The organism is Butyrivibrio sp. VCD2006, from assembly GCF_000423925.1.
Classification (GTDB): Bacteria; Bacillota; Clostridia; order Lachnospirales; family Lachnospiraceae; genus Butyrivibrio.
Genome location: NZ_AUIX01000040.1, coordinates 1 through 55,072, shown reverse-complemented (window position 1 = coordinate 55,072; position 55,072 = coordinate 1). Strand labels below are relative to the sequence as shown.

The window sequence follows — 55,072 nt, the reverse complement described above, 5'->3', positions numbered from 1 at the left end:
GCTTTTCAAAATCATCTATGATGTGATAACGCCTCGTATTGTTTCTGGCATAGCAGTACGGACATCCAACAGTGCACCCTATAACAAGATTCATGTTCTGAATCTGATCTTTAATACAGATACTCATTTGTCACTCCATTCCTCAAGGTTTACCCTGATGCGGTTAAGATACTCTTCAAACTGAAGAATCTCTTTATCCGTAAAATCACGATAATAAATATTCCCCATCTCATTGGATACGGAGTCATAAGCTTCTTTAAGTTCTTTGGCTTTATCTGTGAGGAACAGAAGAGTTTTTCTCTTATCAGCTTCATCAGTTTTGCGGCTTACCCATTGCGTAAATTCTACTTATTGCTGATTGTAATGGGCCACTAATGTTGTTGAAGAACATTGGAGATGCAAGACTCATTACCTCCACCTGCTCCAAAGATTGAATCCCGGTGTGATCTTCGCCTGTCCCGTCGGCTCCTCATACCCCTGCTTTTCCATGATTTCTGCGCAGGCATTTCTGAGTTGGATTCCCGCATATGTTGGATGCAGTTTGAGACACCCTTCTGAATCACACAGCTCGTCACTGCGATATTCAGCATCGATGAGAGTGTCGCTATCGGCGAAAAAATCGTCGTAGTTCTCACCCTGCTGTCCTTTCAGAAACAGATGAACATTACTATCCTTGCCTTCCTGGGTAACAATAATTCTCTCAACAATACTTCTGATAATTGATACAATGACTTCCGGATCTTCATCCTTGGTCATTTTCTCAAAATTCATTGCTATTTCAAGCTCATCCATCGGGCACTTCCAAGAGTAGTTTTTTCCTACTCCCTAACAGCCGATGCAATGGAGGATCGAAGCAAAGTCTCCCCTGCGTGCTTTCTCCAGCATTTCGGGATCTGCAAGGGAAGCCCTTCCCATTGTACAAAGATCAGCGCTTCCGGATGCAAGGATGTTTTCCGCAAGCATCGGGTCATTGATTCTGCCGACTGCGATAACCGGAATATCCACGACCATTTTCAATTCGGCCGCGTGATGGACAAAGCCGCCGACAGGAACCGGCGCAGGCGGGATGATAATATGTCCGGTCGCAAATACGCCCTGTGAACAATGGATACAGTCCGCACCAGCATCCTCTATCAGCCTTGCAATCAGCTTCGCCTCTTCTATTTCAAGTCCGCCAGGAACATATTCTTCCGAACTCATGCGATAGAAGATCGGAAAATCCTCACCCGCCGTCTTACGGATTGCCTGTATGATCTCCCGCGGAAATCTTGTCCGGTTCTCGGTGGTACCTCCATATTCATCACAGCGTTTGTTCTACCATGTCAGGAACAGAATAAACTTTTATATCACCATCAGCACTCAAGAGTACATTTTTCATCTTAAATTCCTTTAGACCATCATTTTTAGCGGAGTTGGAGAATAGCACCTGCTGAACCATCGCCTCCCGCAAACCGCGTATTGTATGCCAATTTTACCTTACTTCTTTTACCATCATATTGATAACTATAAGCAGTATGACTACCGAAATCCATATGGTTTTTATCCCAATGATTCCGGATATTACTCCGCCAAATCCTGCTCCTATAGCAAATATCAGAATGATTCCAAAGAAGTGAAATGATTTGTACAAAGATTGTTTGTTTTTGTCTCTAAGGTATTTAGAAAGGCTCTCTGTTCCACTTCTCAGATTTCCAATGCACATGGTACTTGCATATCCATATCCATGTACTTTTCTAAATGTTTGCACCTGCATGGCACATGAAAATGACACAATCATATTTGCTATCATATTCATATCCATGGGGAGAAGTCCGACAATGCTAAGCGCAATCATTTCAATTATTATGATAATCTGTCTCCAGTGGATTTTTTCAGCACATTTATACTCGTTTTCAATTCTCTCTGCTATAAAAATCCCAGCAGCAAACGAAAAAAGCGGACACATATAGTGTAACCCCTGCATAAAATTACCCTGCATCAGGTTCTGACTCATTAAAACAACATTGCCGGTCTGTGCATTGGCAAAGACTTTATCCCTCATATTATATGTATACGCATCCTGTAATCCTCCTGAAAAGGATAATAATGCACTTAATCGAAAACTCTCAGATGTCTGCATATTTCTCCTACATATTTTATTATCGCGGAATAGTTACTCATGAATGTAATTCTTTTATTTCATGAGTTTACGGATCGTCTTCAATAATTCGTCCACGATTTCTTCATCGTCATTTTTTATGCCGTCCGTAACGCATCCTTTCAGGTGATATCCAAGAAGTTCCTGATTAAAGCCGTCTATTGCTGAGGCTGCAGACATGGACTGTTGAAGGATGTCGTTGCAATATACGTCATCCTCGATCATTTTTTCCAGGCCACGTATCTGCCCTTCCAGACGTTTCAACCGGTTGGTCAGAGCCTTTTTCTGTGCTGCTGTTCTGACTGTCTTTTTATGTGCCATAAGTAATCTCCCTATTATTCATATGTTGACTAATAGTATCATATCCCGGCTATTTATTGTACAGAAACAACCTTATAGCCAAGATCTTCTATCTCCTTTATCAAGGTGTCATCCTCTACCTCTTTTTCGTACTTCACAACAGCTTGCTTCTTTTTGAGGTTCAGTTTTGCAGATACGCCATCAATTCTGTTGATAGCACGCTTAACACGATTGGTGCAGTTTTCACAGTGCATCCCGTCAATCATGAACACCTTAGTTTTGATTACAGTTCCTGAAAGCTTTTTATCCGGTTCTTTTACACTGGAACTGCCTCCGCCACAGCATCCACCTTCGCCTTTAAAGTGTTTTATAGAACCTCTTAGCGCAACAAGCAGGATAACAACAAGTATAGCAATGATAATGATATTAGAAGCCATTTCTTCACCTCTCTATTTCTCTTTACAACTATTGTTTAAGCGCATTCCAAGTAGTTAATTATCTTTTCCCTTATAAACTGCATCTTTTTAACTGTATCCGGATTATTGCTCTTAAATCCGAGCAGTCTGTATATATATCCCTGACTTTTGACCTGCCTGATACTCTCAGGGAATACAAGTCCATATACAAAAGAAATATGCCCAAGGATATAATCGATTCCGGTTTTCGAGTATGTTCTGTCTATATTTCCGGATCCCATAATGTCTTCATAAACTTCATCAGTTATGTACGAATCCGTAAAGGCTTTTTCCGGCAGATCGTAAATCTCTGTTCGCGGTGTCTCGCAATTAACACGTATAATGTCAATCTTATCTGCATCACGCAAAATTTCACAGAACATCCGCTCCCTGTCCGTCTGACCATCCGGAAGAATATATACATTGTGGTAACGGATGACTTTTTCCATCATTTCTCTGTCCATCTTTCTATCCGGATCAAACCTGTCTATCAGCTGTTCGTCCTTAAATAGCAGGTCTGCAGACAGTTCCGCGTGATTAACTGATATTCGATCCTGAAATGTATGATACCTTCTAAGCTGCTCAAAACGGCCTATATCATGAAGTATTCCTGACAGCCACGCGAATTCGCAGTCCTCCTCCGGAAGCAGAAGGCTTCTGGCGATTATTACGCATAAATCAGCTACGCGATACGTATGATCTATCTTCAGCTTTACTTTCACATCTTCCGGATTATATTGATCCGTATATTTTTTAAACTCAGTCAAAATATTATTTCTGTCCATATGTACTGATTATTCCATTTCCAGTGTTTTATAGTTTTTCTAAATCACATACTTTTAGCAATCTTTACCAGCCTGCTTGTGCCAAGTCTGTGTGCTCCAAGTTCAATAAATTTCTCAGCATCTTCAATTGATGCAATACCGCCTGATGCCTTGATCTTGATATTTGGACCACAGTGTTTTGCAAAGAGTTCTATATCTTCAAAGGTTGCACCGCCTGTTGAGAAACCTGTTGAAGTCTTGATATAGTCTGCCTTTGACTGCGTAACAATCTCACACATCTTGATCTTCTCCTCTTCTGTAAGAAGGCAGCACTCAATGATAACCTTCATGGTATGGTCGCCACAGGCTTCTTTGAGTTCATTGATCTCATCAAGAACAAACTTATAATTCTTAGCTTTCAGCTCCCCTATGTTTATAACAATGTCGATCTCTGTTGCTCCGTTTGCAAGCGCATCCTTTGTCTCAAAAACCTTGGATGCAGTTGTTGTATTTCCATTCGGGAATCCGATTACTGTTGTTATAGGCATATCAGGGTCCATATACTCACGGGCTTTCTTCACATAATATGGAGGAATGCATACGGAAGCCGTATGGTACTTCATACCATCGTCGCATATCTCTTTTATCTCATCCCATGTGCTTCCCTGAGCAAGCAGTGTGTGATCAACCATCTTTAATATTTCTTCAAGTTTCATTCGAGTATCCTCCATTCTTCGATCTAAGGGTGGTACCGCTTGCGGTGGATTCCTTAGGTCCATCCAAAAATTTCATAGTCTTTTTGGTTCATAATTTGACAATAAATACGGGACGACAAAATAGTCCCCCCTACCATTTGCAATATATACTAGGGGGGAGTATTTGTCAACGCCTATTTTTCTTTTACCATATTCCCATCACATGCTGCATCAAAAGGCTGACAACTGTTATTCCGATCCAGCAACAGCCGCCAAGCAAAATCGGCTTCCCACCTGATTTAATTAGTTTGATTATGTTACTGTTCAAGCCAATAGCAGCCATGGCCATTATTATAAAGAACTTGCTAAGTTCCTTAAGTGGCTTAAAAACATAAGAAGGGACACCTGCTCTCAAGCAAATAGTTGTGATAATTGAAGCAATCACAAAGAAGACTATGAACATCGGAAATGCTCTTCTAAAGCTAAAGCCATTTGTCGAACTTCCATCCTTTTTTGCTTCCCTTGCCCTCAGATACGCAAGTACCAGTGTAATAGGTATGATAGCCAGTGTTCTTGTAAGCTTGACCGTAACTGCCTTATCAAGAGTCTGACTCCCCAGGTTCCACATACTATCCCAGGTTGATGCAGCTGCGGTGACGGAAGAAGTATCATTAACTGCAGTTCCCGCAAAAATACCGAAAGCCTCTCCTGTTGTGATATCAAAACCTATAAGCTTTCCCAGCGAAGGAAAAAGAAGTGCTGCCAGCACGTTAAAGAAAAATATCACAGAAATTGCCTGTGCCACTTCATCATCATCCGCATCAATGACAGGAGCCGTAGCTGCAATTGCTGAGCCGCCGCATATTGATGAGCCAACTCCGATAAGAGTAGCTGTGTTTCCTTTGATATTCATAACCTTATGAAGAATCCATGATAGGATAAGCGATGTTGAAATCGTGCAGATAATTATCGGAAGTGACTGTTTCCCGGTCTGAAGAACGACCGAAAGATTCATACCAAATCCAAGGAGGACAACAGCCTCCTGCAGAATTATCTTTGATGTAAACTTTATTCCATCAGCCGCCTTCCCCTTGTCATTCCAGAACAGGGCTATTATCATGCCCAGAATGATTGCAATCACCGCTCCGCCAACGACAGGGAAGCGCTTTCCCAGGAGCCATGAAGGAACTGCAATAGTGAAGCATACTATTACTCCCATGTAATTCTTTTTCAAAAAATCCATCTCAAGACCTCTCTCTCTTTTTAATCTGTTCTTTCGCAGGTCTTATTCTATTCTGTCTTTTGAAAAAGATAAAATTATATATTATTATATATCCATAAACATTTCTTATCGTTAGGGAGGACTGATTATGCTGGATTTCAGGATAGATACCTTTCTATGTGTTTGCAGGCACCTCAATTTCACCAAGGCGTCTAAGGAGCTGAATATTACTCAGCCCGCTGTTTCTCAGCACATACATCATCTTGAAAATGAATACGGGACAAAGCTGTTTACTCAGGATGGAAAAAAACTTTTTCTAACTGATAACGGAAAACTCCTGTATAAAAAAATGAATCAGATAAAAAATGATGATGAAAGTCTCAAAGAAATACTTTCAAAGAATAACCATGGCTTAAAAGACATCTCTTTTGGTGTCACCATGACCATAGGAGAATACATAATTGCTGATCCGATCAGTGATTACATAAAAAATCACCCGGATACTAATCTTAAGATTACATTTGGCAACACATCGGAGCTTCTTAAAAAACTCTCCGACGGTGTTATAGATTTTGCACTTGTAGAAGGATATTTCCCTGAAAATGATTATGAAACGCTGCTTTTTAGCAAAGAAGAGTTCGTTCCTGTCTGTTCGGCAAAGCACTCTTTCAATCAGAAGCCACGCGTGATAAAAGATCTCTTTCCCGAGCGAATTCTTATAAGAGAACCCGGTTCAGGAACGCGCAATATATTGGAAAGAGCTCTTGCCCTGAACAATTACTCCACAAGTGATTTTAGGAATTTTACCCAGGTGGAGAACATGCATGCCATAATAAGCCTTATTGAAAAAGATTGTGGCATCACCTTTTTATATAAAGCAGCGGTTGCATCAGGACTGCAGTCCGGATATCTGAAAACAATCCCCCTTGACGACTTTAGGGTAAAACATGATTTTACCTTCATCTGGCCCAAAGATACTGTTTTCAGTGAAGAGATCCGTGCAATATGTGAGGAAATACAACCTATAACTCATTCTGCATGAAGTTCATGTTCTTTTTCATAAAGCTTGTTATCCTGCCGTCTCATGAAAATCATCCGGGACAGAAAAAGAATCAAGCTACTTCCTACAAAAATCTGAATCGGATATGTGATTAGTACGCTTTCAGATATTATCATGCTCAGCATGGTAATAGCGCCAACCGGTGGCATATACATCTTAGTAAAATGAATAACGATAAGCATACCACTTGTAGCAACAATTGCTGAAATCGTAATAGGAAGCCCTATCCAAATAGCAAAGAAATATCTTGAAATCACACCAATTATGGCACACACAGTTATCACTGCCACCGTTTTGACTGGCATATTTCTTGTTTTGTTCCTTGGCCTGGAAAACTCAGTAAATGCCACAAGTAACGGAGGTGCCACAACAAATCTATAACCCGTTCTGAATGCAACACCGGCTATTACTGTCACACAAAGGATTCTAATGGAAGTATCTACCATATCGTCCCTGGAATTCAGCATCACAGGAACATATTCCTCATCTGCTCGGATTCCCTGAAATAGAAAAAGTTTATGAAACAATATTACAAGTAATGTCAGTACAAATGCAGCTATAGGATACACTATACTTGTAGTATGCATCATCACCGGGAGCACTATTGCTGAGACAAATGGTGCAAACGTGGTTCCTGAAAACATAAAGATTACCTGAGCGATTGTGAATGCCAAAATCACTTCGATATACGTATCAAACGGAACAAATCTTACAATGCACACTCCTATTATCGCACAGCCTGTTATCAGTGAAAGCATACGCTTTCCATTAACCTTCCAGCTTCTATTTTTTGCCACCATATATCCAACTGCTAATGCTGTTATCTCAGGAAATATAATCTCCTTCTCATTTAAAGTTTCTGCAAATAGTGTCATCAGCGCTACTAACAGAACTGTACAAGCGTATGGTATTATTCTCTTGACTCTATACATATTCTATAAAAAACATGCAATCAATGTGATGATCGCGATTCCTCCTTACTTAAAAATAGCACATTTACTGACACTCTTTCCAAGAAAGACTCCGCAAGGGTCTCGTCTGTTGTTTTTCGTTTCACAGCTATTCTCTCCTTTAGTCAATTTTAATCAGGATCTGCAAAAGAATTATCTTCAACAGAATTTTTCCTTTTTATAAGTTTTTTGCAATTTCAAATACTTTTCTTAGATACTTACCAGCGTTTTTATCCCGGTTAGCATCATTACCATAGCCTCTGGTCATCTCATCAAAAGCATATACTTCGCAGGTTTTAGCTCTATTTCTGATCCGGTCACCAACCATAACTGTCTTCATTGCTTCCAGCTGATCTCTTCTTACCTTATCTTTTAATGACCCACCCATGGTAATCAAAAATAAAGCTTTCTCAAGACATTTCATAGATGTTTTATCCCCATATGCAAATCCGTAAGTCCATACCCGTTGAAACCATCCCTCTAACATAGCAGGAGACGAAGTCCAAAAATCAGGGTAAATAAAAGCTATCGCATCTGCTTCATTTATCTTTTTCTGCTCAAAAAGAACGTCCTCCGATACAGGACTATCCAAATTATAAAATCCTTCTCTTATATACTCTTTTTCCGGCATCACGGGATTGAATCCATCTGCATACAGATCAGAAATCTCATATGAATGTCCTGCACTCTCCAGTCCTTTGATAAAAGCTTCTTTCACTTCATATGTGAAACTATTTTTACTTGGATGACAATATACAATGAATACCTTCATTTCATACTCCTTTACCTATGGCTACTTATCCATCCCTATTCATGTAAGTAAAGATACAGTTCCAAAAGTGCTTCCAAATCTTCTTTTCTTGCTTCTCGTATCATCAGCTAATAATCCTTAACCCTTTAATCTATTAACCTGAAATTCAAAGTTCCATAATTTCTAAATCGTCCGGAACAAAAAGCTTTCCATTATCCAAAGAAAGGGCATCTTTCTTTGATGCACTGCTGGTTCTGCGATGAGAACTCACAGTGTTGCTTCTCATATTCAATCTGCACACCGTAGTGCTGTCTTACGTACTCTATTCCATGCTTGAACGCAATCATAGCATCTCTTTTACAACATCTTGGGCCATTTATCTTGCCAAGCTCTCCTATGGCGCTTGATGTAAATGCCATGTGATCTCCCCATGTGCCATCCTCAGAAAGTGGTCCTGTACCATCAATAATAGAAAGAGCTGCTCCTATAGATGTTATCGCTCCGCATATTCCCCACAGTCCGCACATTGCTCCCGGCATCCGAAGTCCTTCTTTCAAAAGCTTCTCCAAGGCATAGTCTATATCTATTTTGCCACCTGCATTATGATAAGTCATTAAAAGACATGCCCCATCTAATATATGATGCTCTGGCCCATGTATGCTTATATACTCTTTTTTTGCCATTGACTTAAACATCTTGATAGGATTTACGCCTTTTTCATTACGTATATCTTCAATAATCCTGTTTGCTTTTTCTTCAATCGTCATAAGTAGCTTCTCCTATAAACTAATTATGAAGCTCTGTACTCCATAAGAGTTGTGTTCTGCCATTTTCCAAATCGATCTTTAGCTATTCTTTCCCTATAGCCAATTTCCCTGAAACCACATTTTTTGTGTAAGGCTATACTTGCTTTATTAATTGAAAATATTGCAGAATATATGCTCCAATATCCATCTTTCTCAGCTTCTCGGATAATCATATTTACCAAAGCTGTTCCTATCCCATGACCTCTATAGATTCTATCAACATATACACTCATTTCAACGCAGCCTTTATATGCGCACCTACTTGAAGAAGGACTTAGCGCTATCCAGCCTACAACCTTCCCTTCTTCCTCAAAAACAAACCTGCAATTCTTTACATGTCCTTCATTCCACTCAGTAAAACTAGGACACTCTGTATTAAAAGTTGATGTTCCCTCTTCTAATCCCTGCTTGTAAATCTCTGCTACTGTCCCCCAGTCTTCATCTCTCATTTCTCTAATCACAGCATTCCACCTCCGATTTTTTTATCGCATCATTATAGATATTTAATGCCTCTAAAACCTGACTCTGTTTTTCCTTTGGAATCATTGAAAAAACTCTCTCAAACTTCAAATTCATATCTTTTTCTATTGTATTGAATCTTGCCATTCCTTCATCAGTCAGATTAAGCACTACACACCTACGGTCCCTTTTTGAAGGTTCTCGCAAAACATATCCTTTTTGGACAAGTTCTTCTACAGATCTGCTTACAGCACTTTTATCCATCTTAAGAAGTTCAGCAAGTTCCTTTACACATATTCCAGGTTTTCTGCCTATCTCAACAACCAGAAAGCATTGAGATGTATTAACGTTACATTGACAGCAATCAGAACTGTTTAGCTTCTCAAGATTACGTTCTAATTCTCTAGTACTTTCTCGAAATAGTTTTACCTTATCCATCGAATGCCCTCCTATGAATTTAAATGATAAAATCATTAGTTGTATTTGTCAACTAATTTATAATATGAAAAAGCCACATAGCCGTTATAAACAACTACATGGCAATGGAATCGTTTAACTCGATTTTGCTTCCACCGGCTTTAATTCCATACTCTTTGCTTTTCCTCGCAAATCCCGATTGGGAGCTTAATTATTTATCTTATCCAGAATCTGATATTAAAATGTATTTCTGTTCATTTATTCCCAAAGCCACCTCCGAAAAAAAAGGCCTCTTCAAACTCTCGCTTGATGAGGCCTTGTAAACTATATCAGTTATAAAACACTAACTATGCCCTACACTTAATCTTATCCTCATCATACATATCAAAATCAAACCCCTGATTATCATTCACGGGCTTATTGGTGACCATGTATGTTGTAACGAGAATAAGTCTTTCCATAGCATCTACCTTTCTGAAAATTATTAGTTGTAAGTATAGTTAACTGACAAATCGCTGTCAATACTATTTTTTTCTGATTTTTTAAACCGATGGGTTCAAACGTCAACAGCCTGTTGACGATTTTATATTCATCAGTTATTCTCAACGCACTCTCTTATCACACGTGCTACTTCCAAAGGAATCTCTACAATCTCATCATCAACATTTTCATTTACCGGAATCCAGTCACTGTCAGGCAATGTGAAATCGTATGCCTTTAAAAGGTCATCACCCGGAAGTTTTCCTGTGATAACTTTAGTCAGGATCATTGAGATAAGATAATCTCCAATGGCTGAAGCATGCGCACCATCTTTATAATACAGATCTGCATCTGCTCTGTTCTGTAATTTCTCAAAGGCCTCGCTCCATACTTCTCTAATAGGCGCAAGCAGTACTCCATGATTTTTTGAGAGTTCCTGATAGCGACGGTTCATCTCTTTCTGATTCTCAGGACTCCCCTTTTCAGCCCAAGTCTCAAAAATAACCGGCTTAGTATTAGCTTTTTGGCAAAGTTCAATTATTCTTCCTGCATACGTAATTGTGTCAGCTTCTTCCGTCATGGGATGCGCCTGTTCCTGGATAATGCAGTAATCATATCTACCATGGAGGATATTAAATCGCTCTGAGAAGTATTCCTCTCCCATGTGCCATTTAAGCGATCTTCCAGAATATGCCAGCATGAACACTTCGCAGCTCTCACCCGTTGCATTCTCTATCATTTCCCTGGTAAGCTCAGGCATATCATTCATATAAGTATGGCTATTGCCAATAAAAAGAATTTTCATTGTATTCACCTTTCATCCGTCAAGAAATGCTTAACCTCATTTACCGGATGTAATAATTCTGTCCTGAAGAACTCCGGGTAGAACTTAATCGGATCATCCGGAGCAATCCACTCAAGAAATTCCTGGTGATCATCCTCAGTAAAGCTGCTGCACTTTGGTTCAAAATCCTCCGGGACCTTCATGTAGAAAAAGAATGATATTTCATATATCAATTTCCCAAGGTTAAACTCCGCATCCCCATAAAAATAATTCTCATGAACGAACCCCAGCCTGTCTACTTCCATTCTTATGCCAGTCTCTTCATACACCTCACGTATTACTGCTTCCTCGGCAGTCTCTCCAACAAAAACATATTTCTAATATAACAGAAAAATGGCCATTTAACAGTAAATCGCATAAGTTTCAGCGATTTTTTCAAAAGCCCAAGCTTAAAAAAGTCTAAATTAAATAACAATTTTATAAAATCCATTTAATTGGATGTTATTTCGTCTAGAATATTGATAGACATTTAAAATATCTGTCTTTTCGTGATTACTCTTTATATAAAACATTTTTCTTATGTTGGAGGTTTGAAAATGGGTAAAAAACAGGAAAAAATCAAAAAACTTGTCAAGAAAAGTATCAGCAAAACTCTGTTAATGTACCTGATGCCAATTATCATAATCGGTACGGTTGCGATTATTGCATTCTTGTCATTAAGTGCACGCAACACAATCACTGAGGTTGCTCTTCAGGATCTTCAGGCTGAAACCAAGGCAAATGCTTTGGAGCTTGGTACCAATTTCAAGATGCTGACTGCTAAATTCGGTGAATACTGCGATACTCTTGAGCAGATGAAATTCAAGGATCATGATGAAATGCTCAAGTATATTGAGCCTTCCGCTAATTATGATGCAGTTGAAAACACCGGTATTTATATCGGTTTTTCTGATGACACATATATTTTTGCAAATCACGCTACGGTCGACGATGACTGGAAGCCTACAGAACGCGACTGGTACAAACAGGGTCTTGGAAACGAAACCTTTGTAGCAACAGATCCATATGTTGATGCTACAACAGGAAATATGTGTGTAACCTTTGTACGCCAAAACGACTTCTCAACAGGAGAATTGGGCGTATGTGCAGTAGATGTCTTCCTTACCGATCTGACAGAATCAGCAAATGCTTTGCAGCCCATGGGCTCAGGTGGTTCAATGATTTTTGCAGGTGACTATCTCATTTCCTTCTTTGAGCCTTCCATGAACGGAATGAAAATATCCGATCTTAATGATGATTATTTAAATAAGCTTCAAGCATATGCCAACAGTAATCCAACAGAGCCTACCACAATAAAGAACACGGAATCCGGCGATAATTATTACATAGCTGTATATCCGATTCAGGGAACTCCCTGGACACTTGTTTCATCTATAAGTGTTAAGGATGTTCTGGCATCCTCCAACAGATTTACAAACTATGCCATCATAGCCCTTATAGTACTAATTACTCTCATTACTATGGTAATCGTCTATACGATTAATAAAGTAATAACAAAACCTGTAAGAAGTCTCACAGACAGCATCACAAAGATTTCCGAAGGTGATTTCACAACAGAGATGCCCGCAGACCAGGGTGATGAAATCGGTCTTATCAGTAAGGAAATGAACACCTATGTCCACACCATGAATGACACAATTAACACCATTCAGGCCAAGGCAGAACAATTAAAGCACGACTCCTCTTCATCCAGAGATGCTTCCGGAAAGATGTCAGAAGGTGCTTCAGAACAGTCCCTGTCCATGGGCCAGATTCAGAACACTATGGATGATATTGCAAATGCGGTAAATGAGCTTGCCAACAACGCTACTCAGCTGGCCGGGGCAGTTGCAGACCTTACAGACAGCGGAACAAAGACAAACGAAGTAATGCTTGAGCTTGTAGAGCAGGCAGATGTTGGTCATAACGACATGAACGATGTTCAGGAAAAGATGGGCGAAATCACATCCTCCATGAGTGAAATGAACGAAGTCGTTACAACGGTCGGTGCATCTGCAGATAAGATCACAGAAATCGTCGGAATGATCGATTCAATTTCGCAGCAGACCAATCTCCTCTCCCTCAACGCAAGCATCGAGGCAGCAAGAGCCGGAGAAGCCGGAAAAGGCTTTGCAGTCGTTGCGGATGAAATCGGAAAACTTGCCCAGAATTCACAGGATGCAACAAAGGAGATCAGTTCCATCATTTCCGAGATCACTTCTCTTATCAAGACCCTCGCTGAGAAGTCCCAGGCAAATATGGATGCCATTACAAACAACAGCGAAGCCGTTGCAAAGGCCGGTGAAAGCTTCAATAAGATTTATGAAGATCTTAATAACACTGCAGCAACCATGAAAGATATGATTGGCATGATGGCCAATGTAAACGATATCGCATCAAGTGTTGCAGCCATCTCCGAGGAGCAATCCGCAAGCTCACAGGAGGTTACCGCTACCGTTGCAAGCCTTGCAAGAAGTGCTCAGGATATTGCCAACGAATCAAAAGGCGTAGAAAACGTTGCCAACTCCGTATCAGACTCCGCTACTTCAATCGACAACGAACTACGCAAGTTCAAGATTAAGAATAAGCAGTAATTCTCATTTCTATTCTTGTATAAAAACCAAAGCCGTAATTCCGGATGTTCTTCGGAATTACGGCTTCACCTCAAATTCGCACAACCCTTCAACCTGTCCTGGCCGTAGATTTTTTCTATATAAAGACCATTGACCTCTTTAAATCTCTTTATCATCAAAACCTCGTTCCGCACTTAGGACAAAAATCAAAGTCTTCTGTTGTCTCGTATCCACACTGTCTGCATCTCTTATAACCGGTCGTGAATCCTCTTCCGCCGCTTAGCTGAGTCAGATGACTTGGCAGAATCTCAACTTCTTCGCCTCTTGCGATCATCTTACCAATCTCAGGATCAAGTTCGTAAACAGTTCCGCAGCAACTGGTCTGCACGTAGTAATGCCTATTCCACTTGAAAGTCGGTATAAAGAAAAGAGACAACACCGTATATGTCATGAACACGTTGAAGCACCCATATTTCCCACAGATTGCGCAGGTAATCAGCTGATTGAAATCAAAGTCCTTCCTGCCATCTGTTATTCCCATGATAAAAAACATCTACTTCCTCGCTCCGTTCTTAGTAATGTACCCTCACAACCTTTGCCCCAAATGGTAAAAGAGCTACTCTAGCAATCTTAAAGAACTGCTTACCGAAGGGTATACCAATAATGGTGATGCAGAAAATGCAGCCAATCACTGCGTTTGCAATCGCAAGTTCAATCCCAGAAAGACAGATCCAAATGATGTTAAGAAGCAGGCTTACCCCACAGTGTGCCAAGGCCGCCCCAGCTGATTGTCATCGTATTAAACTTATCCTTCTCTCCTGCTGTGAGCAGAGCTCAATTCCTATCAAACTGGGTGAAAATATCTGTTGTAAATTCCATCGTTCCTCACTCCTTTTCCTTGCAAATATACTCTTACTTGCCGTCTCTATGAATATTAGCATAGTATTCAACAATCATTTTCTGTACTGAAGGCGGATACATCAAAACAGTGTAATGATTGCCCTTCACACTCTCCTTGTCCACGGAGACAATTCCCAGTTCCTTACCTTCTGCTGTAGGATACTTTTGACTAATACCGCCCATAAACTTCTCGCCCACCAGCCCCTTGTCTGCCAGTACTTCCCAAATTCTAGTGCCAACGATCTTCTTTACATCATCAGCAGAACATATTCGGTTCAGCTCATCCTTAATCTCTGTTATGTAATATAGGTCCTTATATTCAAACTTATCCATATCTTCCTTCTGGAGATAAAAATCGACTTTTTTCTTCTTTGTAGCACCTCTGCTGTACAAGGACTCATTATCGTCCTTATCACCAGAGACTGGCATGCTGATAACAGCATCCGGATTTACACTCATGAACTCAGCTATTTTTTCAAGGAATTCCTTACCATATTTATCATATTTATTGGTACCAACTCCGGAAACTCCCAGCATTTCCTGCTCGTTTGAAGGGAGCTTGGCACACATATCAATCAGGGTCTTGTCACTGAAAACAATATAAGGCGGCATTCCTTCCCTTCTTGCTATTTCCATCCTGAGTAACCTGAGTGTCTCAAACAGTTCATACCCTGCTTTAGTAAGTGAATCCGTACTTCTCGTCTTGGACTTTCCTGCCCTGGGACTAACTTCTTTTTCTTCATAAGTCCGTAGAAGAACTTTCGCATCAGGCTCCTTCAGTGCCTCTATATTCCCCAGTTTAACCACACTATATCTGTCATCGGTCTGAATTATATATCCGTCCATGATCATCTGATTCATCAAAAGACGTATCTCTGCTTCACTGAGATTTTTAAGAGCACCATATGTCTTATAGTTATCAGTCCCAAGCTCGCGGAGCCTTGCTCTGTTTGCACCCACAAGAGTACCCAGAACAATATTCATCCCGTATCTGCCTTTGGTCTCATATACACAGTTGATGACCTGTTTAGCAGCATCAGTCATATCAATCTCTTTATACTCACGATGGCAGTTCCCGCAGTTATCGCATGGAGCGCTTACTTCTTCGCCAAAATACTCAAGTATATAATTCCTCAGACACTCGTTTGTCCTGCAATAGCCTTCCATCACCTTAAGGCGCTTAAGATCTCGCTGTCTGATGAGTTCTTCATCTTCAGGATCTACCTCGCTGAAATCCTTTTTATCCAGAAGAAACTTATTGATCATAATATCCTGGGCAGAAAACAGCAAAATGCACTGTGAATTCTCACCATCACGTCCAGCTCTTCCTGCTTCCTGGTAGTAGTTCTCCATGCTCTGAGGCATATTGTAGTGAATTACGTACCGGACATTAGATTTATCTATACCCATGCCAAACGCATTGGTGGCAACAATAACAGGTTTCCTGTCAAATACAAAATCATTCTGACTGTTTTTTCTATACTCATTGTCAAGACCTGCATGATACCTTGCAACAGGAACACCATCCAGAGTCAGCATTTCAAAAACCGCATCAACATTCTTCCTGGTTGCACAGTAAATTATTCCGCTCTCGTTACTATGATCTTTGACATATTTTCTTATATAGTCATCCTTATTCTTTATATGCTCAACAGCAAAAAACAGATTCTCTCTGTCAAACCCTGTAACAAAAACACCGGGATTCTGGAGTTTTAATACGCATTCTATATCACGTTTGACCTCTTCCGTAGCTGTTGCAGTAAATGCACTGACGATAGGTCTTTTGGAAAGCCTTTCAACAAATCTCACTATATTCAGGTAACTCGGCCTGAAATCCTGTCCCCATTGGGAAATACAGTGTGCCTCATCAACTGTAACCATTGAAATATCAGCACTGTCGGCAAAATTTGTAAACTCCCAGTTGTCCAGACGCTCCGGCGCAACATAAATAATCTTGTATGTCCCTGACTTTGCCATCTCAAGGGCCTTTGTTATCTGTGAATCCGTAAGGGATGAATTGATATAAGCAGCATGAATTCCCGCTGCATTCAGAGATTTTACTTGATCCTGCATCAGTGAAATAAGCGGTGAAATAACAATTGTGATGCCTGGCAACATTATAGCCGGAATCTGATAGCAGATGGACTTACCTGCACCGGTCGGCATTATTGCCAGCACATCCCTTTTCTCATCTAATATTGTATTTATAATTTCGCCCTGGCCAGGTTTAAACGAATCATAACCAAAGTATTGCTTTAAATTTGCCAGTGCAGTATTTCCAAATTCTGTCATATCGCCTCTTTTAGATGAGTTTCTTCTTACCTATAGCATTGACCCACATCTCATCTTCTCTACCGGGCCTGTTATCAGTACCAACCTCATTGAAAAGAATCTCAAATCCCGCATCCTCGAATAGTTTAACTATGCTTTTTTCATTAAAATCGCTGAATCTGCGGTCTCCACGCATCTTAGTACCATCGCCATATTTGAACGAAGCATATATAACTCCGCCGCTCTTAAGAGAAACATTAAGCTTCTTCATTGTCTCCGGAAGCTGATCTACCGGCACATGAAGAAGTGATGCGCATGCCCAGACTCCATCAAACTCATTATGAAAATCGATATCCTCAAACCTCATATCCAGAACTTCCTGTCCCAGATATTCAGAAGCTCTCTTCCTCATTTCTTCAGAAGCATCAAAAGCTGTTACAAAAAAGCCTGCCTCCAGAAATGCCTTACTGTCTCGTCCACTTCCACAACCTGCATCCAAAACATGGCCATGCTCAGAAAGGAGTGCAATGAACCTGTCCCTCTCATATGACATATCTGCGTTAACACTTCCGGCAAAGAACGAATCAGCATTCATATCGTAATACTCAACATTCTTATCAACCATAGCCTCAGCAATCTTAGGAAGTAGCGCCAGATCTGCAGGAAGCCAGTCCACACTTCTAAGATCATTAACCTCTAGCCACTTGGCCGCTTCGTGCTCCAAAAGCTGGAGCTTACCTTCAGCAACAGTTGCCCAATAGCAATTCATATGTAGGTGAAAAGTCTCATAATCATAATCGATGACATCTATCAGATCATGAACCTCAATCTCCGCACCAAGTTCTTCTCTAATCTCTCTTACCAACGCCTCTTCAGGAGTTTCACCTTCTTCAATCTTTCCTCCGGGAAATTCCCAGCCATCCTTATAATCCCCATATCCACGCTGAGTCGCAAATATCTTAGTTTTTCTCTTGTAATCATCGCAGATTATTGCTGCAACCACGTTGACAGTTTTCATAATCATCCTACTTCCAGTTTGCTTGTCTTCTTGATATATTTAGCAGGTATCGGATTATCCAGATGCCATGTTATATTCATAGGCCTGCTGCCGTAATGGCTCACATACTTAGCTGTCCCCAGATACGTGTATGGTGCAGCACCTGCCAAATCCTTCTTAAACTCCCTTACAAATAACAGGATCTTACTTCCCTCATGAACATGGTTAATATATCTCTGCCCGGTCGGAGAAGTATCCGACGTTGTACTCTGACTCTGCCAATGGAAAAACTCCTCATTGATAGAATAATCATTGTACATTGTTGTAGGTGAATAATCCTTATCTGCTTTATTAAGCGTTACAAAGAACACATCCACCTGCTTATCTTCAAGCCACTTCACACCTTCTCTTACAGTCTGCGGCTTCATAAAATCCATAGCCACAAGTATCTGATCTCTGGTATAAGTACAGTACAATTCAACGATTCCTTATTGGCGCTTCTTTTCTGCAGCAGCACCTGATATGAATCACCAGCCTTACGGACTATCCATATGAGCTGTTCTATGAGGAATTCCCTTATCATGAGCCTCTGACCTTGTAACTGTCCTGCCCACAGGAAAGCCATTATCATCTGTTACATCAAAAATCTCTTCCAAAAAACTATTCCCCTCACTTCATCATAATGTATCAATATTATAACGTAAAAATCCCCGGAGCATTGACCCAAAATTGATCAACATCTCCGGGGATATAATCCTATTTGGTTTCATTTCAACTTAATCTATCCTTTGAAGAATCAGAGAGTGAATGTTGCTCCAAAAGCTACTGTCATCTTCTCTCTGTTGTAGAATGCTGAAAGCTTCTCAAGGCATTCATCATACATTTTACGGAATGCTTCGTTTCTCTGCTCTCTCTTAACTTCTGCTTTTCTTGTATCCTGAACATCGTTAAATCTCATAGTATTTACCCCTTTCTTGGTTATGTGGTATATGTTAGCCGTTTGGCTGTTGCTTTTCTCTTTCTGAGCTTATGATATTACTTCCTGGTTTGCTAAAACACAATATTCATCGCTTTTTCTATCTATTTGTTTTGTGCCCTCTCTGTAATTATGTTATACATCACCCAGCAATATCCACATATCAATTTCATTGGATTTTTATAATTATTATCATGTCTTTTTTTGATTGGCTCATTGTTAGCTCATTGTTACTAAGGATGATTAAGAAAAGAATAAGGGAGTATTTATCAAGATTTCAGGATTTAATGGAATCTAAATAGACAGTTGATGTACCAATTATGACAGAAATGGACTTTCATAAGACAGTTATGGAATTAAAGTAGTCAGTCTGAAATTAAATACCGCACCTTGGCAATTCCTCAAAATCATGTATAATTTGCAAGGATGAACAAAGATTGCAAAAGGACGTAATTATGCCTATTTCAAATAAAGCTAACAACAAAGAAGGCTTCTTACCCTATAGCCTGATAGCAATGGATATGGATGGCACCCTTCTTACATCGGATAAAAAGATTCTACCTGAGACGCTAGATGATCTTTCATTGGTAGCTGATAAAGGAGTACACCTCTCCTACGCAACCGGCAGAGCGCTTGTTGAAATGAAGGAGTACTTTGAGATAACTCCCATGATCCGCTATGCCATCTGCTACAGTGGCGCAATAATATATGACTGCATGGCCAAGAAGGTCGTTTACAGAAAAGAAGTACCTTCTTCCTGCTTTGAAAGAATAATTGAAGTCGCAGATAAATACGACGGAATGCTCACTTTCCTCACAGAAAATGAATCCATTGTATCTTCAGCTGATATCAGCCACATGGACGATTTCCATATGGGTGTTTACCAGCCCATGTACCTTAAAGTAACCAGACAGGTTGATGACATGGCTGCTGAAAGTCGAAAGCACGACTCCATCACCAAGATAAACATATACTTCCGGAATCAGGAAGACCGCCACCGCGGTTATGAGGAATTAAAAGACCTCACCCTTACATTTGCACTGGCAGAGGAAACAAGCCTTGAAATGAATGCTGAGGGAGTATCAAAAGGTACCGCCCTTAAGACTCTGTCTTCTCTCCTGGATATCTCCATAGAAGAAACAATGGCTATCGGAGATGCCGACAATGACCGCGATATGTTAAGCACCGCAGGAATTTCTGTCGTCATGATGAATGCACGCAGTGATATAAAGAAGCTTGCAAACTATATTACAAAGGACAGCGACCATAACGGTGTTGGCTTTGCTATCAGAGACTATTTTGATCTTTAATTGGAGATAACAATGGAAATAAACAAGAATACCCTAACTGAGTTCCGTAGAGACTTTAAAGAAGCTGTCGCAAGCCTTGAAGAAAAATATGGTGTGACCATCTCTCTTGGCAGCATCTCATATTCCGAAAATGACTTCACCAGCAAACTTACCGTAAATAACGGTCATGACAAGGATGATATCGCTCAAAGGGAATTTGACCGTGATGTATGGAAGTATGCCCACCTTGGTCTTGGGAAAGGCATGTATAAAAGGATCTTCGTTGGCCTCGATGGCAACAAATATGCCCTTCTCGGATTTAATACAAAAGCCCCCAAGTATCCGCTCATCATCCGGAACATACGCGAAAGTACCGTTGTCAGAGCGCCTGAGGGCTTTATAAAAGAGCTTACAAATGAGTATTACGCTGAAAACTTCCTGCTATAAATTGCATCCATGCTTTTATAATCAGTCCTGCAATAATACTGCAGGTTCCTCAGGAATCCATGTGATCTTGTCAAACCAGGCATCCTCATCTTTATAAACATGTGTAAAATCTATGATATCACCATATTCATCAGGGAGAAGATCTGAACAGTATCTGGTATACATATGGTGAGGAACAACTCCTACATAATCTGATCCATCAAAACTTGCCACCATTTCTTCAGCACTTCCAATGATAACCGGAAGTCCTGCATCTGATAACGCAAGATAAAAGCTTATTGACTCAAACTGTCTGTGAACGCCGACTATACAAAAGTAATACCCTGCCTTTTTGATCTTTTCCTGATACTCTTCCTCTGTAATCTCGCCTCCTCGTAAATCCCATTCAAGATCACGTTTATCATTGCAGACATACAGCTCCATGTGTGTGCTGCTTCCACCGGGGACAACTTCCCATGGATGACCACCTTGCTGCTCTCTGTTGAAATACCACTCATCCCAGGCTTTAGGATCTTCAAAATCTATTCCCGGACCCTCATTAAGACCATGGCCCTTACCGGTCAGTCCTTCGTCCCTTCCATAACACATTTTTTTGAAGAATGCATTAGCCTCGTAGTATACAAATCCGAACTGCCATTTCAGTTTGCTGCCTTAAAGTTGTATATTGGCTTCATTACATCTATGATCTCCACCGATTCCTTTATCACATCGATAATATCATCAAGTGACTTGTACGCCATAGGTGCCTCATCGATGGTTGCCTCGCATACAGATGATGTAAAGATTCCCTTCATGGACTCCTTGTACTCTTCCATGGAAAGATTGTTCTTTGCAGCAGTTCTGGACATTATTCTTCCGGCTCCATGTGGTGCTGAATAATTCCACTCAGGATTGCCCTTGCCGACTGCAAGCACGGATCCGTCTCTCATGTTAATAGGAATAAGCACCTTCTCACCCTTGTGCGCAGCAATGGAGCCTTTTCTTAAAATCATCTCATCAGTATCGATGTAGTTATGGATTGTATGAAAAGCCTCTCCGCCTCCAAGTCCTGCTTTCTCCACTAATATCTCTGCCATCTTCTCGCGGTTTCTTCTGGCAAATCTCTGGCATATTTCAGCGTCATGAAGATAGTCCTCAAGATATTTTCCTGATAAATAGCACAGATCCTCCGGCATGGTCATAGGACCTTCTTTAAACTTCAGGTTATAAAGTTCCTTAAGTGCTGCCTGTATCTCAGTTCTTCTTCCCTGCTCCTTATAGGTTCTGATAAGTTCATCCCTTGCTTCAAAATACTCACCGATTCCCTTATCGAGGTCCACTGCAAGAGACTGATAATACTCAGCCACCTGCTTTCCAAGATTTCTGGAACCGGAATGGATCACAAGATACTGTGTTCCATCTGCAGCCTTGTCCACCTCAATGAAATGATTACCTCCACCCAGTGTGCCAAGAGATCTCTCGAGACGCTTTGTCTCCTTGAGCATTCTATAGCAGCGAAGCTCTGTCAGATCGAACTTCTCCGTTCTTCCTTCCCAAACATCTCTTCCTGAAGGTATAAGAAAAGCTGCCGCATCAAGCTTTTCAAGGTCGATGGGATTTTTTCCAAGATTAACTGTGTACATGCCACATCCTATGTCTACGCCTACCACGTTGGGTACTGCCTTATCCACGATGGTCATGGTTGTTCCGATAGTGCAACCCTTACCTGCATGCACATCAGGCATGATTCGTATCTTCGATCCTTCTGTCATGGGAAAATCGCACATTCTTCTGATCTGCTCTATAGCCTCATCCTCCACTACCTTTGCGTAGCATATGGCTGTATTTACTTTTCCCTTTATCTCTATAGTGTTCATTATTTTATCCTTTCCACAAGGTGCCTCTGCCCCCTCGGAGCAGATTGTACGATTGACAGTCGTTAAATAATTGCTGTATGCACCTTTATATGTAGCTGGCAGCTTCATTCTGCCAGCCAATTCATCTAATTAAGCAGCGATCCTTTCGTATCGTGCTGATGAAAGAACGCTCATCATAAACTTATAGGGTTCGAGATCACCCTCTTTTAACATGGAGAATATCTGAGGGCTGCAACCTGAAACAAGAGCTACTCCTCTGTCATTCATCATTACAGGCTGCTGACAGTTACGGCTGTTCACATTCCAGAAAACTATCTGGGGAAGCTTATAGCCATATTTCTCAAACTCAGCCCTGGCATACTCAAAATTGGAAGCCTTGGCATTTCCCACGCAGCAGTCAAATTCCATGTCGGAGATAATGTAGAGATTCTCAGGCATCTCGGACTGCTTAAGGTTATTCATGACAGCTGTTCTTAATATAAGGGCAAAAGTTCTGCCTATATCTGTATTGCTGCATTCATTGAAACCCATGCAGTAGCGCACCTTTTCCACAATATCTCTGCCCTTAATTTCAACTAATCTGGGATTAGTTGAAAAGGTTATGAAATGATTATGGAAAGCACCGGTATTTCTCTCTGCAAAGTATATGCCAAGAGACTGGGCAACTGCCGCAGGAAGAGGATTCGCACCCCAGTACATGGAGCCTGAACCGTCCACCACAACCAGTGAATTCTCAGCACCTGCAAAATTCTCAAGTGTATTCCATGTAGCATTCATGGCACGTCTCTCTTCCTTTGTAAAAGTAGCTCTCTTTATCACAGGAGCTATTACATCGTAAGGAGCAAGTGTGCCCGTATGCATGATGGAAGGATCCGTCTCAGCCTTAGTTATGAAAGCAGTATATCTTTCCTGGTCGTTTCTTAAAAACGCCTGTCTGTACTTATAGAGAGCCTTTGAAGGCTGCTTCTCATAATCAAAGGAGTAATCCTTTTCTCTTAAGTTGTTCTCTATAATTCTGATCTGTGCTCTGAGTGCAGATAAAGTTTTTCTGTACTCGGCATCAGTCATACCCATGGCTCTGGCGATCTTTCTAGCATTTTTCACTACTTCCTTATTGCTTGTATTAACAGAAGGAAGCCACTTTGCAAGAAGTGAAACAGTTTCGTTTTCTTCATGAAAACCGCTCATTATCTCGATATCTTTTTTCAAAGACTTGGCGATATAAGCCATCACTTCCTTCTCTACAGGTGTACCGATGAGAGCAAGAAGGTCATCATATCTGCCATATTCAGCCACGTTCTCAATATTCTTTTTTACAGACTGCGGCTCAGCCATGGCAAGGTACTGAAGTATTACCCTGAAAACTCTTCTCTCACCAAGACCGCCCCTGATATCTCTTGCGAAAAAGAGCATTTTCATAGCAAGATCAGCGTCCTCTGCATAAGCCTTTAAAAATCTGCATACTATATCATCATCAGATGCATTTCTGAGTGCGCCGATTGTAGCAAACATATCAAGGCAATCTGACTGGGTCGATACATATGTAACTGCGCCGTTTTCTGTATAAGTCTTATTTGCTTCCTTCTTTAAATACTCTAACATCGCATTTTCCTCCTTGCTTACAAAGTGCACCCGGGCTAAGTCCCGGGTCACTTCCCCTACGCAGGCAGGGCATGTTTTTAATACATGGTCTGTAATGTTTTTGCTGTATGCACCTTTTTATAATCACTAGATACAACCTTTTTAACAGTAGAGGGATTCGAACCCTCCCCAACTCCTGGGTATAAGCCAGGCGCTTCCCATAGAAGCTAACCATTGGAATTATTGCTGTTCGTATCTATATAGATTATTCTTTTGTAACCGCCGGAAGATTGGTGGCATCCTCCAGCACCAAGATACAGTTTTCACATGCCGCAGGCTCTTACCCCGCAATGCCTGGGTCTTACCACCATTAACCGATCAACATGTCCCTGATTATTGCTGCATGTATCTTTCTGTATTTCAGCCTTTCAAGACACACTTCCCTTTCAGGGCAGGATTCGAACCTGCAAGGCTGGACCATAATCCGGCTGTGCCAATCACTTTGCTGATGGTGTCTTTGGCTTTGTTGTGATTTAATCATATCCCAGAGCATAGGATATAAAAAGATGCAGTTTGACTATTCGTTACAACCCCAATATACTATTAAATATACTAATAATTCGTTTTTGTATTATTGTTTCTACAACCCCAATTAAGAGGTGATTATGACTGAGAAATATAAAATATATTTATCTGAAGACACGAGATCAAGACTTATTAACGATGCAGAATTGTTCGAATTCACCAAGAAAGATGAAACCGTAAACCTAAATGCATTCCTGAAGACCCTGATTGTCAATTACTTCGACAGATACAGGCATGACAGCGATGCCCTGCTTAACAACATAATAAGTGATCTCACCGCCATGACATCTATTTCTGATAAGGATGCATCGGCCCTGGCAGATAAGATTGTCAGCACATATATCAAAAATGAAAAGATAACCAGTTCCAAGAACATAGCTGTCACTCTTACTGTAAGCGGATCCTCCTATGACATTATCCGGATTATCGAGAACAACATGCTAAAAGACACTTCTCTTTCCCAGTACCTTAAGGACATGTTCAATTCATACCTGTCCATTCCAAGAAGTGAACGTGAAGCCATAATATTCATGGATACATATGAGGATATCGAGAAGGCGCTCAAAACAAAGCGTGTTATTACTTTCACAACCACATCCTCTGAAGATAACCGCTCCTTTACAGTAGAGCCCTACTTCATTGCACCTTCAAAGGAAGAACTATGCAATTATCTCCTATGTAGAGATATCCGTTCCAATACGCCAAGAACCTTCAGAATATCCAGAATTAGAAGTGCTTTTGTAACATCCGACAATTTTGAACCTGATGAAGCACTAAAAAAAGAGCTCCAGGAAAAAGCTATCCGGAGCCCTCACTCAGTATCTAAGACAGTATCTGCAGTAATCAAATTAAACAAATTTGGTAAAAGAATGTTCCGTGTTATCACAAAGAACCGGCCTTTGGTATCAAAGATTGATGGAGACCTTTATTACTTTGACTGGCCCGAATTACAACTTGAAGAATACTTCAAGCGCTTTGGAAGAGATGCCGTAGTAATAGAACCTGCGTCTCTCAAAGAAAGGCTTCGAAAATACTATTATTATGCTCTCCGAGAATACAGTAAATAGACAATTAAACATGTCCGCCCCAGTAACTTTTGAGCCAATAAAATACAGCTGCGAATTTTACTCCACAGCTGCCCGTTTTATTTTTATAGAAATCGCGTGTAATACAAAGCTTAGACATATTACTGCAATGGCTATTCCCACACATGTATGCAAAACTGGTCTCATGAGTGGCGAATACTCTTCAGGAGCATATATACCATTTGCATGCAACTTTACAGAATAATAGATCCAGTAAACAGTCGATGCCAGTGCCACAATCCATAGGCATATTCTGATGCCAAACAGTATTTTAATTTGAGTTTTATATTTCTCTATCATAAACGTATTATCCTTCTTTGTTGCTCATACCACGGCTTTACATATTCCAATATTACAGCATATTCTCAGGCTTACTCATCCTGCCCGTCCACCCAAGGCTTCTTGCCCAGGTTTTCATACTCTCCTTTTCTTCTGGATCATCACCGGCAAGTGTCTCGAGCATTTCACAAAAACCACCTATTCCACCGACATCATCAACTAAATACAGTCCGTCTGCAGCAACACATTTAGGACGCTGTTTCACATCTATATATGCCAGTTCCGTGCGTAATTCCTCATCAACTTCCTTACCATCCTGGAAATATCTGAATCTTCTAAGCCCATCGCTTTCCTTCATAATATCCACGACAAATGCTCCGCAGGTTGACAGATCTGCGTTAGTCTTCCGGTCATACTTATCAAGTACGGTAATCTTCACGCACCAGTCATCACCATAATCGTACAGATAATATAATGTATCAAAGAGCGGTGTGAGCTTGGGATTATATTCATCGAAAAGCTTACTGCATGCACGCTCGTACACAGGTATTAAGAAATCAGCTGATTCCAGCCATTCCTCTGCAGTACGTCCTGTTTCTTTTTTCAACTCCTCTGCATGCCTGAAATAGATACGATTCTCAACTGCCGACCTGTTTCGTCTCCATAACTTAAGACTGTCTGCGGCATCATTCAGATCTTTTAAGCCTTTGGCGCTCTCAGCATTTATCATCCGTTCAGTTTCCTGCTTCTTTTCGGAAAGCCTCTCCAACCACTTTTTATAAGCCTTCTCCCTGGTTTTCCCTTCCTTTGGCGCATTTGTTGTAAGCAGTTCCCCAAGTGTCAGTCTCTCTGAAAGGAAGTTCAGATTTTCCTCCATTATAATCTGATGTTCCATCTCATCAAGCGTCATATCTGCTGTTATCTTGGTGAAATGTTCTGAAAAATCCTTTATCTGCCTCTGCGCATCAAAATATGTGTCACACACAGCCTTTTGTCTGTATGGGCCTATGTATTTTCTCTTAAACCAGCTCTTTACGCTCTCACCGGATTCATAGTCATCATCCCAGTAAAAATCGTTTGAATCATCATTAGGAAAATGCAACAAGCTTCCGCAGAGATTTTCCCAGCCTCCGACTGTTCCCCTTGTAAGCGCCTTGAATTCCTCCGGTGGTATTGAAAAATTGTGGAGATGACTGTTCTGCCACCCGAACAGGCGCTGTATCATATAGTGCATGGCATGAAGGTTCATTGTGCTAGGAACCAGAACTTCCCTGGATATTCCTTCCTTTGCTTTAGCAAGTTTCAGGAAAGTATCTTTTTCATCACCTTCCATGCCTAGCCCATCATCTTCACCGTAAATAAAGTCTTCCACTAGTTCCAACTTTAGCCTGAATACGGATTCACTGTTATAAAACGGATTATTCTTAAGCTCTTCTTCGGTGTGGGGCTTTGTATTTATATTCCCCTCCCCTCCGGCTCCGTTTTTCATCAGATAATTCATATCTATACTGTAGCGATCAGTCTTCATTGCAGCATCCTCCTTATTTCGCATCTTCTCAGCTGCAACGTGCATCCGATCCCGGTAATCCTTGGACTTAATGGCATCAGTCGAATCGGATTTCCCATACTGACCGCGGCTATATGGCAAAAATGTCTGTATTGTCCTTACATCCTTCCCCAGCCTTTCTGCTATCTCTTCAGTAGATAAGCCCTGCTGTCGCAGTTCCGCTATCTGCCTCGTCCGTTTTGAACTCCACAGGCCTTCTGTTATCAAAACCCTCTGTACTCTTACCTGGGTTGTCCCAAGTTTTTTGGCAATCTGGGCTATTGACTTTATGGTCTGGTATTCGTCTATAATATTCTGGTAAAGTTCATCAATCTCGTTGTTATCCGGTATCTTTTCCGTCACAGCTTTTGCTTCCTTTCGATAAGTTTGGTAGCTACTGACCTAAAGATATCGTTTATCTCGTTTTGTGTCAACCTAGGTTTTAGAAGATAATTTAATAATTTCTTAAAGTACAAATTTCATCCCAAGTGATACAATATCTTGTAGAGATACGCAAATCCTTCCACAATATAAAGGAGTCCAATCATGCCAGATTTAGCACTGTTTCCTTCCAGGATAACTATTGACGGTTTTGTTTATGACAAGCAGGGGTACAATGACATCGGTGGCGTCTTCTATAATTCCAAAGATAACCCATCCGATATCACAAGCAAGTTCATCAGTCTTTATCCTGATGGCAAGCTCACCTATCTCTTCGACGGACTTGATTTTATCTGGAACAAGGATTTCCAGGTTGTGAAATAATAAAATGCATAAAATCGCCAGGGTCTTCATGATAAAGATCCTGGCGTTTAAAATTTCTATACTCCAATTCTTTAGTATGCAGCCGAAGATAATAATCGGCTCAAATTGCCTCTCTCAGACTAATCTTGCCACTCATAGTCATCGTCTGCTATGATTCCCTCAGCAGTTAATCTCGCTAATAATTGTAATTTGTCTCTATGCTCGATGATTATTACTTCTTCCCTACCATCTAATGAAACCATATAACATTTATTGCCATATAAGAAATATATTTTTCTTAAAATTCCCGCTTCACGTTCCATTACTATTTTAATGCATTGGATTATTCCCTGTTCCCAATCACCTGGCACTCGTTCTTTCTTAATTATGACCAACTCCAAATGATGAAATCCATCCTTATACTTGTTAGCTGAAACTACTTTCTTTCTAATACTATTAATTAACAGTTGATATTCTAATTGTGCACCTTTCCCCATAGTCGTTTCTGTACTAATATCATAGGAATCATTATATCCGCCACCTCTTATTGCACGCACTCCGATGTCTACGACCTCAACATTATTCTTATGAGTCTCTAGCTTTTTCTTGATTTTTTCATCATGAGACACTGCATATTCCGAAAGCAATCTATTGTCTTCATTATCATTTTCCGAATCAGCTGTTGTTACTTCAATCCCATAACTACCTTCAAGTGACTTCAAATCCGGACGATCAGTTTTTTTTCTCATTAAATCTTTATATTCATACGGAAACAAAGATTTTAATACCGCCAAAGCATAATATTCCCGAGAATCCTTCAGTTTTCTAGAATCTATCGCACCATGTATTTGGGCAAACCCCGTATTTAATCTTTCTGTCTCTAAGTGCATTCTATCTTGTTTCTCCTATATCATCTTGCCTATCACTAAGACTTTCCACTATTATTGTTGGTAATAATAACCCTTACATCCAAATAGTATTGCCTCAATAGAATTATGATCGTCCTGCATAACTGTGATCCCTATAGAAGTTTTTTCATCAATCCAATCATCATCATCCTTATGAATCTCTGGAAATACTTTTTTAGAATTATCAACTTTTCCAGGAAATACCTCATAACCGGCGACTATTACTTTCACTTTCCCAAATATTTCTATTGCCTCAAATAAGCCATCTTCAGAATAGTAAACATGAAAGTCCTTATATGAGTCCATTGTATTTTTTGAAAACTTATTCTTTTTTATTTCCTTATACTTATTTCCAAATATCTTTCGAGCGCTTTCCCTGTCACATCCAAATTTCACTCCATTTACTTGAACAAGTGGCTCAATTGTAATTTTCTTCATTCTTACCACCAACCTATCTGACGCGCATATTCAAGCATTTCTTTTATGGCATCATCATATTTATCACCGAATTTCTGTGTTATGTCGTCTATATCCATTTGTATAGCATCATGATAATTGCCATTTTCGATTAATTCCCTCTGAATTGCCCTATATCTACGCGCTTCGTATGAATTTCCACAGCTTGCCGTAAGTCCATGATCCTCCTTTGTCATCTTTATTGAAGGCCCATCTCCACGGACTATAGCATCTGTTGAATCGAACGAAGGCATCTCATGCACTTGAGTATAATCACCATTGCTATATTTTCTTAATTCCGAATATGCACCACCTTTTTTCCCGGAGTTCAGAGTTGTCTGTACGTTATACTCATGCATACCAGCCTGTGAGGCTTCATAGATTGATTTTGGTGCAAGCACATCCTCTATCGCAGCATTCTTTAAATGAACCTGATGATTACCAATAAATGTTGATGCACCATCAGAAAGCTTTAACAACCAATTCTCCGGATTGCTCTTTCTAAGCGCATTCATTCCAGCATGCCCCGCTTCACCCAAGGCAGCGGTCGCTGCCGTACAACAAGCGCCTACAGCAGCACCTACCAAAAATGAATCCCAAATTTCTTCTTCACTTTTGTTATCTATAATAGCAAACGATGCATTTGTAGCACCCAAAATAACTGAATTCGAAATAGTTTGGAAACCATATCCTGCTAATCTACCAAGAATTTCATTACCAACCTTCGTAGTTACTCCTTTAGTAATTGCATTTACACCTAAAGGACAAGCCCACGCCATTAATGCTGCAGCAGTTGCTGATATTGCAACTTTCTCCCAGTTAATGCATTCGACTGCGTTATTCTCTATGACTACCTGCATAAAAACATCTATTGCAGCGCCACATACCGCGCTAGATGCAAGCTTAGAGGAAGGAACAAGTATCTCCAGGGCAATGCTTCCTGCAACAGCCATTCCACATCCAATGCCAACAAGCCACTTTGCCATAGCTGATGGTTCTTTAGGAATTCCTTCATCAATACTTACTTTTACATTTCCGTCAGGAGTATAACTGACGCACTGGTTGGGATCTACCTTTTTTACTTCTTTAACAAGCTCATTTACATTACACCCCAGGAAAGTCTTTTCATTAAACTTACTCAAGTATGTTTCTACTGCTTCTTGCCCGAATTTCAGAGATGTATCTATTCTTACTGAAAAAGCATTACTATCCTGCTCATCAAGAATTCTATTAATTTCAGCTTCTAGCTCATTAAAATCAACATTTTCAAATACTGCTTCCCCGGACAATTCAACATAATTTCCGACCTCTGGATTATAAAGATATTTATTATCATCATAAGAATATAATGCCCCTAATCCTGTATCGCAAATTTCCTCGGAATAGTCACATTCTTCATGAAAAATCTTTCCTGCTTTATCTATTCCATACTTAACGTATTTTCCATCTACGACGCAATGTTCCTCATATGGTTCTGTCTTATAAGCCAGCACAAAACCATATTTTTCATCCGAATATGATAGATTCTCTATTTCCAATCCAGATTCTATATCCTCTTCGGATATGCCTACATCTCCTTCATCAATTAAAAACCCTGCCGGAAAAAATCCTTTTGTTGCATCGTCAGTTTCAAAATAACTCGAAAAATCAGAATATCCAACGCCATAAATTTCAGAGCCATCAGGAAGTCTTATCGCTGCATCAAATGTATCATACGCAGTAGAATACTCATCAAATATCTTCGAATAAACAAAGAAATTAATGTTTTTTTGCGCAAGTTCAACATCTTCAGCATCTGAAGCCAACACTGAAGCATAATCTTCTGATTCTTTTTTTATCTCTTCATTTATGGTTTTCGCAATATCTGCTGAATTGATTGGAGTTTCTACATTTGAAGCCACATGCCCGTCAACATCTTCATCACTAATATCATTCTTCTGACTGCAACCATACAGACAGCCTGTCACCAAACTAAGAACAAGTAAAAATGACATGTGCCTATTTAGCATTTTTGTTTTAATCATTTTTCCTCATCCTTTCTCAATCTTCATTACTATTTGTCTATACTATGCCTTATACATTAAGCTTCATGAATGCCGTTTCTTGTAAGCAACCGCTCCGCATCCTAAAACTGCCATTAGAGCAACTATGATAAATACAGGGATATCACTGTCCTTACCATCAACATCTTGAATTACATCTTCACTGTTTGCACCTTGATCATTTCCCTTATTGAATTCTGACGGTTCTTCCTGACTGTTCTTTTTACTTTTTTTGATACTAAACTGGGCAGTCAACACAACTTCAGCCTCATCTGATATAGTAAACTTGTTGTCTTTTATCAGAACACCATCCTTCACCCACCCTTCAAACTTATATCCATCAGGTATTTCAGGATCAGGAATATCTATAGTAGTCCCATAATCTGCCTCAATAGAATTAATTACTTCTCCATCCGGCTTACAACAAATTACCTTTTTCTTTGACACTCTCCATATCGGACTGAGCGTTTTCTTCCCATTAAAAGTAATTTGCCCTACAACATTATCAAATATTGTTCCTTCCTCATCACTATAGCCTGCAAATATATAACCTTCGCGTTCAGGGATAGGTAACTCTACATCCCTATCGCCTCTTTTTACAATAATGTCTTTAAATCCATCCGTGCCCTGACCTTTAAATGCAATTGTTGCGTAGATAGAATCCTCAATATTTACCGTAAATGTAAACTTATTCCCGATACGATTCACGACAGAAAGCTCATATTCTCCATCCTCGGACCAAGAACCATTCATCTCCTGCCCTGCCTCATATGCACCTGGAATAGTCCCTTGCTTAGCTTTATTCCATATTATTACCATATTATAGGGATCAAGCTGGTCAGTAATCTTTTTTATTGAGAAAGCATCCGCCTCTATTAATGCTCCGTTATCATTTTGGTCAAGTATAAGTGTTTTTTCTTCCTCTCCTTCAAAATATGAAATTTCGATCTCAGCTGTGTTATCTCCATTTGCAAAATAAACTGCCTCATATGAGTTCGAATCTCCATATATCGTTTCTTCAAAAATTGTCACCTTTCCGGTAGCGCACTTATGATTCTCCAATTGAGGTGATACATCTTCCCCATAAATAATCTGAATTTCTTTCCCTTCAGCATCCATAATTTTTACGGAATTTGAATCACACCCATACTTATCTTTAGTAAATTTAAACTCCTTGTTCTTTGTTTCTGTTTCTGCGTTTTCACCAGTAGGTTGGAATGCATACATCTTTGCATTTAATATTGGAAGTGCATCTGTTATTTCAAGTTTCTCACGTTGATTTGTCCCTGCTTCATATGTAATAACATCCTTGCAATATTTATATGTTTCCAGACTACTTCCCTTCGCTATTCTGTAAGTATTTTCATCGGATGCATCTATATAGAGCTCTTGCACCTTATCATCTGCATTATCCTGATAATCATCAGATAACGCAAAGTTATCATCATACTTTGCTCTGCGAAGTTCCTCAGATGAATCCGAATATGTTACTGTTCCATCCTCCTGTTTCATCACCCTTCCAGCTTCATTTCTCCTCGATGCCTCAATTGCCGCTTCACGAGTCGCATATACATAAGTAATATTCCCATTTCCTCTACTCCTTCTTGTTACACCAAAATATTTATGATGAATACCACTTATGTTTTTTCTTTCCCATTCCAATAATGCTTTGTAATTACATTGAGGTCCAGGTGCTGTTCCTTCCTCAATAATGTGAAAGTGATATGTAATAACTTTATTATCACCCGATGGCTCTTTTGTGTTATAGGTTGGATTTATGTTAAATACCGCTTCATATTCTCCAGCTTCGGTCAGTACAGCCTCTCTCATTGAGTGGTTTGCCTTAATATCAATACTTTTACCGGTATTTAAATTTCTTATACTTCCATAAAGAGGTTGATAATAATTGCTAACTTTAGATAAACTATACTTCGTTTTTCCTCCTTCAAATACTGGATACTTGGCCGCGCCATCAAATATTCGCTTACCATCAATTAAGCCCTCTCCAAAATAGAGTTTAATAGTCCCTTCTGTTGTTAAGCGATCCACATAAAGTGTAACGTCTTTTGTTGATCCTACCGCGCTTTCAAGGTGTATGTCATATCTTCCATTTTCTGTATACTCGTCCTTTTCATTTTGGAAAATCTGGGATCCATCTTTTTTGATTGTATACTCCACTGTAGGATTTAGTGATCTATCAATAGCAAATCCGCTTACTGTAACTGCACCTGAATCCATAGTTTCAGCAGTTTCATACATTTCTAATGTTCCTTCATCCCAATCTCCATAGACATCGTCGATTGTGTCTTTCCCAGTAAGATTATGAAATGTTACAACATCCAATTTATCGCTGCATAAATAAAACTCATATTTTTCCAAGCATCGTCTTTTTTCTTTTCCATCAACTTGCTTTACCTTGTACGCATATAGAATTCTTATGTATTTTCCTTTAATTAGATCATCCCCACTCAAATGATAAACGAGGATATCTCCTAAGCCAGCATAATAATCACCATATCCAATAGGCTTTATCCTATTCGGATATTCGTTATTTTTCACTGTGTTCCATGACTTTGGCTTTCCATCTGATGACTCCTGAATTATCAGAGTGCCAGCCCCAACACTATCAGTTTTTATATCATCTACCGTCTGTTCCTCTTTTTTCCCCCATTCATCACTAACCACTTCCCATCCTGTACTTTTATATTCCTTCAAGTCTCTAAGATTCATATAAATATATGCTTCGTCATTTGTAATACCATAGCATTTATATTTATTAATACTCCCTGTCTTTATTGTAGCTCCCGCTTTTTGATTAACCGTTACAGTTGTTATAAAGTCGGACTTTACCTCATTTTCTTGCTTATAACCCGATTTTTCAGGATTTTCATATTTTTCCCCAGCTACAAGAGCTTCCGATAGCCCCTCTGTTACCTTAATGGTACTTGTAAAAGTATCCCCCATTGGAGAGGTTACATTTATTGAATAACTGCCTGGTAAAATAAAAATATCATTTGTCTTTGCTTCCTCAGGGAGTTCAGAATCTTTTTCTACCGTAACTTTCGCATTATTTCCCCTTAAATCAATGATGAACCCACTAGTCGCACTATCCCCATCAGATAATTTGGATCTATCCGAAAGTTCATATAACTGTATTGGGTTATCTGAATATGTAATAAAAAATACACTCTCTTCAGAATAATATCTCTCATCATAATCATCATAATCAATTAATCCAAACCATCCCTCATGTGGATTGATTCCTTTTACCATTAAATATAATGTCAAAATTCTATAATAGGTCCCTCTCTTCACGTCACTATCAATGGTTGTATATAAGTTTGATAAATCTAGCTTTTCATTTGAAAAAACATTTCTAATCGGCTCACATGCATTTTCCCAATTTTTTCCATCTCTAGACTTTTGTATTAGTATCGTTCCATCCCCTATTTTTTTGGAAAACTTAATATCTCCAACTTGCTTTTCATCTGCACCTACATAAAACCACGCTGCTGGATCCCCTGTTGAATATGATTTTGAATTATTTGAATATCCAAACGTAACCATATTCTTTACAGCATATGCCTTCATATCTTTGAACTCTGACTCATGATCAACAGCTCCCTTAATATATATATTTCCAATATTCTTGCCATAGGCGGTCTTAGTAACGATATCTTCTTTTGCAATGCTAAATTTTTCAGTATTCTCATATAATGTTCTGTCTGGAAAATATTGCATACTTTTAGCACTAGCATTAAAAGCAGCTATGCCAAATATGACTAAAACAATTATCATAACACTTACTATGAAATACTTCTTTGCACTTACACTAACATTCATCATACTAATGTCCTCACAAACCGCATACCAAGGCATTGTAAACTATAAATCATAATATAATTTTATCATTTAGCGATAAAAACAATATAAACTTCTGATTAAAAGAGTTTTATTTCTTCATCATAAATACAACAAAAGGAGCCGTAGTCAGCTCCTTTTTCTCTGCAACTGGCTAACTCATTTTGAGTCCCTATAGCTTTGTGCCACCGGATCACTCCGGTTTTACTTATTATTTCTTTCTAATAATTTCTTCTTAGGTACGCCTGCTTCCTTCGTCAATTCAATTGATCATTCGAAGGCAATCATCACATCCGCATGGCCCCAGATTCCTACTATCCAGAGGATGAATCATTTCATTCAGAATCTGCAAATTATGTCAAACAGATCAATCAAAACTCATCTTCAAAATCATCGGCATCGAAACCGGCATCTTCAAGTGCCTCGCGGCGCTCATCGGAATCCATCATCTCCAGATCATCCCTGGAAAGCCCCGCCATTTCCAGCTCATCATCTATCTCATCGTCCTCGTCAATGCCTGAACTACTATCATCTGAGAAAAGCGTATCATTTATAAACGCCCACTCACCGCCATCTATATGGCCATCATGATTAAGATCAAAGGGTGTATTTCCAAACATATCATCAAAAGGACCTGTCATAGCTTGCCTCCTTAAATAACTCCTCAACACTAACAACACTATTCAGTGGTTATCGTTCCAGTAGTCCTCTGCTGCATCGTATGCCTCGTCCTCATCTTCGTAATCGTCCTCGTAATCATAGAACTCTTCATACTTGTCATCAGCAAAATCCTGGGCTGATTTATAATCATGAACTCCGTAATAGTCATAGCTCTTCTTTGATTTACCGGAGCTACTGCTCTTCTTTTTGGTGTTACTCTTACTGCTGGAATAAGAACTGCTGCTTGATTCATCCTTAGGTTTATGCTCGTAGCAGTAGATACTTCCCGTACTTCTCTTCCTGGTACATCCAGACTTAGCACAGTGCTTTGTACTTGTGGTAGAAGAATAACTCTTGCTGCTGGAATATGAGCTGCTGTTGGAAGATCCGCCCTTATGCTCATAGCAGTAAATACTTCCGGTGCTTCTTTTCCTTGTACATCCGGACTTAGCGCACTGGCTATTATATGCAAAAGTGCTCATAGATGTAGTTCCTAATATGGTAATTGCAACAGCGAATGCTATTAAAAGACTGATTATAGATTTCTTCATAACGTACCGCCTCCTTCTCTTGCTTGAAAACGGTGTGGTTCCTCTTTATACAAGAATAAACCTGTTTTATCTACAAATACACACCCGTTTCGGCGAAATATAACGTTTTATTTTACCTGCATTGCATTAGTGAAAAGCACCATCTTTATGGCAGATTTCATAATATTCGCAGGTGCAGAAAAAGTCTGCAATGCATTACCACCTAATTCTTCATCCACTCTAACACTGCTATTGGTCCAAGATCTCTTCCTGCAAAATCCTTAGGTACTATATGAACCAGTTCTCCCTCATGAATTCCAATTTCAGAATCACACGGTTCTTCTAGCACTTTTGCCATAAAGCCACCTGTTGGGACCCAGCTTTGTTCAGACACCCATATTCTCTCAACATTATGATGTTGCGTCATAAACACTGCCAACACATTTTCAATATTTTGAGGATCCCTAAAATCTTCAAACAACGACTCTTCGCTTAAGTCTTTCCTACTTTTCATATAGCCATAGTTTTCCTTTATCTCTTCTGCAAATTTTCTAAATGAAGGAAACATGGCTTCATCATAAGTATTTGCTTGGCAATTTATACTTCCATGTCGAAACGTAGCCCCTATTTTAATGTCTCTTTCTTTGTGATAAGTCACTTTACCATCGTCATGGATAGTAGCCCAACATATAACTTTATAGCTCAGTCCGTATTGCCCATCCATATAACAATAGGTTAGCAATGCATTATCATCAGCCTCTCCATGGTACATAAGCTTGAATATTGCTAATTTCTGAAGAGGTATGTCATAAAACAACACAAAATGATATGGCAAAATTTTAGTATCATATTTTTCAATGTTAAACATCATTTTCTCCTTATCGTTGTTCCACCCTTTATGCTACTTGATCAGACTTCAGATCCGCAATAATCCTCTCAAGCACTCTCCGATATGATTCCTTTGTCACCTTCAGTTCTCCAGAAAAAGTTCTGGCATCATAAGCATTTGGTAAATTCTCATCGTTCTTACATTTCTCAATGAAACTGTTGTAATCTCCAAGTAAATTAACCTTATGCGGACATGCCCCTAAAATTATTGCGCTGTATCTACCGCCATAAGAAAGTCTGCCAGCGTAATTCATAACCTTGTCATAATCTATCTCATAAACAAAGTCCTTCCTCTCGAACCCATAAGTTTTAGATATGCCGTTCATGACCTTCTCATCCAAAGAGCATTCGCCGAGTACCAATATTTTTCCTCTCTGTCCAAGAAGATCATGCCCACCTGATTTATCCGAAATTTCTTTCTTTTCTTCCACAAGATTGTCATTAATATGCGATCTAATTTCTACCATGGCTCTCTTATATTCTGCGTTCTCCTCTTCAAGCTCCTTCATCCTTACTCTGTCAACAGTGTCAAACTCCTCGATAATTCCAAGCAGTTTATCTGAGTAATCCTTCCACTTCTTAACCTGCTCATAAAGAAGTCCTATCGTTATTTCCTTTTCCAACTCACTCATCTCTGGAGCTTGTGGCCTATTATCCTGAGGGGCCTCTACAATAACCTCTTCTGCATTTCTCTCAGGTTCCTCATAATTTAGATTCAGTCCCTTTATGATTTCAGCCATAATACTGCTGCCACTTTCAGCATTACTAGACTTTATTAGATATTCCTGCTCATCATAAATATGTAAATGCACTCTACCGGAAATCTTGTTATCATACTTAACCTTAAGCATTCCCACATTTTTATTTATGTTTCTTCTGTTGTGCGGATAGTGATTTCCTATACTATTTGCCAGCACCCTCATCGTTCCACAGTAATGCCCGCTATAGCTTCCACACCTATTATTTAGAAGAGAAATCATGATGGGTTCACCAGAATAGTCCGTAAATCCACTATCAAGCCACAGATATACTGAGTCTCTATCAGGCTGCATTTTGCATGCACACTTATCATCAATATAAAACCTTGTTGATTTTTCATTTGTCACAAACTTTTTTATGGTCTGAGGATCAGGTATACTCATTCCACTTAGTCTTGCAATACCTTCAACTACACCATCAATATCATCAATTACCACACCGTTATCAATAATAAAATCTGCCATTTTTAACCCTCCATTTTCAATGTTTTGCTAAACATCAACCTATCTTATTACCCATATTTAGCTTTCATCCTAACAAATTTGGTGTACCATAAACCTCTCTGCACAAACAATCATATGTTCTGTATCATTTTCACTTCACCTCCTTCCAAATATTTGAACAAGAAAAATATATCATTTATAAAAAAATAGAAGGTCGCCCATTAAGCGACCTTCTACTTTACGAAATCATAGCCTTCATACCATGTTCTTCTAATTGTATATCCAGTTCAATCATGTCATAGATTCCATTTTCTATAAAAAATGAAAATATCACATCTGTCTTATCACAAGGCGACAGCGCATATCCTGCCCTTGCAAGTAATTCCTTCGATTCTTTAAGATTTAGCTTAGCACCTATGCACAAGCATAATGCTGTCATTTTTTGAGGATGATATTCGGGGTTATTCTTTATCTTTGAAAAGACCTTTTTATCAACAATTGCTCTCCTGTAAACATCAGCATTAGTCATTCCCTTACTTCTTATAGTTTGAAGAAGAAACTCCGAGAAGGTACCAGTCATGTTATCTATTCTCTCAGATAGTACTTCCTCCATTTTATCAAAACTATCATAATCAAAGGTATCATCGGAGTCGTAGTCTTCATGAGCACTACATACTTTAAAATTCTCTGTCTCACTTATTGGTTGGTAATGCTCTTCTATATATTTATTAAGAGAGTTTTTTATGATTTCCCTATGGCCGTTCGATAAATCTTCAAAGTTAAGATATACATCAATATCATCATGTTCCAGAAAACTATTAATCCGATCTATTTCATCCTGAAACTCGTATATTATTGATTCATCACACCCATCATCTAATAAAAACAGGAATGCAATGGATTTTAAATTGTTATCGACAGCTACTCTAAGACAGTTTTCATAACATTTAAGAACCTGTTCCATGTCTATATCTCCATTGATAACTTTTGGAAAAACAACATGAATGATGAATTTCGTATTGATTCCATATCCCGGTGTTATTGCTATCTGTCCAATTATGAGATTATCTGTTTCTTTACCAGTTTCTATAATATAATCTAACGCTGGTAAACATAGTCTTTTATTAACTCCAGCAGAGAGATCATTAACTGATCTGATTGGCCAGACTTCAGTTGGGTCTACTATAGCATCAACTTCTAATTCATCTATCATGTTCCTTGAAATAAATAACGGCATTCAAATCTCCATCCCGATGTAAAACTATCAACTGTCAATGTTTGTTACAACCGATCTTGGTTTCATTTCTTTTTACCTTTTGTACTCTTAATGATCTCTACAATGACAAAGCACAACACCAACACTGAAAAACATATGAACATAAATCCCACGGGGAACTTAAGAATTGAAAGGTGTCGTAAATCTTTTCACTATAAATTCATTCAGAATCAAAAATCCGTAAGCCTTGAAAAATATCCTAGCTTAGCATCTTCTGTTGTTCCAATAATAGCAGCTCTGTCCAACAGAATGTTTGAACATTCACAGCTTGTTTCTGGAAGCAGCGAACATGCATGGCAAGCCGCATAATTCAGCGAAGCATATCCCTGTGCCTGAGACTCGATGCATATAGGGTCATTAGAACACCAGCTTGCATTCTCTATCATATTCATCAGAATATCTCGCAGCTTCTCTGTAACCCCCTGTCTTGCCAGGCCGCCCAGGCTTCCGTCAGAATCAGAAGCAGCTGTATATATGAGCAATCCGCACATAGGCTTATCGCCACCTTCAGAAGAATATATCTTTTCCTTTATCGATGCTGCTGAATATCCGCACTGCATTGTCAGTTCTCTTAAAATCAAATGCGATAATGTATGAAGTAATATATATCGTGTATTTCCATCAGATACTCTTTTTCCTGCAAAGAAATTGTCTTTTGCTCTTCCTACAAGCTTTGAGTATCTGACAGCATTTCTTGCTTCCCACTTCTGAACTTCCTGTTCATTAAGGCGAATAAAAATCCCTTCACCATATAATTCATTTCCCGGTAGCCAGTCCAATGGCTTTCTTGATAACTGTGCTGTGAGCCCCTCATCAACTGCTATTCTTTTAAAGCCTCTCAGCACCTCCACTTCCCGCAATCTACCTACTATCTTCACCTGGTCTATAAGTCCTTCAAATTCATTGGGAACATCCGATTCTATTGTAAGGAAATCAGGATCTGAACAGTCTTCATCACATAAAGCGTCATATTCGCCACCAACAAGGTCTTTTAACTCGTTGTAGTTATCTGATTCTATCCCCAGCGCATAATCAAGATCCTGCAGGAACTTCTCATAAGTACATCTAAGTCTATCTTCATGTGTGGTGAAATAGTATTCCAGATTTGCCTTTTTAAGATTGTCAGGCATACCATTGTACTGCTCCAATATTTCCATATCGCCAGCAAGTATACGCTGAACCCTAGAACTATATGGAGGAATTGTCAGCGCTGATACGATATCCGAATAGTATACATTGTTTGCTCCACGCTGAAGAACTCTCAGTTCCTTATCACAAGGGTCATCTGGGGTATTTTCAGAATACCATCCCCTATAGTCCTCATTTTTTCCAAGCCAGGGCATTGCACCATAGCATCTCAGCATATGTAAAGAGCCCCTATCCATTACTCCTTCGAGGTTCTCTTTTGCTCCGCACTGGCACTTAATAGTAATTCCGTCAAGGCTACTAGTCGTCTTTGACATCTCTATCGTGAGCTTAGGGTTAGCACATCTGCCGCCATTTCTATGTACCCACCATTCATATGGAAATTCATCCATATGCCCACAGGTACATGCTACAACAAATCTGGACGGTATCAGCTTTACATTTCTCGATTTTGACTGATAACAAATACCGCAGAATGAATCACTGTTATAGTCCGTTACATTGTTAGTCTTTTTCGCAATCTTATAGTATTTATCAAGAGCACCACACTCAGGGCAGTAACAATACTCAGGGAATCGCTCTATGTTTATTCCATTTATATATCTTTTATCCGGCACTGTAGAAGCCTGGATAAAATACTTTTTCCCCAGGATTCTTTCAAGATTTCTCTCGTGAATCTTCATCTTCACGAAATTAGGCTTGCCCAACGAGCTTTCCCAGTTGTCAGTACCACTAATAATGCCACTGATTCTTGGCAAATCAATCAGGGCTCCCGGACCATACGTTGTGATACTCTGAGATTTTCTTATCTCTCCGGCAATCTTGAATCTGTATGTTGTTGTTTTTCCTTCAGTTTTTGGCTTGATTTTAAATGCCATATTACTCCCTTGTTATAACCTGCACTGAGGTTTCCACACTTCTCATAGAGTTCATAACCCTAAACCGGTTCTCTTCTTCGTAATCCTCACCAAACAAAGCCGGTTCCTTCTGATAAAGCGACTTTATATATGTCATCGAAGAATTCTCTCTTGCGCGAGCTTCCCATTCCAGTTCTATATCCTTAAGTTCATCTAAGACATTATCATATTCATCCGGATCTACTGTATTAACATAATCAAGGATATAATCTCTTATTTCCTCAAGCCCAGACAAGCTCCGTTTATACCTACCAGCCGCATTATTCCCAGCCAATTCCGGAATATAGAAACGGCAAAGCATTACATAAAGTGTATGAAGGGCTCTATCCCTGGCTCTCTCAGCAAACGGTGTTACACTTGTTGCTTCTACATACTTATAAAATGCTTCATGATACTGACAAAACTGCTCAAAATATGACTTATCCCTTGATCTCATATAATTGTACATTGTGAATACAAATCCGGGTGTATCTCTTCCTACTCTACTCGTTGCCTGAATATACTCAGCAGTTGTCTTAGGCTGACCAACCATAAGCATAGTATTAAGCCTTGCAATATCGATACCGACAGAAATCATATTTGATGACAATATAAAATCATAGGGCATCGCTGCCTTTTCTTTTGTATATCTTATAAGTAATTCGTTCTGAATTATCTTACCTATATTCTCGCTTTTTTCACGGCTCGTAAGCTCAATATAGTTGCCATATCTGAGTTGCCCGCCAGTTATTGGATAAACATCCTTGAGCTTTGTTTCCTTCAGATACCCAAACCTATCCTGAACATTATCATTTACACGGACTATTGCTCCTCCCAATTCTCTTAAAGTATTGAAATAACTTGTTATAGTCCAAAATGAATCAATTATCTGTTCATCATATCCCAATTCTTCCAGATATCTTGTAGCATAGAGTGTTGCAGCCATCACTCTGATCATCATTGTCGTTGCACTGGTACCTGTTCCCATGCACCCCATGTACATTCTGGAAGGTCTCTTATTCCGTGATGATTTTATAGCAAAGAAAGAGTCATCCGCATCTATACCCTGCGGAGGAAACTGCGTTACTCCGGAAGCATACAACGCATTAATCTGTTCTTTGGCGTTTTTGATAGTAGCTGTTGAAGCGATAACCTTTGCTCTTATCCCATTATGCGTACACATTTTCTTAAAAGCAGCTTCATATATACCCGTAATCGTCCCCAGTGGTCCTGAAATCAGATGAAGCTCATCTTGTATTATCAACTCCGGAGGCTTTATTACTCCTTTTTTTCCAAATATGGAAAACGACTGCTCTCTCTGCGCAACTTGAGCAAATTTATCAACCGTCGCAATCAAAAAGCTTGGTCTATATCTGTATATTTCCTCATCAATCAGGTGTACCGGAAGGCCATTTGTGAACTTGCACTTATGATTTCCGCACCTGATATGCATTCGCACACTTTCCCTGCTACATGAATAATTGTCTCTATCAAGACTATCGCCGCACCAAGGACATTTCTCCAACTGCATTGGATTACTGCTGGCATTATCCGGATCCGGATAACCATTAAGTATCTTATCCGCCATCTCTATAGAATTGGGGGTTAATGCCTTACCAGCCCATAGTCCAATTGATATCTCTCCACCAGGCAACTTATATTTCTGTCTCAAAAGTTCACAGGCACATATCAATGCAGATGCACGTTCAAACTGTTGAAACGTAAGGAGTCGCAGTGTATATCTCATGATTATTGAAACTCCTGCCCCAAAGTCCCTGTCTCGCATACGCCTTAAGAAGATAACAAAAGCTGCAATTCCAAGATAAGCCTCAGTCTTACCTCCACCAGTAGGAAACCAAAGCAGGTCAACATTTTCCCTTTCTGCAGACTTAGGCTCTGCAAAAGAAATAATTTCCTGTAGGAAGAACGCAAGCTGAAAGGGATACCATCTTATAGCATCCTCGTCCACATGATTTCCCTTCCGTTCCAATGTTTGCTTCCTCTGCATAAACATAGCTTCATTTGCATATGAAAAAGCTTTATATACCACATCATCTTCAAGGCAGTGTATTGACTTAACTATCACGCTATATGTTGCCCTGCATTTTTTTATATTGTCTTCAGCAGCTTCTTTATACCCAGTAGAAATATCAGTAACTACATTTTCACAAGCATCAATCCATACTTTATAATCTTCAATCCAATCAAGTAGATTATTGATAAGAGCTTTTTTATCTGTAATTGCCAGATATTTCATTGACAAGACCTGGCTTTTTGAGTTCTGCGCAGGCATCATTTGGTTAAGCTCATATACAGGAAGAAATAATGACTTTAAAACAATATCATCACCTTCTAAGCAGTAATCAGCTGCACATCCATGACCGGTAACATAATTACGGTGCTTTGAGTACAGCATTTCCATCTCTTGGTTATCCTTGTTCACACTAACCGAGACGTTTTTTCTAATGTCTGTAAAACTATCCTTTGATGCCCTGATAGTAATCTGTGGTTGAAAGAAAGTATGCTGATTAACCCAAGGTCTTTTTTCCTTGGAACTCTGCTCAAAAGTGTTGATAAGTGTTGCTGTTACTGTTTTACTTCCATCAGGATATATCTTGTGACAATTAAGGATCAACTTTAAACCATCAGTAACGTCAACCTCTACTCTTTGTCTGGCACTCAGTCCCGAGGCATCAATCTCAATATCATTCTTTTCAACTTTTTGCCTTTGCCATAAAACTCTTTTATCATCATCTCCAGGCTTCTCGTTAGGCTGCTCTTCATTTTCACTTTTGGGCATATAAGACGCAGCCGAAACTGATATCCATAATTTACTCGCATTTTTTGACAATGAAAAAGAAATGCCCATGGATGATGGTACTCTGCCATCATCCAAAGACAAATTCTGTTCATCTTCTGTATTTCCAACATCTTCAGCACTGGCACGGTCTATTGTATATCTGCACTGCTGTGGATAGAGTTTCCCAACAATGTAATACATTATAGGATAATCATTGATAACTTCGTCCTCAGTCAGTGGACCAAGCAAATCTTTTTCCAGTATTTCTTTTACAACATCCCTCGCCTTATAATATTTTGTAAAATCCACCGCTATCTCCTTAGTAGATATCTGTATGTCCGCTTCCTAATCCGCAGAAATCCACCCAACACCATGCCTGTTTGTAATCCTGGCTTATCTGTGTATGAACTCCGGAAACAAATAAATCTGTTATACGTCTTGGCCATGGTGAGCCATAAGGAGTAATAATTGCATCTACATCTTCAACAAAATCATCTGTTACTCTGCCTATTACTCTTTCTCCTCTTACAGATACATGAACCACATTATACATGGCGCTGCTGGAATATCTGTCCAGCACAAGCTTGATTTCATCGCCTTCTTTTACATTTTTGATAATGTATTCCTGAATGTCAGGTGTATTGTATGAATCCACATCAGCATCACTCATTGCTCTGACCTCTATTGTTTTTAAGTTGGATCCATCCCCTCTTACCCAGCGTTTTCTTCCTGTGCTTTTTATTTTTTTCAAAGATACATTTGTTCCCGCTAATGAATTAAAAAACAGATTTGTTCTTGGTCTTGTTACGGCCACATACATCGTCTTTGCTTCCTGAACATATTGCTGAACACTCTTAATGCTTGCAGATTCATTTATGAGTCGGTTAAGAAACTTGGTTTCAACGACTACCGTATCATATTCACGTCCCTTGGACTTATGAATATTAGAAACAATCAGTTTCTCTTTAGGAACATTTCTGAAAACAGGATCATCAACCTTTGATTTCGCTACCGCCTTAAGTATCTCGGAAATCTTCTGCACATTGTTCTGGCTTCCAATCAGATCCTGCAGTCTAATCCATACTTCATCAACATCAATCTTGAGCTTATATTTCTCGCTTAAATCCTTGAATTCATCATAAGTTATTATTTCTTTAGTGAAGAGTCCAAATATTTTTCCAATCCAGTCTGATAAATACTCAAACTCATTATATGCATTAACAACATGCTTAATTCCCTTCTTTCGAAGATTACTGGATGTAGCTAACACCTGCGCATTATTCCTACACATAAGGCAGGCTGTACCCTCTTCCGTCAGCATATTGAATTCATACTGAGAATACTTCATTGAAAGAGAGCCTGTAGTAAGAGTAGAAACACTCTTTTTAAGTCCTTCAATTGCTCTCTTTACAGCAGCTTTCTTTCCTTCAACTCTCGTATCAAGTATTGCTTCTCTTAGTGGCTGTGTTCTCTTGATGAGGTCTTGCGTCTGTCTATGGTTTTTATCAAGGCGATAAAACGTTCCCACATCAAAAAACTTGGAGAACATATACTTATAAAACCTGTCAGACTTTAGTTCATAAACAGTGTCATCATCAGAATAATCATATATTGCCTGACAGGAATCTCCGAGAACAGTTATTCCAACACCATTTTTGATGCATTCATCTACCATAGTAATAACAAGATAGCCTCTCTCATCTGTTAAATCCTGTATCTCATCAACTATAAGATGGTCGCACCCTCCAAAAACTTCATCCCCAAATTTTCTAATAATCTCAGTTGCTTTCCTTATACTCTGGTCATAATTAAGCTTACTGATATCAATATATGAATAATTCGGACGATCATGAAATAATTCATTTGCCTGACTTATAAGAAGCCACGAAAAAGAATGGAATGTTCTTACATCTACATTGATGAATGATCTGTCCCCCTCTTCCTCCGCATACTTCTTGATTCTGGCCTTTATCTCATTAACTGCAGCATTAGTAAAACACAGAACAAGTATTCCTTCCGGATCCACACCAAGTTCATCCATCATATACGTCATTTTTTTCATGAGTGTATATGTTTTACCCGTTCCAGGACCTGCATTTACAAAAGAATACTGGTCCACAGGTGCATGTATGATTTCTTCCTGAGATACTTCCTCAAACGCCCTAAAGATACTGCCGTACTTTTCCTCGTAGAGCCGCGCCTTATCAATATCTTCCGAGCTTTTTTTCTTCTTGCCGGCAGCTTCTTCGTACATGTAATAGTATGGGTCTGTATCATCTATTTCTTCGAAACCCGCTTCTTCTGGAGTAACTGTCTTATCAGACAGATCTGTTTCAACCCTCTGCTTTAAAAACAGACCAAAGGGATTTTCCTCAGACTGTTTTTCATCTAATCCCTGACCACTCTTAAGCCATTTCCCAAGCATTTGATCAGCATATGACAATTCCTTGTTATCAACAACAATTTCCTCTAATAGAGGATAATAGTCATTGTCTTCCGGATAGCCATATTCCGCATCATTCTTTTTATTCTCTGCTTCTATAACCGGATCGATTTTTCTGTCTGAAATCATTACCGAAGCAAAGTTCGGATCAAGCACTCTAACCTGGCTAATATGAGCCATATAGTAATTCGAGTTGAGCGATCCCCTCATCTTTGGATGATTTCTCAGCTTTTTAAGTGCATCATAATCCATTACCTGACGAAAAAATGCAACATTACCCTTAGACTCATCAAACCTATTCCTGGTCTCTCCAGAGTAGAAATCGCCATAATTAAAAGTATTTGTTGCAAAATAAATATTACTCTGTTCCAATGGCTCCACCTTCTATCTGGTAATATATGTTCAGCTTATTGTATGTCCACATATATAGATACTGTTTCATAAACAGCGTACTTCGCACCCTAAATCTCAGCAGCAGGTCGGGATCCACAAAGCAGGACACCTCAAACTGCTCACTCATAAATCCTTGTCCTTTTCTCTCAATCACAATAGGTTCTTCGAAAGTCCGTTTAGTAGGGTCTTCTGCATCCGTCACAAGGAATCTTATCGATTCTTCATCAGTCACCGAAGCAAAATTAATCCGCTTCTCTTTGCAAGGAATACGCTGTCCTTTCTTGAGCAACGGATAAAATGTGCCATTACTTAGAATTAATCCTATATCCTGATTCATTCCATATCCACCAGCGGTATTGGACATGCTTACAATGGCAGCGCCCTCAGCAATATTCCACATAACCTTTTCGGGATAAATAACCTTTTCTTCCCCAAAAATTTCTGTAACTTTTTCTCTGAAGGGTTTTAATCTACTGGACCCCCCAACACAAAGCACTGCATCAATATTTGCTTTGTTTAAATGTGCCTTCTCAATTGCAACATTAATACAGTGAATTGCCTCGTTAACCTCTGGTTCAACCAACTGATCAAAAAATTCATATTCAATTGATTCCATGAATACACCGGCGCCATCATAATTAGGCACCATTATGCGAGCGACCTCCTCACCTTCACTGAGATCAATTTTGGCAGCTTCACTTTTTACTATCAGTCTATCTTTGGACTTAGCATCAACCTGATCAAATGATTTTGAAACGTTTTTGCTCAGGCAATACTTGATATGCATCTGTTCTGCAATCTTTCGATCTATATTGTCACCAGCAAGATTCATACCGGAGGTAGTGACTTCTTCCACACGTCCATCTTCAATATGAAGAATAGCAACATCAAGTGTACCTCCACCCCAATCAAATACTGCGACATTTCTAAACATCCGCATTTTGGCGTAATTACTTACCAGCGCAGCCGTAGGCTCACTTATAAATGTTTCTATAGATATTCCGGCATTCTGTGCTGCCTCACGAAGCTTTCTTTTTTTCAAAGGAGAAAAACCGACCGGAACAGCCATTACAACACTTTCTGCATCAACGTTCTTTCTGAGGATTTCCTCTTTAAGTCCTTTCAAAATTTCTGTCGCCAAAGCAACCGGAGTCCACTTCTTCCCTGCTACATCGTAATACTCATCTTTATCTATTATTGTCTTTATTGAAGTAAAGAACTCATAATTCTCAGAAAGCTCCATACGTCTGTTTTTAGCATCTCTACCAGTGATAACTTCACCCGTTGTCTTATTGATACCAACTATTGAAGGGAATGGAGTGCCCTGATCATCACCATGCTCGTACCTTCCAATAGAATTTCCTTCATCCAAAAATGAAATGGCCGCACTGTTTGTAGTACCAAAATCTATGCCAATCCATTTAAACTTCTTACCCGCCACTTTTAAAAATCTCCTAGTGCTTTATTTAATAGTTATTCCGTTCTTTTCAAGTACCTTAAATACATTATCAAGAGTTTCCGAGATAGCATATCCAACATCTGTTGACATCTCCATGCTCTTAAGCTCAACAAAATCTGTATGGAACGTTTTCAATGATGCACTAAGTGCGTTCTTAAATTCCTGCGATGACTCTGTCTTATCAGCTTTAACAATATCTATAACCTCATTCCTGTGTTCGACATCTGCCTTAAGCTTATCTATCTCGTTTTGCTTCTCATCGCATGCCTGTTTTGCACTCTCAAGCACTGCCTGCAATTGTTTCTTTTCTTCTTCTGCCTTCTCTTTTTCTTCTGATAATTCAGTATTCTTCTTTTTGAGACGTTTCTTCTCTTCTTCAACCTTTTCAAAGGCAATCGCAACATCAATTATTTTCTTGAACTGCTCACTCTTGTCTTTAAGGCTTATTGTACTGGGTCTTTTTTCCTTTTTCTCTTCAGAAGTTGTGTCTTTTGGCTCAACTTTTTTCTCTTCTTTTATTGTTGCAACCGGTTTTGAATTGGGGCTCTTAACCTCAGACTCCGTTTTCTGTTCTTTGTTTTCAGACTCTGCGGGACTCTTCTCTTCATTCTTTTTCTGTTGGTTATCGTCTGGTTTCTTCTCAGCATTATGTTCCTTTGGTGTTTCCTGCACCTTTTCAGCTTCAGACGCTTTTTCTTCCTCTTTTTTTGGTGATGGATTCTCTTCGTTTTTTACAGTAGCGTCTGCCTTGTAGCTATTACCCTGCCGTTCAATATTCTCATAATGCTCTCTGCTTTCTTTCATAACCTCTTCATTTATCGCTATGCTCACGTTACTCTTTGCCATACATTAATCCTTTCTATTCTTCCTTGTAGCCACAACACATTATACAATCAACTCACTTAATCCTCCATAACAGCTTAAATATGCGTTCTTCCTGGCTCTTGTTAGTGCTACATATAGCAGGCCATAATATGATCGGCATTTATATCTATAATAAAGATGCTTATTTCAATTATTATTTCTGCTATATTAAATCCCTTTCAATATTTCTCCATTTCTTGTTCTTATAGTACCGTAACTTCACGAGCTTCTAAATATCCTAATTAATTAAACAAAACACCAAAACAGCCTTACCGGCTGTCTTGATGTTTTAAATATCATATTATTAAACTTCAAAAATCTAAAAATCATTACAAATTACGTACATCCCTTATTTACTATAATATAAAGTATACACGACTTAACTATCAGCTTCAACGTGACAATTGCTATATTTTGTACCAGTCATTGTCATCAATCAAGCACCTGCATATCGTCACTCAATAGTATATCTTTGAAGATCATTCATTTTCTTTTTCATATACTTTTTCAATGCTAACTTCTTTATATGAGAACCAATTGTCCGGTTGCCTGTTAAGCCATTCGTACATTATTTCAAATCTGATTTCTTTTCAAATCCATCAAGTTTCTCAAACTCATCTACCGGCATGGGCTTGTAGAAGTAATACCCCTGCATTTCCTCACATCCAAGGCTTCCGAGGAAATCTGCCTGTTCCAATGTCTCCACACCCTCTGCAATGAGGGAGGTTCCAATAGCTTGGAGCATCTGAACCATGTAGCTAAGTATCGTCCGCCCCATCTTTTGATCTCCAGAGCCTGTGATGAATCGAAGATCAAGCTTAATTCGATCTAAAACTACTTCTTTTAACATATTTAGTGATGAGTATCCGCTACCGAAATCGTCCATCTCAACTTCAAAGCCAGCCTCACGAAGCTTAGTGGTGGTCTTTATGATGACATCTGAGTTCTCAACATATGCGCTTTCCGTTATCTCAATACGAAGCTGCTTTGGCGACAGGTTATAGAACTCTTTTAAAGTATTAAAATGCTCTGCCACATCGGGGTTCTTTACAATATCTTGTCTTGAAAGGTTTACAGACACACAAATATCTCTACCCTGTTCATTCCAACGTCTTAAGTCTTTGCATACAGTGTCCCACACATGACAATCAAGATCGTAGATGAGCCCTGTCTCCTCAAGAATAGGAATAAATTCTCCAGGAGAAATATTCCCATTCTTTTTACTGTTCCACCGGCAAAGAGCCTCTGCACCTGTTATCTTTCCTGTCTTATAGTTTACCTGTGGCTGATACCATACCTGTATTTCCCCTGACTCAACAGCTGCAGGAAGACGGCTTACTATTCCTGCGCTTTGCTTACCTCTGTCCCACTGCGTTGGATTATAAAACTCAAATCCTTCTTTCTTGGTTTCTCTTACTTTTCTCTCGGCAATACGGGCATAGTCAAGCATCTTATCTACTTTTATATCCTTATAGTCATCCGGCATAAGAACATATATGCCGGTGCAGAACCTTACAATGAAGTCTTTGCCGCGATCTTTTAAGTAATTACGGACAGGGGCTAGAACATATTTTTCATCCTGAAGAATCTGCTCATTGCCACCCATGCAGCGAAGAATTACAAAGTGGTCTCCATCATACCTTCCAATGGCCTCTTTATCCGTAAGAATTTCAAGACTTCTCTCTGTCCAGAACTTTAGCAGCTCATCTCCCACTTTCCATCCAAAGCTGTCGTTGATAAACTTGAAGTCCTTTATGTTGTTATACGATATCGTATATGCCGTATCTGGGTTATTGATAAGGAGTTCCTCAACCTTTTTCCTGAAACCATTGTAACTAAGTACGCCGGTGAGAGGATCGATATCCTCCATTAGTCGCATCTTTTCCTTCTGTTCTTCGAAATATGATTTCTGTCTTAAGACAAGCATAATAACAAGCGCAATAAAAAGAATAGTCCCGACAATAAGGAAATACTTATATTGATACAGGTAATCCCAGAAAGAGTACACATATAGATCTCTAGTAGTGTAATCAAGGGCTATAGCCTGCTTTTTGGTTTCAGGAATAGCTGTAATTCCTTCATTTATAAGTTCAATGCGTTTTCTTCCCTCTGCGGTATCAAGAGTGCCGGCACGAAAATCCATTGAAAACATGGCAGAAGGCTGTACTTTAAGATCCTTATAGGATGGTTTTTGAAGCACATAGCTCCAAGTATATGAGTTATGCAAAAGTGCATCTACTTCGTTTTTTCTAAGCGCCTTAATGCAGTCAGCCATGGAATCGTAAAGGATTATCGTTATTCCAGGGTATAACTGTTTTACAGTTTCTGCGACCCCGCCCTGTGATTTTAACATTCCGATTCTAATGGCACTTATGTCAGAAATAGACTGTTTACCAGTATTGACAATGGTAAATGGGGTTTGTATGAGATTTTCTGATACGATGGTTGCGTCCCCAGATGCGCTTGTAACAGCACTGCCAAAGGGCATAACCAAGTCATACTCAGTATTATCAAGAGCTTCTTTAAGATTAGGTTCACTTATGGCCTTGAATACGACCTCAAAACCAGCTTCCTTAGCGGCTGATTTCATGAGATCTACTCCGATTCCTACTATTTCACCGGAATCACTGTCAATGTAAAACATAGGACACCTGTCTATAGGCACTCCAATTGTAAATTCTTGAATAGGGGAATCAGACGATGCAATGACGGGCATGATAAAAACACCTAGAGATATCACCAGGAAAAGTAGGGCTATGCTGATAGAAGTATAGATTCTTTTAAAACTCATAATGCTCTTGCCTTAACAATATTGTTATGCTTTAGAGGTATCCATACTTAATTCTAACATTATTTGTATAAATATTTGATTAATTATGAATAACTTATCGATAAACATTCAACTGTGCTCCTTCAAAAAAGAAAGCTTCACTACATTTCTGCAGCGAAGCCTATTAGTCCATATTCAGTTAAATGCCTGTCTTCCTACAATTCTGTAGCTTTTATTCCACTTTTGCTCAACGCCTCTCCAGCTGTAAGTGAGTTCTCCATTCGGATAAAGGCAGATTGACTTCGATGTTATCTCAGAAGGATTATCTTTGGAGTCATAATATGCTCCTCCACTTGCCCTCTGGGACATCTTTTTGTAAACGAAACCATCAATAGTTATTACTTCCGGGAACTGTGTGATCATGATCACTCTCCATTGGAACAAATAAAGTTTACGGGTTTCTTATACATAATATTGTAGTACCACTATTGTCATAATACAAGATAGTGTATTTAATTATTCATAATGTTCAGACATCACCTCTCCATCCTGTGAACAATATGGCACAGGAAGAGGCGAGTCTATCGAATATTTGGAAAGCTCTTTTTGAGCTATTTCGTGGGAGGTTTGCTGCCAGTAAAAATTCATAGTTGGGGCGGGGGATGATCATATATCATTTCCCGCTCTGTGCCCTTCACAGGAAGGTGGTGATTCAATGTTGGCTTTTATCGAACTATTACTGGCAATAATCATTGTTGCCATACGATACTATCTGAAAAACAAGAAGAAATACCATATTAAGATAAAAAGGATCTTATTGAAAATGGCAGCCACAGTCTTGGCCCTTCTGTTGACAATTACAGTATTACTAGCCTTCTGAACAGCGAGAGACACTCTTTTATAGCCTTGATCACGAAAAATCTCCAGCATTTCCTCCATAAGCCTCGTGCCGATCCCTTTTCTCCGATACTCCTTGTACAGTGAAATTGCAAATGAAGGTGTTTCATCATCCACATGGCCGTAATCATTCATGATCCTCGTCCAGACAGCCCCAACTATTTTTCCGTCGTGGATCGCGACGAGGCATTTGTCTCCAGACTTTGTACCGAAACCATCAGTGTATACGCGCAGTTCCGGTTTCTCTACAATATCTCTCGAAGGCGGATCCACACCTTCCGGAATGAATATGGCTTCATATAAAAAGTCTTTGAGAAGGCCGAGTTCGTTTTCCCGAACACAACGGAACTCTATTGCGTTCTTCATACCATCTTTACACCTTATTTGGAATAGTTCTCAAAGCACCATTTTGCGATCCTTATGATCAGTGCTTCCGGTAAAGGCTGATCATAGGGGATCCGTATCGTGCCCTTGCTTACATCATAATCGGAGAGTTCCTCCGTAAATACAGCTGTAGCCTCATCACCGGGATAAATGCCCAGATGTTTCTTTGATGCTGCGAAATGAATGATATTACGACCTTTCCAATAAGTGGGCATCGACCAGGAAATCCGTTCCTCCGCGTCCGGCAGTGCATCACGAAGGATCTCCCGGATCTCCATTAATCTGGGCTTATATTTCTCATCCTGGGCAGCAATGTATTCATCAATATTCTGCGGTTTCACACAGTAATGGTCCTGGTTTTGTCTGCTGAACTCTCTGCCGCATTTCGGACATTTCCATGCCATGGCTTCACCTCTTCAAATTCTTTAGGTTAGAATCGCTGTAAGGTCAAACGAAAAAGCAGCTTGAATTATTTCAATAACTGCCCTTTCGTTTGATCTTATTGCGATTTAACCTAATTGAACAAAGTAAGCGTCCGTGGAGCTGATACATATGGAGTTTCAATTCCTGGAGCTTACCAGTTTTTACTGTCTAATTAGATAATAACATATCTTATGTCTTTTGATTTTTTGAATTTAGGGTATCAGAAATAGACCTCCCTTGCGCGAGGCTCTTGAACGTATGGCTTGTATACATCAACAAAGCATAGGCATTTGTCTATGATGATCTATGACTTTCCCACCACAATG

47 protein-coding genes, 1 tRNA gene, 6 pseudogenes and 1 riboswitch are annotated in these 55,072 nt (G+C 39.4%); of the genes and pseudogenes, 7 read left to right on the top strand and 47 right to left on the bottom strand.

Annotation, left to right across the window (positions count from 1 at the left end):
- The 9 genes and pseudogenes from G586_RS27535 to G586_RS0114210 form a co-directional block, all read right to left on the bottom strand.
- A pseudogene (locus G586_RS27535) lies at positions 1 to 127 on the bottom strand (radical SAM mobile pair protein A); the annotation flags it as partial.
- A 281-nt stretch (positions 128 to 408) separates the two neighbouring features.
- A complete protein-coding gene (locus G586_RS27650) occupies positions 409 to 792 on the bottom strand; it encodes a hypothetical protein (RefSeq protein ID WP_026528288.1) in 384 nt (127 codons plus the stop codon).
- A gap of 33 nt (positions 793 to 825) precedes the next feature.
- Positions 826 to 1,302 (bottom strand): annotated as a pseudogene (locus G586_RS0114245) (oxidoreductase); the annotation flags it as partial.
- 169 nt (positions 1,303 to 1,471) lie between these two features.
- A complete protein-coding gene (locus G586_RS0114235) occupies positions 1,472 to 2,119 on the bottom strand; it encodes a YoaK family protein (RefSeq protein WP_035773381.1) in 648 nt (215 codons plus the stop codon).
- Positions 2,120 to 2,173: 54 nt separating this feature from the next.
- Positions 2,174 to 2,458, bottom strand: coding sequence for a metal-sensing transcriptional repressor (locus tag G586_RS0114230; RefSeq protein WP_022762007.1), 285 nt, complete (start codon positions 2,456 to 2,458; stop codon positions 2,174 to 2,176).
- Between the two features lie 53 nt (positions 2,459 to 2,511).
- Positions 2,512 to 2,874, bottom strand: a complete 363-nt coding sequence (locus tag G586_RS0114225; protein WP_022762006.1) for a heavy-metal-associated domain-containing protein — start codon at positions 2,872 to 2,874, stop codon at positions 2,512 to 2,514.
- 35 nt (positions 2,875 to 2,909) lie between these two features.
- Positions 2,910 to 3,677, bottom strand: coding sequence for an HD domain-containing protein (locus tag G586_RS0114220; RefSeq protein WP_026528286.1), 768 nt, complete (start codon positions 3,675 to 3,677; stop codon positions 2,910 to 2,912).
- A 44-nt stretch (positions 3,678 to 3,721) separates the two neighbouring features.
- Positions 3,722 to 4,372, bottom strand: a complete 651-nt coding sequence (deoC, locus tag G586_RS0114215) for a deoxyribose-phosphate aldolase (protein ID WP_026528285.1) — start codon at positions 4,370 to 4,372, stop codon at positions 3,722 to 3,724.
- Positions 4,373 to 4,556: 184 nt separating this feature from the next.
- Positions 4,557 to 5,594 carry a YeiH family protein gene (locus G586_RS0114210; protein ID WP_026496659.1) on the bottom strand — a complete coding sequence of 346 codons (1,038 nt, stop codon included), beginning with the start codon at positions 5,592 to 5,594 and terminating at the stop codon, positions 4,557 to 4,559.
- 127 nt (positions 5,595 to 5,721) lie between these two features.
- On the opposite strand from G586_RS0114210, the gene G586_RS0114205 reads away from it, so the two are divergent.
- Positions 5,722 to 6,615, top strand: a complete 894-nt coding sequence (locus G586_RS0114205; RefSeq protein ID WP_022762002.1) for a LysR family transcriptional regulator — start codon at positions 5,722 to 5,724, stop codon at positions 6,613 to 6,615.
- On the opposite strand, the gene G586_RS0114200 is transcribed toward G586_RS0114205, so the two are convergent.
- The 5 genes from G586_RS0114200 to G586_RS0114180 form a co-directional block, all read right to left on the bottom strand.
- Positions 6,603 to 7,565: a hypothetical protein gene (locus G586_RS0114200; protein WP_155834188.1), complete on the bottom strand. Its 963-nt coding sequence runs from the start codon at positions 7,563 to 7,565 to the stop codon at positions 6,603 to 6,605. The two genes, G586_RS0114205 and G586_RS0114200, sit on opposite strands and share 13 nt — an antisense overlap.
- Before the next feature lie 196 nt (positions 7,566 to 7,761).
- Positions 7,762 to 8,355, bottom strand: a complete 594-nt coding sequence (locus G586_RS0114195; RefSeq protein WP_026511068.1) for an NAD(P)H-dependent oxidoreductase — start codon at positions 8,353 to 8,355, stop codon at positions 7,762 to 7,764.
- A gap of 191 nt (positions 8,356 to 8,546) precedes the next feature.
- Positions 8,547 to 9,101 (bottom strand): DUF5714 domain-containing protein, encoded by a 555-nt coding sequence (locus G586_RS0114190; RefSeq protein WP_026528284.1) that lies wholly within the window; start codon positions 9,099 to 9,101, stop codon positions 8,547 to 8,549.
- Positions 9,102 to 9,124: 23 nt separating this feature from the next.
- Positions 9,125 to 9,601, bottom strand: a complete 477-nt coding sequence (locus G586_RS0114185; protein ID WP_242832025.1) for a GNAT family N-acetyltransferase — start codon at positions 9,599 to 9,601, stop codon at positions 9,125 to 9,127.
- The gene (locus tag G586_RS0114180) at positions 9,594 to 10,037 is read right to left on the bottom strand and encodes a MarR family winged helix-turn-helix transcriptional regulator (RefSeq protein ID WP_026528282.1); all 444 of its coding nucleotides are present in this window, start codon (positions 10,035 to 10,037) and stop codon (positions 9,594 to 9,596) included. Before G586_RS0114180 ends, G586_RS0114185 begins: the two co-directional genes overlap by 8 nt.
- Positions 10,038 to 10,135: 98 nt before the next feature.
- Here G586_RS0114180 and G586_RS26215 point away from each other — a divergent pair, with 98 nt between their 5' ends.
- On the top strand, positions 10,136 to 10,339 hold the full coding sequence (locus G586_RS26215; RefSeq protein ID WP_155834186.1) for a hypothetical protein: 204 nt from the start codon (positions 10,136 to 10,138) through the stop codon (positions 10,337 to 10,339).
- 269 nt (positions 10,340 to 10,608) lie between these two features.
- Here G586_RS26215 and G586_RS0114170 read toward each other — a convergent pair whose 3' ends face one another.
- Complete coding sequence (locus G586_RS0114170) at positions 10,609 to 11,301, bottom strand: hypothetical protein (protein WP_026528281.1); 693 nt, start codon at positions 11,299 to 11,301, stop codon at positions 10,609 to 10,611.
- 5 nt (positions 11,302 to 11,306) lie between these two features.
- Positions 11,307 to 11,633 (bottom strand): annotated as a pseudogene (locus tag G586_RS23205) (NUDIX domain-containing protein); the annotation flags it as partial.
- Between the two features lie 243 nt (positions 11,634 to 11,876).
- On the opposite strand from G586_RS23205, the gene G586_RS0114160 reads away from it, so the two are divergent.
- Entirely contained in the window at positions 11,877 to 13,913 is a 2,037-nt protein-coding gene (locus G586_RS0114160) for a methyl-accepting chemotaxis protein (RefSeq protein WP_026528280.1), read from the top strand.
- 154 nt (positions 13,914 to 14,067) lie between these two features.
- Here the strand turns inward: G586_RS0114160 and G586_RS0114150 are convergent, their stop codons facing one another.
- The 7 genes and pseudogenes from G586_RS0114150 to G586_RS26210 all read right to left on the bottom strand — a co-directional run bounded on the left by G586_RS0114150 (position 14,068) and on the right by G586_RS26210 (position 19,018).
- Positions 14,068 to 14,445, bottom strand: a complete 378-nt coding sequence (locus tag G586_RS0114150; RefSeq protein ID WP_026528279.1) for a zinc ribbon domain-containing protein — start codon at positions 14,443 to 14,445, stop codon at positions 14,068 to 14,070.
- A gap of 19 nt (positions 14,446 to 14,464) precedes the next feature.
- Positions 14,465 to 14,647: pseudogene (locus tag G586_RS25690) on the bottom strand (YccF domain-containing protein); the annotation flags it as partial.
- Positions 14,648 to 14,804: 157 nt separating this feature from the next.
- Positions 14,805 to 17,084, bottom strand: a complete 2,280-nt coding sequence (gene recQ / locus G586_RS0114145) for a DNA helicase RecQ (protein ID WP_026528278.1) — start codon at positions 17,082 to 17,084, stop codon at positions 14,805 to 14,807.
- A 10-nt stretch (positions 17,085 to 17,094) separates the two neighbouring features.
- Positions 17,095 to 17,604, bottom strand: a pseudogene (locus G586_RS27525) (class I SAM-dependent methyltransferase); the annotation flags it as partial.
- 81 nt (positions 17,605 to 17,685) lie between these two features.
- Positions 17,686 to 18,081, bottom strand: a pseudogene (locus G586_RS27520) ((deoxy)nucleoside triphosphate pyrophosphohydrolase); the annotation flags it as partial.
- Positions 18,082 to 18,083: 2 nt separating this feature from the next.
- Positions 18,084 to 18,536, bottom strand: a complete 453-nt coding sequence (locus tag G586_RS0114130; protein ID WP_026528277.1) for a DUF3427 domain-containing protein — start codon at positions 18,534 to 18,536, stop codon at positions 18,084 to 18,086.
- Positions 18,537 to 18,856: 320 nt separating this feature from the next.
- Positions 18,857 to 19,018, bottom strand: a complete 162-nt coding sequence (locus G586_RS26210) for a hypothetical protein (RefSeq protein ID WP_155834183.1) — start codon at positions 19,016 to 19,018, stop codon at positions 18,857 to 18,859.
- A 473-nt stretch (positions 19,019 to 19,491) separates the two neighbouring features.
- On the opposite strand from G586_RS26210, the gene G586_RS0114115 reads away from it, so the two are divergent.
- Together G586_RS0114115 and G586_RS0114110 are read left to right on the top strand one after the other, a co-directional pair.
- On the top strand, positions 19,492 to 20,346 hold the full coding sequence (locus tag G586_RS0114115) for a Cof-type HAD-IIB family hydrolase (RefSeq protein ID WP_051204813.1): 855 nt from the start codon (positions 19,492 to 19,494) through the stop codon (positions 20,344 to 20,346).
- Positions 20,347 to 20,358: 12 nt separating this feature from the next.
- Positions 20,359 to 20,772 (top strand): hypothetical protein, encoded by a 414-nt coding sequence (locus G586_RS0114110; protein WP_026509213.1) that lies wholly within the window; start codon positions 20,359 to 20,361, stop codon positions 20,770 to 20,772.
- 21 nt (positions 20,773 to 20,793) lie between these two features.
- Here the strand turns inward: G586_RS0114110 and G586_RS0114105 are convergent, their stop codons facing one another.
- The 4 genes from G586_RS0114105 to G586_RS26205 form a co-directional block, all read right to left on the bottom strand.
- A complete protein-coding gene (locus G586_RS0114105) occupies positions 20,794 to 21,360 on the bottom strand; it encodes a hypothetical protein (protein WP_026528275.1) in 567 nt (188 codons plus the stop codon).
- Positions 21,361 to 21,410: 50 nt separating this feature from the next.
- Entirely contained in the window at positions 21,411 to 22,628 is a 1,218-nt protein-coding gene (locus G586_RS0114100; protein WP_026528274.1) for an RNA-splicing ligase RtcB, read from the bottom strand.
- A 129-nt stretch (positions 22,629 to 22,757) separates the two neighbouring features.
- Positions 22,758 to 24,230, bottom strand: a complete 1,473-nt coding sequence (locus G586_RS0114095) for a DUF2828 family protein (protein ID WP_026528273.1) — start codon at positions 24,228 to 24,230, stop codon at positions 22,758 to 22,760.
- A gap of 141 nt (positions 24,231 to 24,371) precedes the next feature.
- Positions 24,372 to 24,446 (bottom strand) — tRNA-Ile (locus tag G586_RS26205).
- Positions 24,447 to 24,874: 428 nt separating this feature from the next.
- On the opposite strand from G586_RS26205, the gene G586_RS0114090 reads away from it, so the two are divergent.
- Complete coding sequence (locus G586_RS0114090) at positions 24,875 to 25,861, top strand: WYL domain-containing protein (protein ID WP_026528272.1); 987 nt, start codon at positions 24,875 to 24,877, stop codon at positions 25,859 to 25,861.
- Positions 25,862 to 25,918: 57 nt separating this feature from the next.
- Here G586_RS0114090 and G586_RS0114085 read toward each other — a convergent pair whose 3' ends face one another.
- Positions 25,919 to 26,179 (bottom strand): hypothetical protein, encoded by a 261-nt coding sequence (locus G586_RS0114085; protein ID WP_026528271.1) that lies wholly within the window; start codon positions 26,177 to 26,179, stop codon positions 25,919 to 25,921.
- 52 nt (positions 26,180 to 26,231) lie between these two features.
- Positions 26,232 to 28,067, bottom strand: coding sequence for an IS1096 element passenger TnpR family protein (locus G586_RS23195; protein WP_035773379.1), 1,836 nt, complete (start codon positions 28,065 to 28,067; stop codon positions 26,232 to 26,234).
- Between the two features lie 183 nt (positions 28,068 to 28,250).
- Here G586_RS23195 and G586_RS0114075 point away from each other — a divergent pair, with 183 nt between their 5' ends.
- Positions 28,251 to 28,469 carry a hypothetical protein gene (locus G586_RS0114075; RefSeq protein ID WP_026528270.1) on the top strand — a complete coding sequence of 73 codons (219 nt, stop codon included), beginning with the start codon at positions 28,251 to 28,253 and terminating at the stop codon, positions 28,467 to 28,469.
- A 119-nt stretch (positions 28,470 to 28,588) separates the two neighbouring features.
- On the opposite strand, the gene G586_RS0114070 is transcribed toward G586_RS0114075, so the two are convergent.
- The 18 genes from G586_RS0114070 to G586_RS0113975 form a co-directional block, all read right to left on the bottom strand.
- Positions 28,589 to 29,338 (bottom strand): hypothetical protein, encoded by a 750-nt coding sequence (locus tag G586_RS0114070; protein ID WP_026528269.1) that lies wholly within the window; start codon positions 29,336 to 29,338, stop codon positions 28,589 to 28,591.
- A 51-nt stretch (positions 29,339 to 29,389) separates the two neighbouring features.
- Positions 29,390 to 29,794: a hypothetical protein gene (locus tag G586_RS0114065; RefSeq protein ID WP_026528268.1), complete on the bottom strand. Its 405-nt coding sequence runs from the start codon at positions 29,792 to 29,794 to the stop codon at positions 29,390 to 29,392.
- Positions 29,795 to 29,796: 2 nt separating this feature from the next.
- Positions 29,797 to 31,836 (bottom strand): hypothetical protein, encoded by a 2,040-nt coding sequence (locus tag G586_RS0114060; protein ID WP_026528267.1) that lies wholly within the window; start codon positions 31,834 to 31,836, stop codon positions 29,797 to 29,799.
- Positions 31,837 to 31,899: 63 nt separating this feature from the next.
- Positions 31,900 to 35,700: an InlB B-repeat-containing protein gene (locus G586_RS0114055; protein ID WP_026528266.1), complete on the bottom strand. Its 3,801-nt coding sequence runs from the start codon at positions 35,698 to 35,700 to the stop codon at positions 31,900 to 31,902.
- A gap of 157 nt (positions 35,701 to 35,857) precedes the next feature.
- Positions 35,858 to 35,934, bottom strand: a riboswitch (cyclic di-GMP riboswitch).
- Between the two features lie 152 nt (positions 35,935 to 36,086).
- The gene (locus G586_RS0114050) at positions 36,087 to 36,356 is read right to left on the bottom strand and encodes a hypothetical protein (RefSeq protein WP_026528265.1); all 270 of its coding nucleotides are present in this window, start codon (positions 36,354 to 36,356) and stop codon (positions 36,087 to 36,089) included.
- A gap of 42 nt (positions 36,357 to 36,398) precedes the next feature.
- Positions 36,399 to 36,926 carry a hypothetical protein gene (locus tag G586_RS0114045; RefSeq protein ID WP_026528264.1) on the bottom strand — a complete coding sequence of 176 codons (528 nt, stop codon included), beginning with the start codon at positions 36,924 to 36,926 and terminating at the stop codon, positions 36,399 to 36,401.
- A 202-nt stretch (positions 36,927 to 37,128) separates the two neighbouring features.
- Entirely contained in the window at positions 37,129 to 37,773 is a 645-nt protein-coding gene (locus G586_RS0114035; protein ID WP_026528263.1) for a hypothetical protein, read from the bottom strand.
- 28 nt (positions 37,774 to 37,801) lie between these two features.
- The gene (locus G586_RS0114030) at positions 37,802 to 39,016 is read right to left on the bottom strand and encodes a hypothetical protein (protein WP_026528262.1); all 1,215 of its coding nucleotides are present in this window, start codon (positions 39,014 to 39,016) and stop codon (positions 37,802 to 37,804) included.
- 217 nt (positions 39,017 to 39,233) lie between these two features.
- Entirely contained in the window at positions 39,234 to 40,208 is a 975-nt protein-coding gene (locus G586_RS0114025; protein WP_207640725.1) for a macro domain-containing protein, read from the bottom strand.
- Between the two features lie 233 nt (positions 40,209 to 40,441).
- The gene (gene drmB, locus G586_RS0114020; RefSeq protein WP_026528260.1) at positions 40,442 to 42,295 is read right to left on the bottom strand and encodes a DUF1998 domain-containing protein; all 1,854 of its coding nucleotides are present in this window, start codon (positions 42,293 to 42,295) and stop codon (positions 40,442 to 40,444) included.
- 1 nt (position 42,296) lies between these two features.
- Entirely contained in the window at positions 42,297 to 45,422 is a 3,126-nt protein-coding gene (locus G586_RS23190; RefSeq protein ID WP_051204812.1) for a helicase-related protein, read from the bottom strand.
- 10 nt (positions 45,423 to 45,432) lie between these two features.
- Entirely contained in the window at positions 45,433 to 47,928 is a 2,496-nt protein-coding gene (locus G586_RS0114010) for a UvrD-helicase domain-containing protein (protein WP_026528259.1), read from the bottom strand.
- Entirely contained in the window at positions 47,915 to 49,390 is a 1,476-nt protein-coding gene (locus tag G586_RS0114005) for an Hsp70 family protein (RefSeq protein ID WP_026528258.1), read from the bottom strand. The genes G586_RS0114010 and G586_RS0114005 overlap by 14 nt, the downstream gene beginning before the upstream one ends.
- A gap of 21 nt (positions 49,391 to 49,411) precedes the next feature.
- A complete protein-coding gene (locus tag G586_RS0114000) occupies positions 49,412 to 50,254 on the bottom strand; it encodes a hypothetical protein (RefSeq protein ID WP_026528257.1) in 843 nt (280 codons plus the stop codon).
- 586 nt (positions 50,255 to 50,840) lie between these two features.
- Entirely contained in the window at positions 50,841 to 53,063 is a 2,223-nt protein-coding gene (locus G586_RS0113995; RefSeq protein WP_026528256.1) for an EAL domain-containing protein, read from the bottom strand.
- Between the two features lie 174 nt (positions 53,064 to 53,237).
- Complete coding sequence (locus G586_RS0113985; RefSeq protein ID WP_022770101.1) at positions 53,238 to 53,465, bottom strand: hypothetical protein; 228 nt, start codon at positions 53,463 to 53,465, stop codon at positions 53,238 to 53,240.
- 345 nt (positions 53,466 to 53,810) lie between these two features.
- Positions 53,811 to 54,305: a GNAT family N-acetyltransferase gene (locus tag G586_RS23185; RefSeq protein ID WP_035773377.1), complete on the bottom strand. Its 495-nt coding sequence runs from the start codon at positions 54,303 to 54,305 to the stop codon at positions 53,811 to 53,813.
- Positions 54,306 to 54,319: 14 nt separating this feature from the next.
- Complete coding sequence (locus G586_RS0113975) at positions 54,320 to 54,727, bottom strand: iron chaperone (RefSeq protein ID WP_022762558.1); 408 nt, start codon at positions 54,725 to 54,727, stop codon at positions 54,320 to 54,322.
- Positions 54,728 to 55,072: the final 345 nt, after the last annotated feature.

Coding starts and splice junctions, on each gene's coding strand:
- G586_RS0114070 (WP_026528269.1), bottom strand. CDS start 29,338: ATGCACTTAGAGACAGAAAGATTAAATACGGGGTTTGCCCAAATACAT.
- G586_RS0114110 (WP_026509213.1), top strand. CDS start 20,359: ATGGAAATAAACAAGAATACCCTAACTGAGTTCCGTAGAGACTTTAAA.
- G586_RS0113985 (WP_022770101.1), bottom strand. CDS start 53,465: ATGATCACACAGTTCCCGGAAGTAATAACTATTGATGGTTTCGTTTAC.
- G586_RS23185 (WP_035773377.1), bottom strand. CDS start 54,305: ATGAAGAACGCAATAGAGTTCCGTTGTGTTCGGGAAAACGAACTCGGC.
- G586_RS0114205 (WP_022762002.1), top strand. CDS start 5,722: ATGCTGGATTTCAGGATAGATACCTTTCTATGTGTTTGCAGGCACCTC.
- G586_RS0114030 (WP_026528262.1), bottom strand. CDS start 39,016: ATGGCAGATTTTATTATTGATAACGGTGTGGTAATTGATGATATTGAT.
- G586_RS27650 (WP_026528288.1), bottom strand. CDS start 792: ATGGATGAGCTTGAAATAGCAATGAATTTTGAGAAAATGACCAAGGAT.
- G586_RS0114085 (WP_026528271.1), bottom strand. CDS start 26,179: ATGATAGAGAAATATAAAACTCAAATTAAAATACTGTTTGGCATCAGA.
- G586_RS0114160 (WP_026528280.1), top strand. CDS start 11,877: ATGGGTAAAAAACAGGAAAAAATCAAAAAACTTGTCAAGAAAAGTATC.
- G586_RS0114170 (WP_026528281.1), bottom strand. CDS start 11,301: ATGAAAATTCTTTTTATTGGCAATAGCCATACTTATATGAATGATATG.
- G586_RS26210 (WP_155834183.1), bottom strand. CDS start 19,018: ATGAGATTTAACGATGTTCAGGATACAAGAAAAGCAGAAGTTAAGAGA.
- G586_RS0114045 (WP_026528264.1), bottom strand. CDS start 36,926: ATGAAGAAATCTATAATCAGTCTTTTAATAGCATTCGCTGTTGCAATT.
- G586_RS0114115 (WP_051204813.1), top strand. CDS start 19,492: ATGCCTATTTCAAATAAAGCTAACAACAAAGAAGGCTTCTTACCCTAT.
- G586_RS0114050 (WP_026528265.1), bottom strand. CDS start 36,356: ATGACAGGTCCTTTTGATGATATGTTTGGAAATACACCCTTTGATCTT.
- G586_RS0114090 (WP_026528272.1), top strand. CDS start 24,875: ATGACTGAGAAATATAAAATATATTTATCTGAAGACACGAGATCAAGA.
- G586_RS0114200 (WP_155834188.1), bottom strand. CDS start 7,565: ATGTATAGAGTCAAGAGAATAATACCATACGCTTGTACAGTTCTGTTA.
- G586_RS0114220 (WP_026528286.1), bottom strand. CDS start 3,677: ATGGACAGAAATAATATTTTGACTGAGTTTAAAAAATATACGGATCAA.
- G586_RS0114195 (WP_026511068.1), bottom strand. CDS start 8,355: ATGAAGGTATTCATTGTATATTGTCATCCAAGTAAAAATAGTTTCACA.
- G586_RS0114060 (WP_026528267.1), bottom strand. CDS start 31,836: ATGATTAAAACAAAAATGCTAAATAGGCACATGTCATTTTTACTTGTT.
- drmB (WP_026528260.1), bottom strand. CDS start 42,295: ATGGCATTTAAAATCAAGCCAAAAACTGAAGGAAAAACAACAACATAC.
- G586_RS0113975 (WP_022762558.1), bottom strand. CDS start 54,727: ATGGCATGGAAATGTCCGAAATGCGGCAGAGAGTTCAGCAGACAAAAC.
- deoC (WP_026528285.1), bottom strand. CDS start 4,372: ATGAAACTTGAAGAAATATTAAAGATGGTTGATCACACACTGCTTGCT.
- G586_RS0114235 (WP_035773381.1), bottom strand. CDS start 2,119: ATGCAGACATCTGAGAGTTTTCGATTAAGTGCATTATTATCCTTTTCA.
- G586_RS26215 (WP_155834186.1), top strand. CDS start 10,136: ATGGCAATGGAATCGTTTAACTCGATTTTGCTTCCACCGGCTTTAATT.
- G586_RS0114055 (WP_026528266.1), bottom strand. CDS start 35,700: ATGATGAATGTTAGTGTAAGTGCAAAGAAGTATTTCATAGTAAGTGTT.
- G586_RS0114000 (WP_026528257.1), bottom strand. CDS start 50,254: ATGGCAAAGAGTAACGTGAGCATAGCGATAAATGAAGAGGTTATGAAA.
- G586_RS0114095 (WP_026528273.1), bottom strand. CDS start 24,230: ATGTTAGAGTATTTAAAGAAGGAAGCAAATAAGACTTATACAGAAAAC.
- G586_RS0114230 (WP_022762007.1), bottom strand. CDS start 2,458: ATGGCACATAAAAAGACAGTCAGAACAGCAGCACAGAAAAAGGCTCTG.
- G586_RS0114105 (WP_026528275.1), bottom strand. CDS start 21,360: ATGTGTTATGGAAGGGACGAAGGACTGACCGGTAAGGGCCATGGTCTT.
- G586_RS0114100 (WP_026528274.1), bottom strand. CDS start 22,628: ATGAACACTATAGAGATAAAGGGAAAAGTAAATACAGCCATATGCTAC.
- G586_RS0114065 (WP_026528268.1), bottom strand. CDS start 29,794: ATGAAGAAAATTACAATTGAGCCACTTGTTCAAGTAAATGGAGTGAAA.
- recQ (WP_026528278.1), bottom strand. CDS start 17,084: ATGACAGAATTTGGAAATACTGCACTGGCAAATTTAAAGCAATACTTT.
- G586_RS0114210 (WP_026496659.1), bottom strand. CDS start 5,594: ATGGATTTTTTGAAAAAGAATTACATGGGAGTAATAGTATGCTTCACT.
- G586_RS0114190 (WP_026528284.1), bottom strand. CDS start 9,101: ATGACGATTGAAGAAAAAGCAAACAGGATTATTGAAGATATACGTAAT.
- G586_RS0113995 (WP_026528256.1), bottom strand. CDS start 53,063: ATGAGTTTTAAAAGAATCTATACTTCTATCAGCATAGCCCTACTTTTC.
- G586_RS0114025 (WP_207640725.1), bottom strand. CDS start 40,208: ATGATAGATGAATTAGAAGTTGATGCTATAGTAGACCCAACTGAAGTC.
- G586_RS0114035 (WP_026528263.1), bottom strand. CDS start 37,773: ATGTTTAACATTGAAAAATATGATACTAAAATTTTGCCATATCATTTT.
- G586_RS0114075 (WP_026528270.1), top strand. CDS start 28,251: ATGCCAGATTTAGCACTGTTTCCTTCCAGGATAACTATTGACGGTTTT.
- G586_RS0114180 (WP_026528282.1), bottom strand. CDS start 10,037: ATGGATAAGGTAAAACTATTTCGAGAAAGTACTAGAGAATTAGAACGT.
- G586_RS0114150 (WP_026528279.1), bottom strand. CDS start 14,445: ATGTTTTTTATCATGGGAATAACAGATGGCAGGAAGGACTTTGATTTC.
- G586_RS0114225 (WP_022762006.1), bottom strand. CDS start 2,874: ATGGCTTCTAATATCATTATCATTGCTATACTTGTTGTTATCCTGCTT.